Origin of the sequence: Allomuricauda sp. TY007, assembly GCF_010468565.1 — a bacterium.
Taxonomy (GTDB): domain Bacteria; phylum Bacteroidota; class Bacteroidia; order Flavobacteriales; family Flavobacteriaceae; genus Flagellimonas.
This window is the reverse complement of sequence record NZ_WUEG01000002.1, coordinates 1-57,671: the sequence shown is the minus strand read 5'-3', so window position 1 is coordinate 57,671 and position 57,671 is coordinate 1. Positions and strand designations below refer to the sequence as shown.

Annotated in this window: 51 protein-coding genes, 1 tRNA gene and 1 riboswitch (1 of these 53 running past the window's edge); of the genes, 29 read left to right on the top strand and 23 right to left on the bottom strand. The window is 41.1% G+C overall.

Annotation, left to right across the window (positions count from 1 at the left end; all coding sequences use genetic code 11):
* The 9 genes from nhaC to ribB all read left to right on the top strand — a co-directional run.
* Positions 1–1,227, top strand: the 3' portion of a protein-coding gene (gene nhaC / locus GO009_RS02140) for a Na+/H+ antiporter NhaC (protein ID WP_163624509.1). The gene continues 264 nt to the left of window position 1, outside the view; the window shows 1,227 of its 1,491 coding nt (coding positions 265–1,491); the start codon falls outside the window, past its left edge; it ends in the stop codon at positions 1,225–1,227.
* A 208-nt stretch (positions 1,228–1,435) separates the two neighbouring features.
* Complete coding sequence (locus GO009_RS02135) at positions 1,436–2,080, top strand: peroxiredoxin (protein ID WP_108247238.1); 645 nt, start codon at positions 1,436–1,438, stop codon at positions 2,078–2,080.
* Between the two features lie 5 nt (positions 2,081–2,085).
* Positions 2,086–2,400, top strand: coding sequence for a co-chaperone YbbN (locus tag GO009_RS02130; protein WP_163624508.1), 315 nt, complete (start codon positions 2,086–2,088; stop codon positions 2,398–2,400).
* Positions 2,381–2,638: a hypothetical protein gene (locus tag GO009_RS02125; RefSeq protein ID WP_014034574.1), complete on the top strand. Its 258-nt coding sequence runs from the start codon at positions 2,381–2,383 to the stop codon at positions 2,636–2,638. Before GO009_RS02130 ends, GO009_RS02125 begins: the two co-directional genes overlap by 20 nt.
* 137 nt (positions 2,639–2,775) lie before the next feature.
* The gene (locus tag GO009_RS02120; RefSeq protein WP_163624507.1) at positions 2,776–3,141 is read left to right on the top strand and encodes a diacylglycerol kinase family protein; all 366 of its coding nucleotides are present in this window, start codon (positions 2,776–2,778) and stop codon (positions 3,139–3,141) included.
* Between the two features lie 62 nt (positions 3,142–3,203).
* Positions 3,204–5,594 carry a DNA translocase FtsK gene (locus GO009_RS02115; protein ID WP_163624506.1) on the top strand — a complete coding sequence of 797 codons (2,391 nt, stop codon included), beginning with the start codon at positions 3,204–3,206 and terminating at the stop codon, positions 5,592–5,594.
* Between the two features lie 4 nt (positions 5,595–5,598).
* Positions 5,599–6,246: an outer membrane lipoprotein carrier protein LolA gene (locus GO009_RS02110; RefSeq protein WP_163624808.1), complete on the top strand. Its 648-nt coding sequence runs from the start codon at positions 5,599–5,601 to the stop codon at positions 6,244–6,246.
* Positions 6,247–6,249: 3 nt separating this feature from the next.
* Entirely contained in the window at positions 6,250–7,752 is a 1,503-nt protein-coding gene (locus GO009_RS02105; RefSeq protein ID WP_163624505.1) for an LptF/LptG family permease, read from the top strand.
* Positions 7,749–8,888: a 3,4-dihydroxy-2-butanone-4-phosphate synthase gene (gene ribB / locus GO009_RS02100; protein WP_163624504.1), complete on the top strand. Its 1,140-nt coding sequence runs from the start codon at positions 7,749–7,751 to the stop codon at positions 8,886–8,888. Before GO009_RS02105 ends, ribB begins: the two co-directional genes overlap by 4 nt.
* 456 nt (positions 8,889–9,344) lie before the next feature.
* Here ribB and GO009_RS02095 read toward each other — a convergent pair whose 3' ends face one another.
* Positions 9,345–11,207, bottom strand: coding sequence for a TonB-dependent siderophore receptor (locus tag GO009_RS02095; RefSeq protein WP_163624503.1), 1,863 nt, complete (start codon positions 11,205–11,207; stop codon positions 9,345–9,347).
* 68 nt (positions 11,208–11,275) lie between these two features.
* Positions 11,276–11,510, bottom strand: a riboswitch (cobalamin riboswitch).
* Between the two features lie 185 nt (positions 11,511–11,695).
* On the opposite strand from GO009_RS02095, the gene GO009_RS02090 reads away from it, so the two are divergent.
* The 5 genes from GO009_RS02090 (at position 11,696) to GO009_RS02070 (ending at position 16,729) form a co-directional block, all read left to right on the top strand.
* Positions 11,696–12,847: an ABC transporter substrate-binding protein gene (locus GO009_RS02090; protein ID WP_163624502.1), complete on the top strand. Its 1,152-nt coding sequence runs from the start codon at positions 11,696–11,698 to the stop codon at positions 12,845–12,847.
* On the top strand, positions 12,848–13,879 hold the full coding sequence (locus tag GO009_RS02085; protein ID WP_163624501.1) for an iron ABC transporter permease: 1,032 nt from the start codon (positions 12,848–12,850) through the stop codon (positions 13,877–13,879).
* The gene (locus tag GO009_RS02080) at positions 13,879–14,658 is read left to right on the top strand and encodes an ABC transporter ATP-binding protein (RefSeq protein ID WP_163624500.1); all 780 of its coding nucleotides are present in this window, start codon (positions 13,879–13,881) and stop codon (positions 14,656–14,658) included. Before GO009_RS02085 ends, GO009_RS02080 begins: the two co-directional genes overlap by 1 nt.
* A 360-nt stretch (positions 14,659–15,018) precedes the next feature.
* A complete protein-coding gene (gene rmuC, locus GO009_RS02075) occupies positions 15,019–16,353 on the top strand; it encodes a DNA recombination protein RmuC (RefSeq protein ID WP_163624499.1) in 1,335 nt (444 codons plus the stop codon).
* 10 nt (positions 16,354–16,363) lie between these two features.
* On the top strand, positions 16,364–16,729 hold the full coding sequence (locus GO009_RS02070) for a 6-phosphogluconate dehydrogenase (RefSeq protein ID WP_163624498.1): 366 nt from the start codon (positions 16,364–16,366) through the stop codon (positions 16,727–16,729).
* Between the two features lie 67 nt (positions 16,730–16,796).
* Here GO009_RS02070 and GO009_RS02065 read toward each other — a convergent pair whose 3' ends face one another.
* Complete coding sequence (locus GO009_RS02065; protein WP_163624497.1) at positions 16,797–17,195, bottom strand: endonuclease domain-containing protein; 399 nt, start codon at positions 17,193–17,195, stop codon at positions 16,797–16,799.
* A gap of 221 nt (positions 17,196–17,416) precedes the next feature.
* Here GO009_RS02065 and GO009_RS02060 point away from each other — a divergent pair, with 221 nt between their 5' ends.
* The gene (locus GO009_RS02060; protein WP_163624496.1) at positions 17,417–17,962 is read left to right on the top strand and encodes an acyl-CoA thioesterase; all 546 of its coding nucleotides are present in this window, start codon (positions 17,417–17,419) and stop codon (positions 17,960–17,962) included.
* On the opposite strand, the gene pgl is transcribed toward GO009_RS02060, so the two are convergent.
* Together pgl and zwf are read right to left on the bottom strand one after the other, a co-directional pair.
* On the bottom strand, positions 17,943–18,668 hold the full coding sequence (pgl, locus tag GO009_RS02055) for a 6-phosphogluconolactonase (RefSeq protein WP_163624495.1): 726 nt from the start codon (positions 18,666–18,668) through the stop codon (positions 17,943–17,945). The genes GO009_RS02060 and pgl overlap by 20 nt on opposite strands.
* Positions 18,669–18,755: 87 nt before the next feature.
* The gene (zwf, locus tag GO009_RS02050) at positions 18,756–20,288 is read right to left on the bottom strand and encodes a glucose-6-phosphate dehydrogenase (protein WP_163624494.1); all 1,533 of its coding nucleotides are present in this window, start codon (positions 20,286–20,288) and stop codon (positions 18,756–18,758) included.
* A 165-nt stretch (positions 20,289–20,453) separates the two neighbouring features.
* On the opposite strand from zwf, the gene gndA reads away from it, so the two are divergent.
* Positions 20,454–21,863: an NADP-dependent phosphogluconate dehydrogenase gene (gndA, locus tag GO009_RS02045; RefSeq protein WP_163624493.1), complete on the top strand. Its 1,410-nt coding sequence runs from the start codon at positions 20,454–20,456 to the stop codon at positions 21,861–21,863.
* 172 nt (positions 21,864–22,035) lie between these two features.
* Here gndA and GO009_RS02040 read toward each other — a convergent pair whose 3' ends face one another.
* Positions 22,036–22,368: a helix-turn-helix domain-containing protein gene (locus tag GO009_RS02040; protein WP_163624492.1), complete on the bottom strand. Its 333-nt coding sequence runs from the start codon at positions 22,366–22,368 to the stop codon at positions 22,036–22,038.
* A 12-nt stretch (positions 22,369–22,380) separates the two neighbouring features.
* Positions 22,381–22,719, bottom strand: a complete 339-nt coding sequence (locus GO009_RS02035) for a type II toxin-antitoxin system RelE/ParE family toxin (RefSeq protein WP_163624491.1) — start codon at positions 22,717–22,719, stop codon at positions 22,381–22,383.
* A 328-nt stretch (positions 22,720–23,047) separates the two neighbouring features.
* Between GO009_RS02035 and GO009_RS02030 the strand changes: the two genes are divergently transcribed.
* From GO009_RS02030 to GO009_RS02000, 7 genes are all read left to right on the top strand, one after another.
* Positions 23,048–25,075 carry a S9 family peptidase gene (locus GO009_RS02030; RefSeq protein WP_163624490.1) on the top strand — a complete coding sequence of 676 codons (2,028 nt, stop codon included), beginning with the start codon at positions 23,048–23,050 and terminating at the stop codon, positions 25,073–25,075.
* 275 nt (positions 25,076–25,350) lie between these two features.
* Positions 25,351–27,027: a hypothetical protein gene (locus GO009_RS02025; RefSeq protein ID WP_163624489.1), complete on the top strand. Its 1,677-nt coding sequence runs from the start codon at positions 25,351–25,353 to the stop codon at positions 27,025–27,027.
* Between the two features lie 173 nt (positions 27,028–27,200).
* A complete protein-coding gene (locus GO009_RS02020; RefSeq protein ID WP_163624488.1) occupies positions 27,201–27,797 on the top strand; it encodes a hypothetical protein in 597 nt (198 codons plus the stop codon).
* Between the two features lie 182 nt (positions 27,798–27,979).
* On the top strand, positions 27,980–28,603 hold the full coding sequence (locus tag GO009_RS02015) for a bifunctional 2-polyprenyl-6-hydroxyphenol methylase/3-demethylubiquinol 3-O-methyltransferase UbiG (RefSeq protein WP_163624487.1): 624 nt from the start codon (positions 27,980–27,982) through the stop codon (positions 28,601–28,603).
* Positions 28,604–28,786: 183 nt separating this feature from the next.
* Positions 28,787–30,544 carry a serine hydrolase gene (locus tag GO009_RS02010; RefSeq protein ID WP_163624486.1) on the top strand — a complete coding sequence of 586 codons (1,758 nt, stop codon included), beginning with the start codon at positions 28,787–28,789 and terminating at the stop codon, positions 30,542–30,544.
* Positions 30,545–30,674: 130 nt separating this feature from the next.
* Positions 30,675–32,357 (top strand): amidohydrolase family protein, encoded by a 1,683-nt coding sequence (locus GO009_RS02005; RefSeq protein WP_163624485.1) that lies wholly within the window; start codon positions 30,675–30,677, stop codon positions 32,355–32,357.
* 184 nt (positions 32,358–32,541) lie between these two features.
* Positions 32,542–33,990: a serine hydrolase gene (locus GO009_RS02000; protein ID WP_163624484.1), complete on the top strand. Its 1,449-nt coding sequence runs from the start codon at positions 32,542–32,544 to the stop codon at positions 33,988–33,990.
* A 1-nt stretch (position 33,991) separates the two neighbouring features.
* On the opposite strand, the gene GO009_RS01995 is transcribed toward GO009_RS02000, so the two are convergent.
* The gene (locus tag GO009_RS01995) at positions 33,992–34,252 is read right to left on the bottom strand and encodes a MoaD/ThiS family protein (RefSeq protein WP_163624483.1); all 261 of its coding nucleotides are present in this window, start codon (positions 34,250–34,252) and stop codon (positions 33,992–33,994) included.
* 207 nt (positions 34,253–34,459) lie between these two features.
* Between GO009_RS01995 and GO009_RS01990 the strand changes: the two genes are divergently transcribed.
* The gene (locus tag GO009_RS01990) at positions 34,460–35,542 is read left to right on the top strand and encodes a VWA domain-containing protein (protein WP_163624482.1); all 1,083 of its coding nucleotides are present in this window, start codon (positions 34,460–34,462) and stop codon (positions 35,540–35,542) included.
* Positions 35,543–35,615: 73 nt separating this feature from the next.
* On the top strand, positions 35,616–36,563 hold the full coding sequence (locus GO009_RS01985; RefSeq protein ID WP_163624481.1) for a DUF1080 domain-containing protein: 948 nt from the start codon (positions 35,616–35,618) through the stop codon (positions 36,561–36,563).
* Between the two features lie 165 nt (positions 36,564–36,728).
* Here GO009_RS01985 and GO009_RS01980 read toward each other — a convergent pair whose 3' ends face one another.
* From GO009_RS01980 to GO009_RS01955, 6 genes are all read right to left on the bottom strand, one after another.
* A complete protein-coding gene (locus GO009_RS01980) occupies positions 36,729–37,328 on the bottom strand; it encodes a DUF1080 domain-containing protein (RefSeq protein WP_163624480.1) in 600 nt (199 codons plus the stop codon).
* 132 nt (positions 37,329–37,460) lie between these two features.
* The gene (locus tag GO009_RS01975; RefSeq protein ID WP_163624479.1) at positions 37,461–38,912 is read right to left on the bottom strand and encodes a M14 metallopeptidase family protein; all 1,452 of its coding nucleotides are present in this window, start codon (positions 38,910–38,912) and stop codon (positions 37,461–37,463) included.
* Positions 38,913–38,915: 3 nt separating this feature from the next.
* Positions 38,916–39,575, bottom strand: a complete 660-nt coding sequence (locus tag GO009_RS01970) for a peptidoglycan recognition family protein (protein WP_163624478.1) — start codon at positions 39,573–39,575, stop codon at positions 38,916–38,918.
* Complete coding sequence (locus GO009_RS01965; RefSeq protein ID WP_313790195.1) at positions 39,562–40,005, bottom strand: hypothetical protein; 444 nt, start codon at positions 40,003–40,005, stop codon at positions 39,562–39,564. The genes GO009_RS01970 and GO009_RS01965 overlap by 14 nt, the downstream gene beginning before the upstream one ends.
* Positions 39,996–41,483 carry a VCBS repeat-containing protein gene (locus GO009_RS01960; RefSeq protein WP_163624477.1) on the bottom strand — a complete coding sequence of 496 codons (1,488 nt, stop codon included), beginning with the start codon at positions 41,481–41,483 and terminating at the stop codon, positions 39,996–39,998. Before GO009_RS01960 ends, GO009_RS01965 begins: the two co-directional genes overlap by 10 nt.
* 31 nt (positions 41,484–41,514) lie before the next feature.
* Positions 41,515–42,387 (bottom strand): pirin family protein, encoded by an 873-nt coding sequence (locus GO009_RS01955; RefSeq protein WP_163624476.1) that lies wholly within the window; start codon positions 42,385–42,387, stop codon positions 41,515–41,517.
* Positions 42,388–42,437: 50 nt separating this feature from the next.
* On the opposite strand from GO009_RS01955, the gene GO009_RS01950 reads away from it, so the two are divergent.
* Entirely contained in the window at positions 42,438–43,772 is a 1,335-nt protein-coding gene (locus tag GO009_RS01950) for a serine hydrolase (protein WP_239057368.1), read from the top strand.
* Between the two features lie 908 nt (positions 43,773–44,680).
* Here GO009_RS01950 and GO009_RS01945 read toward each other — a convergent pair.
* The gene (locus tag GO009_RS01945) at positions 44,681–45,874 is read right to left on the bottom strand and encodes a DegT/DnrJ/EryC1/StrS aminotransferase family protein (RefSeq protein WP_163624474.1); all 1,194 of its coding nucleotides are present in this window, start codon (positions 45,872–45,874) and stop codon (positions 44,681–44,683) included.
* A 14-nt stretch (positions 45,875–45,888) separates the two neighbouring features.
* Positions 45,889–46,641 (bottom strand): sulfite exporter TauE/SafE family protein, encoded by a 753-nt coding sequence (locus tag GO009_RS01940; protein ID WP_163624473.1) that lies wholly within the window; start codon positions 46,639–46,641, stop codon positions 45,889–45,891.
* 153 nt (positions 46,642–46,794) lie between these two features.
* Between GO009_RS01940 and GO009_RS01935 the strand changes: the two genes are divergently transcribed.
* Together GO009_RS01935 and GO009_RS01930 are read left to right on the top strand one after the other, a co-directional pair.
* Positions 46,795–46,879: transfer RNA gene (locus GO009_RS01935), tRNA-Ser, on the top strand.
* Positions 46,880–47,130: 251 nt separating this feature from the next.
* Positions 47,131–48,360, top strand: a complete 1,230-nt coding sequence (locus tag GO009_RS01930) for a site-specific integrase (RefSeq protein WP_163624472.1) — start codon at positions 47,131–47,133, stop codon at positions 48,358–48,360.
* A gap of 364 nt (positions 48,361–48,724) precedes the next feature.
* Here the strand turns inward: GO009_RS01930 and GO009_RS01925 are convergent, their stop codons facing one another.
* The 8 genes from GO009_RS01925 to GO009_RS01890 form a co-directional block, all read right to left on the bottom strand.
* Positions 48,725–50,062: a Fic family protein gene (locus tag GO009_RS01925; RefSeq protein ID WP_163624471.1), complete on the bottom strand. Its 1,338-nt coding sequence runs from the start codon at positions 50,060–50,062 to the stop codon at positions 48,725–48,727.
* A 399-nt stretch (positions 50,063–50,461) separates the two neighbouring features.
* A complete protein-coding gene (locus GO009_RS01920; RefSeq protein ID WP_163624470.1) occupies positions 50,462–50,917 on the bottom strand; it encodes a DUF6730 family protein in 456 nt (151 codons plus the stop codon).
* A gap of 10 nt (positions 50,918–50,927) precedes the next feature.
* Entirely contained in the window at positions 50,928–51,788 is an 861-nt protein-coding gene (locus GO009_RS01915; protein WP_239057367.1) for a relaxase/mobilization nuclease domain-containing protein, read from the bottom strand.
* Positions 51,789–51,793: 5 nt separating this feature from the next.
* Entirely contained in the window at positions 51,794–52,090 is a 297-nt protein-coding gene (mbpA, locus tag GO009_RS01910; protein WP_163624468.1) for a mobilization protein MbpA, read from the bottom strand.
* Positions 52,091–52,135: 45 nt separating this feature from the next.
* Positions 52,136–53,038: a CHC2 zinc finger domain-containing protein gene (locus tag GO009_RS01905; protein ID WP_163624467.1), complete on the bottom strand. Its 903-nt coding sequence runs from the start codon at positions 53,036–53,038 to the stop codon at positions 52,136–52,138.
* Between the two features lie 205 nt (positions 53,039–53,243).
* Entirely contained in the window at positions 53,244–54,449 is a 1,206-nt protein-coding gene (locus GO009_RS01900; protein ID WP_163624466.1) for a primase-helicase family protein, read from the bottom strand.
* Between the two features lie 74 nt (positions 54,450–54,523).
* The gene (locus GO009_RS01895; protein WP_163624465.1) at positions 54,524–54,793 is read right to left on the bottom strand and encodes an AlpA family transcriptional regulator; all 270 of its coding nucleotides are present in this window, start codon (positions 54,791–54,793) and stop codon (positions 54,524–54,526) included.
* Positions 54,794–55,238: 445 nt separating this feature from the next.
* Positions 55,239–55,706, bottom strand: a complete 468-nt coding sequence (locus GO009_RS01890; protein ID WP_163624464.1) for a hypothetical protein — start codon at positions 55,704–55,706, stop codon at positions 55,239–55,241.
* A 1,023-nt stretch (positions 55,707–56,729) separates the two neighbouring features.
* Here GO009_RS01890 and GO009_RS01885 point away from each other — a divergent pair.
* Positions 56,730–57,503 (top strand): hypothetical protein, encoded by a 774-nt coding sequence (locus GO009_RS01885; protein WP_163624463.1) that lies wholly within the window; start codon positions 56,730–56,732, stop codon positions 57,501–57,503.
* The last annotated feature ends 168 nt before the right edge of the window (positions 57,504–57,671 follow it).

The following is a 57,671-nucleotide window of genomic DNA, read 5'->3' as shown; positions in this document are numbered from 1 at the left end:
TCCACCACAGGTGCTTTGCTTATCCTTTTAATGGTAGGTGCGTTGTCCGGGACTTGGTTGGTTAGCGGAATTATTCCCGCGATGATCTATTACGGACTTCAAATTTTGAATCCCACCATATTTTTGGCCGCCTGTGTAGTAATCTGCGCTATTATTTCCATTGCCACGGGAAGTAGCTGGACCACGGCGGCAACTGTTGGTATTGCCTTGATAGGTATCGGCGAGGCCTTGGGCATTTCGTTGGGAATGACGGCAGGCGCTGTGCTTTCCGGTGCTTACTTCGGGGATAAAATGTCACCATTGAGCGATACCACCAACTTGGCCCCTGCCATGGCCGGAGGGGATTTGTTCTCCCACATCCGCTATATGACCTACACAACCGTACCGACTATTGTGGTTACCTTGATTGTTTTTATTATTCTTGGTTTTACAATTGATACATCCGGAGTGGCGGACACAAGTTCGCTCCTTACCAATATTGGGTCTACCTTCAATATTAATGGTTGGCTGTTTATTGTACCCTTGGTCGTAATTGGATTGATTCTTAAAAAGGCGCCACCATTGATGGCTCTTTTGGTAGGAACTTTGTTGGGCGGTGTGTTTGCGCTAATTTTCCAGCCTGACATCGTAGCCAATATTGGTGGAGGTACCGCGTTGAATTTTGAAACAGGGTACAAAGGAATTATGAATGCTATAACTGTTGAAACGAATATAGCCACCGACGACCCAGCCTTGAACGATTTGTTCTCTTCTGGCGGTATGGACGGTATGCTCGGCACCATTTGGTTGATTGTCTGTGCCATGGTATTCGGGGGCATCATGGACGGTATCGGGGCTTTGGAACGCATCACGGAATCCCTTTTAAAATTGGCAAAGACCACTTTTGGACTGTTCGCAAGCACCGTAGGAAGCTGTTTGGCCTTGAACGTAACCGCTTCCGACCAGTATTTGGCCATTGTAGTGCCCGGAAAAATGTTCTCGAAAGCCTATGAGGAACGTGGTCTTGCCCCCGAAAACCTGAGCCGGTCATTGGAAGATTCAGGAACAGTGACTTCCGTTCTGGTGCCTTGGAACACTTGTGGTGCCTACCACAGCAGTGTTTTGGGTGTTGGTGTCGGTGAGTACTTCCTGTATGCCATTTTCAATTGGTTAAGCCCTATAATGACGTTGCTTTTTGCTGCTTTCCGAATCAAGATCAAGCAACTTACCACCACGGCCTCTGAATAAATTTTATTTCAGCTTTTCCAATACATCGACTTCTTTGAGAAGTCATCAAAAATTGATGTGCAATTTTGCCACAACCTCAATTTTGATGGTGCTTTTTTATTGCATAGTCACACCTTATCAAGCCATAAGAAATACAAATTTTTAAGTTGGTAAAAGCCATAAAACCGCCCTATTTTTGCTATTCGAAATTTATAAAAACATCCAATAAATGACTTTAGTAGGAAGAAAATTTCCAAACATTGAAGTAAACGCCATCGACGAATTGGGCGACACATTCAAAATCAATATTTTAGAGAAAGCCAAAGCCGAAAACAAGAAAGTATTGTTGTTCTGGTACCCTAAAGACTTCACTTTTGTGTGTCCGACCGAGCTTTTTGCCTTTCAACAAAACCTAAGTGAGTTTGAAAAAAGGAATACCATTGTTATCGGAGCTTCTTGTGATACTGCCGAAGTGCATTTTGCATGGCTGAACACTGAAAAGGACAACGGAGGAATAGAAGGTGTAACCTACCCTATCGTTTCTGACAGCAATAGAAACTTGGCTTCTGCCTTGGGAATCTTGGACATCATGAAAGAAGACTATAACGAGGAGACCAATTCTGTTGTAGTGGAAGGTGACAACGTTACCTACAGAGCCACTTATTTAATTGATGAAGAAGGGACCGTATTCCACGAAAGCATCAATCACATGCCATTGGGTAGAAACGTGAAGGAATTTTTGCGTTTGGTAGATGCCTACACTCACGTTCAGGAAAAAGGAGAAGTTTGTCCAGCGAATTGGGAAGAAGGAAAACAAGCCATGAACGCGGACAGAGCTGGTGTTTCCGATTACTTGGCCAATCACGTAAACTAAGCACTATGGTTGTAGAATTGGACAAAGACAATTTAAGCGAGGTCATTGCCAACAATGACAACGTAGTGGTGCAGTACAGCGCATCTTGGTGTGGCAACTGCAGGATCATGAAGCCAAAGTTCAAAAAGGAAGCCTCTTTGAACGAAGATATAAAGTTTGTAATGGTCGATGCCGAAAAATTCCCAGAATCCAGAAAGCTGGCCAACGTGGACAATTTGCCCACTTTTGCCGCTTTTTCAAAAGGGGCATTAAAGAATCAGGTACAGACCAATAAATATGTTGTTTTAAAAGACTTGATCAATGAAGTTGCCCATAATTAAACAGTTGGTCAATTTTGCCGAAGAGCACGACGAGGATTATCTTCAGGAAACTGCAGATACCCTAGAAAGTGTTTGCGAAGTCTCTAGCCTCAAGGATGAGGAACTGGATATGATCGGGGAATTGATCTCCAATATTTATGGCGCTTTGGAAGTATCCAACGAAATCAAGAACGGAACTCCTAAAAAAGAAGCGCTTAACGGTTTTATGTCCAGAGTGCTCGGCTCCATAGATAAGTAACATATATTATATAAAACAGCAAATAAGAACCTTCCCGTAACAGACTTCGGGAAGGTTTTTTTAGTATTTTTGACACCGAGCCGCATTAAACTTTCGGCTAGAAGGTTAATGTCAAAAAAATATTTGAAGCATTCTAAATGCCCAAAGAATCTTTTCTTCAGAATAGGATAAAAAGCGTAGGATATGCCCTAAAGGGCATGTTTCTGTTATTGCGCACAGAGCCCAGCATTAAAATTCAGTTCGTTATAACATTGGTGGTCACAGCTTTTGGGTTTTATTTTCAAATATCGAACACCGAATGGATTCTCCAACTGTTGGCCATTGGTTTGGTAATGGGTGTGGAAGGAGTAAACACTGCCATTGAAAAAATATGTGACTATATCCAGCCCGATTTGGACCCTAAGATTGGGTTGATAAAAGATATTTCCGCAGGAGCCGTTATGATAGTATCGGTCTTGGCAAGCATTGTTGGCCTTATCATCTATGTGCCTAAAATTTTTTAGCAAAATCCAACACCCCGAGTAGCAAGGTAAATTTGTAACTTAGCCCCGCTTAAAAACAATTGATGGCCAAAAAACGAACAAAATCCAAATCAAAAAAAACTACTTCTACTGCCAAGAAGAAGGTAACCTTTAAGCCTTCCAAGCAGAACAAGATTATTTTTGGCAGCCTTTTGATCGTTCTCAGCATTGCGCTTTTTTTCTCTTTCATGTCGTTTTATTTCACATGGCAAGAGGATCAAAGCATGCTGTCCCAATTTGCGGACCGTAATGCCCAAGCAAGCAACCTGCTCAATAAATTTGGGGCCGGTGTAAGCCACTTTTTTATGTACAAAGGCTTTGGTTTGGCCTCTTTTGTGTTTCCGTTCTTATTGGCCGTCACCGGGCTCTATCTCTTTTTGGGATTGAATGGAAAACGATTGATCTCCAAATGGATTTGGGGGCTGGTCGGAGTCATCTGGGGATCCATTGCACTTGGTTTTTTTGCTGCGGATTTTCCATTGTTGGGTGGCCTTATCGGTTACGAAATGAACGATTTTCTTCAAGATTATACAGGTAAGGTCGGTGTGTTCTTGATTTTGATATTTGTTTTGATGGTAATCTTGGTCCGACTGTTTAATTTTACACCCGAAGGGTTTGCCAACTTCTTCCGCAGACAGAAACAAAAAATCAAATCTGATTTTAATGAAGAACCTTCAATCCACAACACCCAAACCATTAATGAAGATGGGGAGGGCAGTATTGAGTTGAGTACAGATGATAAGGTTCCTGAAAAAATAGACACCTACACCCATAAAGAAAACATTCCTCCGTTAAACGAGGAAGCGGGACTCGATGTAAATCTTCCGCAAGAGGAAGAATCCGATATTGATCTAAAAGTTGAAGAAACACCCGTTGAAGAAGAAGAAACCGATGTAACAGCTGCCAGATTGGTAAAGGATTTTGGGGAATTCGACCCAAAACTGGAACTAGGAAATTATAAGTTCCCTACCCTTGACCTTTTGGAAGCGCACGGTGCTTCTGGCGGTATCACCATCAACCAAGAGGAGCTCGAGGAAAACAAAAACCGAATTGTAAGCACTCTCAAAAACTATAAAATTGGAATTGCCCAGATTAAAGCGACCATTGGTCCCACGGTAACGCTTTACGAAATTGTTCCAGAGGCCGGCATCCGTATTTCCAAGATCAAAAACTTGGAAGATGACATAGCACTTTCCTTGGCGGCGTTGGGAATCCGAATCATTGCCCCTATTCCTGGCAAAGGAACCGTGGGTATTGAGGTTCCGAACAAAAATGCCACCATTGTTTCCATGCGTTCGGTAATCGCTTCCAATAAATTCCAGAAAGCGGAAATGGAATTGCCCATTGCCTTTGGAAAAACCATTAGCAACGAAACTTTTGTGGTTGACCTTGCCAAAATGCCCCACATGCTTATGGCAGGTGCTACGGGTCAAGGTAAATCCGTAGGGTTAAACGCCGTCATCACATCCCTACTCTACAAAAAGCATCCCGCAGAGGTTAAATTTATTTTGGTAGACCCCAAAAAGGTGGAATTGACCCTTTACAACAAAATTGAACGTCACTTTTTGGCAAAGCTGCCCGATTCCGAAGAAGCTATCATAACGGATAACACCAAGGTAATCAACACCTTGAATTCGCTTTGTATTGAAATGGACAACCGTTACGAGCTGCTCAAGTCGGCCATGGTGCGAAACGTTAAGGAATACAATGCCAAGTTCAAGGCCAGAAAATTGAATCCGAACGATGGACATAAATTCTTGCCATACATTGTTTTGGTGATAGATGAGTTTGCTGATTTGATTATGACAGCGGGCAAGGAAGTGGAAACACCCATTGCCAGATTGGCACAATTGGCACGTGCCATTGGCATTCACCTGATCATTGCCACACAAAGACCATCGGTTAACGTAATTACCGGTATCATCAAGGCCAACTTCCCTGCTAGGATAGCATTTAGGGTAACCTCAAAAATTGACTCTAGAACCATTTTGGATGCACAAGGCGCTGACCAGCTTATCGGTCGCGGAGATATGCTCTACACCCAAGGAAATGACGTTACAAGGTTGCAATGTGCTTTTGTGGATACACCAGAAGTGGCAAAAATTACCGAATACATCGGTTCGCAACGTGCATACCCCGAAGCGCACTTACTGCCAGAGTATGTAGGCGAGGAATCTGGCACAAGTCTTGATAATGATATCGCGGAAAGGGATGCTATGTTCAAAGAAGCTGCAGAAGTTATCGTAACCGCTCAGCAAGGTTCCGCTTCCCTTATCCAACGTAAATTAAAATTGGGATACAACAGGGCCGGTAGAATTATAGACCAATTGGAAGCTGCCGGAATTGTGGGGCCATTTGAAGGAAGTAAAGCAAGACAAGTATTGGTCCCCGATATGTATTCTTTGGAACAACTATTAGAAAATGAAGCAAAATAAGACCATGATCAAGAAAAGTATTCTTTTTATAGCATTGTTTACCGTTGGATTAGCTTCTTACGGACAGAACTCCGATAAAGCCAAAGCACTTTTGGACGAAGTGTACAACAAAGTACAGAGCTACGACAATATTTATATTGATTTCCAGTCCACCTTGGAAAACACCGAAGCCGATTTAAAACAGGAAACCAACGGAAACGTAACACTCCAAGGAGAAAAGTACCTACTCAATTATTTTGGGGCCAAACAAATGTACGATGGCAACAAAGTGTACACCGTAGTTCCCGAAAACGAAGAAGTGACCATTGAGGACGTTAACGAAGACAACGACAACGTAAGCCCCTCCAAAATGTTGACCTTCTACAAAACGGGACATAACTACCAATGGGATATCCTTCAAAATGTAGGGGGCAGAAAAATCCAATATGTAAAATTAATCCCCATCGACTCCAATACGGAAATCAAATCCGTGCTGTTGGGTGTGGATACGCAGACCAAACACATCTATAAACTCATTCAAACGGGCAACAATGGCACCAAAACCACCATTACCGTTAATTCTTTCAAAACCAATCAGCCCATATCAAGTACTCTGTTTACCTTTGACGAGAAAAAATACGAGGACAAAGGATATTATATCATAAGAAACTAGGCATTGAAAATACTTGATCAGTATATACTAAGAAGATTTCTTTACAACTTCTTCAGTTCTTTTTTCATTCTCATCGTCATATTCATTTTTCAGGGAATATGGCTATTCATTGATGATTTGGCGGGAAAAGGACTGGGCATGGTAATTATTGGCAAGTTTATTTTCTACTTTATCCCAACTTTGGTGGACAAAGTGTTGCCGCTTACGGTACTCCTCTCCTCCATCCTTACCTTTGGTACATTTGCGGAAAACTATGAGTTTGCTGCCATGAAAGCTTCGGGTATATCGTTGCAACGTGGTATGCGAAGCCTTATCGTGTTTGTACTGTTCTTAGGTGTAGTCACTTTCTTTTTTGCCAATGATGTGATACCAATATCAGAACAAAAAATGTTCAACCTAAGGCGAAACATTGCCAAAGTAAAACCAGCAGCCGCCATTACCGAAGGTGTTTTTAGTGATTTTGAAGGAACTGGCGAGGGCATGAACATTAAAGTGGACAAAAAACATGGAGAGCAAGATCGCTTTTTGGATAATGTCATCATCCATAAAAAAACAGATCAGAACATCAACAATACCGTAATCAAGGCAAAATCCGGTGAGTTGATCAGTAGCGAGGAATCGGACATTATCCAATTGGTATTGAAAGATGGAAACTACTACGAAGAGGTTATGCCCAAAGATGCCAAAGAACGCCGTAAACAACCTTTTGCCAAATCAAATTTTGAAACCTACACCATCAATATTGATATTTCGGAACTCAATGATCAGGATTTGGAAGAAGATCAGAACATCACCACAAACAAGATGAAAAATGTGGGACGGCTCATTAAGGATATTGATTCCCTTCGCGAAAACAACCTTGAAAAAGTAGTTGCATTTTCCAAAAACGTCGTTAATCGTATGGGCGCATTTCCATCCAAAGTGCCAAAAGATACTACCAAACAAAATTTAGAGCTCATTCAACCCCCAAAAAAGGTAGAGAAGACCGAACAGGATTCCATTAAAACCATTGATGGATTTATTCAAAGCTTGGAACAGTGGGAACAAATTCAAGTAATGAAAAAAGCCCAGAACGAGGTTTCCAGTATATTGAACACAGTGACTTCCAAAAAGAACGAGCTGCAAAGCAGATACAAGTTCTATAACAGCCACATTCTATCGCTGCATCAAAAATATGCACTGGCGCTTTCGTGCATCATTTTGTTTTTTGTAGGTGCGCCATTAGGAGCCATCATTCGCAAAGGGGGATTGGGATTGCCCATGGTGGTTGCTATCATTTTATTTTTAACCTATTATTTTATCGGTGTATTTGCCGGCAACTATGCCAAGGAAGGAAACATTCACCCCGCCATTGGGGCCTGGCTCCCAACAATGATCATGCTGCCCTTGGGCATATCGCTCACCAGACGTGCAACTGCGGATAAGGGGTTAGTAGGATTTGGTCACTTTATAGACCGCATCAAATCAATATTTAAAAAGAAAGATAAAGAAGCTGAAGATCAATGATCGCCAAAAACAAAAAAATACAACTAAACGCCATTGAAGAAGCCATTGCCGACGTTAGAGACGGTAAGGTAATTATTGTAGTGGATGATGAAAACAGGGAAAACGAAGGCGATTTTATTGCTGCTGCTGAAAAAGTTACCCCCGAAATGATCAATTTTATGGCCATGCACGGCCGTGGGCTTATCTGTGCCCCCTTAACCGAGGATAGGTGCGAGGAACTGGAGCTGAACATGATGGTACAAAACAACACGGTATTGCACCAGACCCAGTTTACCGTTTCCGTGGATTTATTGGGGTATGGATGCACAACGGGCATCTCGGTTCACGACAGGGCCAAAACCATTAGTGCCCTTGTAAACAAAGACACCAAACCCCACGAACTGGGAAAGCCTGGACATATTTTCCCGCTCAGGGCAAAAAATGGAGGCGTATTAAGGCGTACCGGGCACACCGAGGCTGCAATAGACTTTGCAAGATTGGCCGGCCTGGAACCTGCAGGTATTTTGGTGGAAATTTTGAACGAGGATGGAACCATGGCACGATTGCCACAATTGATGAAGGTTGCCAAAAAATTTGACCTTAAAATTGTTTCCATTGAGGATTTGATCGCGTACCGCATGGAACATGATAGCCTTATAGAACTTAAAGAGGCATTTAACATAAACACCAGATTCGGAGAATTTAGACTTCGGGCATATAAGCAGACAACAAACGATCAAGTACACATTGCCTTGCTAAAGGGAAATTGGAAAAGTGGAGAACCTGTTCTTACCCGTATTAATTCCACGCTAGTGAACAATGATATGCTGGGCACTTTGACCAACAATCCTGATGAGGCACTGCAACGCATGTTCAATGCATTGAACGCCGAAGAAAAAAGTGCCATTATTTTTATAAATCAAGAAAACCAATCCATGAACCTATTGAGTAGATTGTCCGAATTCAAAAAGCTTCAGGAAGAGGGAATCAACAAGGCTCCAAAGATTGAAATGGACAACAAGGACTTTGGCATTGGTGCACAAATACTTCACGATATCAATATTTCCAAGATTCGATTATTGACGAATTCCGGACAAACCAAGCGTGTGGGCATGGTAGGTTACGGTCTTGAGATAGTGGAATATGTGAATTACTAATAGACAAATACAAGTTCAAGAATCAAGTTCTAGTTTGTCATTCTGAAAGTGTAAAACATTTGGCGAATCTTTCAACCAAAAAGCATTACTCTCATTACTGTAAAGGTTAACAGATTCGTGGCCATTAGTGCAATTCGTGTCTGCTGGTAGACAGGGGTCATTGTAGTTTGATGCTCGTCACGTTGAGCCCTTCGGATACGCTCAGGAAAAACTAAGGTTGAAATGTCGAAAGTCAGTGGTCAGGCGTGCCTTATCTTTTTACCGAAAAAGAGATTCTTCGTTTCACTCAGAATAATCATATTAATCAACTACCTCGGGACAAACCTTAAACCCATTTAATTGGGATTGATAAAACTAGTGGTTCAAAAATATTAATCAAAAGTATAAGCTGAACTTGCCCGTCTACGGGGCGGGCAAGTTCAGGTTCACAAAAATTGATTTTACAGATGGACTTTGTTAAAGGTTCAGGTTGAGACCCACCCTAAAATTTCGGCCACGAGTTGTGAAACCAAGCAGTTCCCTGTAATCCTCATTCAACAAGTTGTCTGCATTCAAGAACACATTCAGCTTGTTTTTAATCAATTCGTGTCTAATGGAAAAGTTCAATAACGAGAATGGATCTAGGGCAATGTCGGAATTAACGGCAAAATCCGTATCAAAACGTTCGCCTGTGTAAGCGTAGCTTAATGAAGCGTTTGTGGTTTCACAAAACTGGTACCACAAGGATACATTGGCCTTGTGCTTTGGAATACGAATGGCATTGTCCCCTTTTCTTTCTGTGAAGGTATAGTTGGCATTCACGCTAAAAGTACTCCAAGGCAACCACGTAGCTTCCACTTCTACCCCGTTGGCATCGATTTCATCCGCCACATTGATGCTCATAAAATTGGCATCATAACCAATGGCATTGGTCTCATTTCTATCAAAATAAACCGTACTGATTCGGAATGTTTTATCCAATTTGAATTCCAGACCACCTTCAATGGTCGAGTTTTCTTCAGGTTCCAACTCTGGATTCCCTCCAAAGGCACCGAACAACTGCGTTAAATTAGGCGTGATGTACGATGTAGCATACGATCCCATCAACTTTACATAACCATTGTCAGTATCAAACACAAATGATGGATTCACGTTGTACACAAAATGGTTTCCATATTCAGAATGATTATTCAATCGAGCACCCGCATTCAAGTTCAGTCCAAAATCTGAAACATACACCACATTGGCGTAGGGATCCACAATGGCAAAATCAACATCTTCGGTAAAAACAGCTTCATCTTTAATATAGTTTACTCCTAAAATGGTATGGAATTGCTCACCAAAAACATATTTGTTGTACACATCCAACACCCAATTGCTTCCCTCGGTGGTGCTTTCGCCAAAGGTATCATTGGCCACGGATTCATAATCGGTAAACGCTGTATTTAGGTGGACCGAACCTTTGCCATAACCGAATTCGGATGACAACCCAACTCTTTGCTGCTCATTCTCACCCAAATTGGGAGCTTCGGCCATAGTTGCGTCATATTCATTCTTGAACTTAGTCTGATTTCCATAAACCTGAACCCCAAAGTTTTCTGTAAACTGATAACCTAACTTTACATTGGTACTGTAGTGGGAGAAAACATCCTCTTCATTCTCAGGTGTAACGGCAGCAGACAATCCACTCTTATATCGATTTGAAAAATCAACCCCATAATTGAACTTGCCCAAAGTACCGTTTACATTCGCTGAATTTTGGATACTACCAAGGTTATAATTTTGGTCTTCCGCCGTTTGATTGGTCCCTATGCTGGTTTCAAAATTACCAGCAATCTTCTTTTTGGAACTCTTTTTTGTAGTGATGTTGATTACCGCAGTAACCGCATTGGTACCATAAAGCGTACTTGCCGCTCCTTTTATAATCTCGATGGACTCAATAGTGTTGGGTGACAACAATCGAAGATCATACTCCGCCGAAAATGTGGATGGATCCTGCACACGAACTCCATCAATAATAATCAAAACTTGACGTCCACGACCACCTCGGGCATACACCCCAAGTACATCTCCATCACGACCTCGGCTACCGGCAATTTCAATACCGCTTTTGGTGTTGATGATTTCCGCAACCGTCCTGCCTTGGTTGCGTTGCATTTCCTCAGCAGTGATTTTGATGACCGTTTTTCCTGAGTTTTCTCTTTTCAACTCAAATTTTGAATCGCTGACAACAACCTCGTCCAGTCGCTGCACCTTAAGTGAATCTTGCTGTACATTTTGCGCAAAAATCCCCTTGCCCGCCAATAGTGCGGTAATTAACCATAAATGATTTTTTTTCATTTCGTTTAATTGAATAAACGGGAGAATAGTATGTGATGCATACGTAAACTTTTATCCCGAAAGTTTAACATTGTTTGTTTGAACTTGGCAGGTCTCCTGGCTTGTATATTGTCGTCTACCTTCCCACCCATTTGGGCAGTGGTTTAGAAGTTGAGACAATTACCTAGTACGTACTGATGCCCAAAAAACATCAGTGGCGATTCGGCACATACATTTACAGTTGCGGGAACAGCTCCGGTTTTGCACCGGATTCCCTTTTAATCCCACGGAAACTCCGTGCGAACCAAAATTCGGGGTCAAAGCTAATCAATCTGTTTAATCTTTCATGCAAAACCTTACAATGATTTTCCGTCTGTCAACCTGAGCTGTCATCCAGGGCGCAGTCGAAGGGTCTAAAATGTCTCGACTCCACTCGACATGACAATCTTATCTTTAATAATGAGATTTCTTAAACTCCAGAAATACTTAAATAATCTTACTTTTGACGCATGGCAAAAAAACAGTGGTCAATTCTATTTCTGAGCTTCCTTTTGATGGGTTTGATGAGTTGCAAACAATCAAAAAAAACACAACCGGCTCAGCATCAAGAAATAGCATCAACTATTACGTACGCCACTGGGTTTACAGTAAAAAAAGAAGCCAATTTTACTGTGATAGAAGTCTCTGCAGCTTGGCCTGGAGCAAACAATTTTAAATACGCCTTGGTTCCCAAGGAAAAATTGGCCACAATTACTTTTCCACGTGATGCCTACGATGCCATCATTGGCACGCCCATTGAAAAAGTGGTCCTTACCTCCACCACTCATATTGAACCTCTAAAACAATTGGGGGAACTCAATACAGTGGTCGGATTCCCCAATACGGATTATATATCATCTCCAGAGGCACGAAAACTGGTGAAAAATGGTCAAATCCAAGATTTGGGCATGAACGACATGCTCAACACCGAAATGGTGCTTGAACTTAATCCAGAGCTCATTTTCGGGTTTAGTATCAATAATGAAAATAAAGCTTACGACATTATTAAAAAAGCGGGCACCCCCGTAGTTTACAATGGCGACTGGGTGGAACATACACCTTTGGGAAAAGCGGAATGGATAAAGTTCTTTGCTCCTTTCTATCAAAAAGAGGCCTTGGGCGATAGCATTTTCAAAGCTGTTGAATCATCTTATAAACAAGCTAAAGCATTGGCACAAAAAGCCAAGTCCAGACCAAGCGTGCTCACTGGCGGATTATATAAAGATGTGTGGTACGTGGCAGGAGGTAACAGTTGGATGGCCCAGTTTTTGGAAGACGCCAATGCCAATTATCTGTGGGCAGACAACAATGAAACAGGAAGTATAGGACTAAGCTTGGAATCGGTTTTGGAAAAAGCACAAAATGCCAAATATTGGTTCAACCCATCTGCGGAAACAACCTATGCCGATTTGGTCAAAGCCAATCCACACCATCAACAGTTTGATGCTTTTAAAAACAAAAAAGTGTACTCCAACGCCATTGAAAAGGGAGAAACAGGTGGACTTATTTTCTATGAATTGGCTCCACATCGGCCAGATGTAGTCTTAAGGGATTTCATCAAAATATTGCACCCGGAGCTATTACCGGAACATCAATTGCAATTCATTAAACCATTACAGTAAATGCAAGGAACAAAAACATATCGCATTTCCTTTCTGTTTTTGATACTGGCGCTATTGTGTTCTTGGCTCTTGAACATTAGCTCAGGCTCGGTTTCCATCCCATTTACGGATACGGTATCCACCTTGCTCGGAAAAACTCCCGAAATTACATCTTGGGAATATATTATTAGGGAATATCGTATGCCCAAAGCATTTACCTCCATTTTGGTGGGAGCAGGACTATCTTTGAGCGGACTTTTAATGCAAACCTTGTTCCGTAACCCCTTAGCAGGCCCATTTGTGCTGGGAATAAGTTCGGGAGCCAGTTTAGGTGCCGCTTTACTTTTGATGGGCACCTCTTTATTGGCAGGGTATACATCGTTTACCTTTTTGGGCGATGTTTCCTTGGCCATTGCTGCCAGTATCGGTAGCTTTTTGGTTCTCTTGATAGTTATGATTGTTGCCCAACGTATAAAGGACACCATGGCTCTATTGATCATTGGACTGATGTTCGGAAGCATTACCTCGGCCATTGTGAGCGTTCTGGCCTATTTTTCCAGTGCAGAAAGCCTCCAACGTTTCATTTTTTGGTCGTTCGGAAGTGTGGGCAACCTATCCATGAACCAATTGATTTTACTGGGAGGCATTGTCTTTTTAGGTGTTTTGCTGAGTATTATCTCCATAAAATCGTTGAACGCTTTTCTCTTGGGCGAAAACTATGCGCAAAGCCTTGGTGTTTCTTTGAAAAAATCCCGATTGACCATTATTATAGCCACAGGAGTATTAGCTGGCGGGATTACAGCCTTTGCAGGACCAATTGCTTTTGTGGGCTTGGCCGTGCCGCACCTTACCCGTCAAATTTTTAATACGATGGAACACAAAGTGTTGATTCCCGCCGTAATGCTTTACGGCGCAATTTTAATGCTGCTGTGCGATACGTTGGCACAATTGCCCAATTCCGCTAGCGTGTTGCCCATTAACGCCATCACATCCTTGGTGGGAGCACCTGTAGTGATATGGCTTTTGGTTCGTAAACGTAAAATGATGTTCTGATGGTGAAAATTGGCAAAAACATAGTATCGGTTACAGATTTGGCCATCGGGTATGAATCCAAAACAGTTGCTGAGCGTATCAATTTTGAGTTGGAAACTGGAATGCTATGCGGCGTTGTGGGCATCAACGGCATCGGAAAATCGACTTTACTGCGTACTTTAGGGGGATTTCAGCCTAAACTTGATGGAAACATTAAATTGAAGGGCCAAAATCTGGAGAAATATACCTCATCCACCCTATCCAAAGAACTCAGCGTGGTGTTGACAGAGCAGCCTGCTTCCAAAAACCTGACCGCACAAGAGTTGATTGCATTGGGACGACAACCCTACACCAATTGGCTGGGTACTTTGACCAAAGAAGACAAACAGCAAATTCAAGCCAGCTTGGATGCCTTTTTGTTGGATAAACTCCGAAACAACAAATGTCATGAACTTAGTGATGGGCAGCTACAACGAGTATTGGTAGCTCGCGCCATGGCACAGGACACCTCTTTGATTCTTCTGGATGAACCCACGACACATTTGGACCTCTATCACAAAGTGCAGATTTTAAAGATGCTTCAGGAATTGGCGCACAACAAACAGAAAACCATCCTATTTACCACACACGAAATCGAATTGGCCATTCAGTTGTGCGACCGTATATTGATCTTGGACGGAAAGAACCATCCCTTCGGAGACCCTTGTCAACTTATTGAAAAAAAACACTTTGACCGTTTATTCCCTTCGGAAATGGTGCAGTTTGATGCTAAAACAGGTTCTTTTAAAGTGACCAAGTAAATTTCGAACCGATCAACAGGAGCGTGAGAAATCTACTTTGTAATGTGTTCCCAGGTTTCTTTAATAAATGGATTCCTGCCTTTGCAGGAATGACAAACTCAAGCATCAAGTTCAAGAACCAAGACTTCTGAAGTTCAGAGTTCGGAGTTATTCGGTTATTGAATTACTGCAAACTGCCACTGCCGACTGCGTACTGCCAACTGCCAACTGCTCTTGCCAACTGCTCTTGCCAACTGACATCGGACTCCTTGCTTCGGACATCCGACTTCCGACTGCGAACTCATTTTATGGATTTCTGCTTTGGAAGAAATGATATTTTATCTTTGTAATCCGTTATCTTTATCCTTCAGAAACTTTTTCATGAGCACGGAACTTATCTATGTAATTATTGGCATTATCGCATTGGCTATTGGCCTGTTTGTGGGGATGTACATTCAAAAACTAAAAACCAAGTCCACCGAAAGTGTTTGGGGGGAACGGGAACAGCAACTGAACACCACTATCAAATCCTTGAACGATAAATTATTGCAAAGCGACGAGGAGCAAAAACAACTCCAGCACGAAAAAGAACAACAAAGCAATCAAATTGTGCGGTACCAAGCCGATTTGGAGAATCTTCAATTAAAGAACAAGGAGCAAAAGGAAGAGGTTGAAAAACTTCAGGAAAAATTCACCAAGGAATTTGAAAACCTCGCTAACAAAATCTTGGACGAGAAAAGTGAGAAATTCACCAAGAGCAACAAAGAAAACATTGAAAATATCCTGACACCCCTCAACAAAAAAATTAAGGAGTTTGAGGAAAAGGTAGAGAAATCACAAAAGGAAAATATCAGCATTCACTCTGCTTTAAAAGAGCAATTGCTCACCTTACAGACCCAAAACCTGAAAATAACCCAAGAGGCCGAAAACCTGACCAAAGCCCTGAAAGGGGACAGCAAAATGCAAGGAAATTGGGGGGAATTGGTTTTGGAACGCGTTCTGGAAAAATCTGGTTTAGAGAAAGATAGGGAGTACAGTGTACAACAAAGCTTTAAGCGTGCAGATGGCACAAGAGTGTTGCCCGATGTTATCATCCACTTGCCCGACGGCAAAAAAATGGTGGTGGATTCCAAGGTTTCGTTAACGGATTACGAGCGATACACCAATGCAGAAGAAGAGGACAAACCTAAATTTTTAAAGGATCACATCAATTCTTTGCGTAAACACGTGGAGCAACTATCTTCCAAAAAGTACGAAGACCTCTACGAAATGGAAAGTCCTGATTTTGTGCTGATGTTCGTACCCATTGAGCCTGCATTTGCCGTAGCCATAAACGAAGATGTATCATTGTACAACAAAGCTTTTGAGCAAAACATCGTTATTGTTACCCCTTCTACGCTACTGGCCACGTTACGCACCATTGATTCGATGTGGAGCAACGAAAAACAACAACGAAACGCCATTGAAATTGCCCGTCAGGCAGGAGCGCTTTACGATAAATTCGAAGGCTTTGTCTCCGACCTTACCAAAGTGGGCAAAAAAATGGACGAGGCCAAGAATGAATACCGCGGTGCCATGAACAAGTTGGTCGAAGGAAGGGGAAACATTGTCACCTCAATTGAAAAGTTGAAGAAAATGGGGGCCAAAGCCAAAAAGTCGCTCCCCGAACCTATTTTAAAACGTGCCCATGAGGACAATTTTGAGGAAATGAACTAAAACACGAACCATGAAAAAATTCTTGACCATTTTCATTATCGCCATTATAGTTGGCGTTGTGAGCTATTTTGCTTTTATCTATTACGTACCCTACAGTGAGGGTTATCGTTCGGGGGAACTCATCAAATTCAGTAGAAAAGGGGTGATGGTCAAAACTTGGGAAGGACAAATCAGCCAAGGTTTGTCAGGCACAAACGTATTTTCGTTTTCCGTAGAGGACAGTGAAAAGGAAATCATTGAAAAGATGAAGGAGTTCCAAGGGCAGTACATCAAAGTCACTTACAAAGAACGCTACGCCACCTTTTTCTGGTTGGGCGACACCAAATATTTTATCACCGAAGTCAAATCTGAAAAATCACCAATTTTTAGGAATTAATTCACACACCCCTAGCCCCTCTTTTTAGAGGGGAAATGAACTCGTCTTGAGCTCAATAACTTCCCTCCTAAAAAGGAGGGATTGAGGGAGGTGTATTTCCGTTCGCTTCAAACTGAAAAATATAATCCTCTATCGCGCGCAAAACATTATCCATATCGTTAACGACTTGGGTATCAGAAAATCGTAGCACTTGAATACCAAGCTCGTTTAAACGATTTTTCTTTATTACATCTTTCTCCCAAACTTCTTCAAGTTGATGTGAATAACCATCAACCTCTATAGCCAACTGTAATCTGTTACAGAAAAAGTCAACAATATATTCATCAATAGGTTTTTGCCTATGAAAATCGTATCCGTGCATTTGACCCCGCTTTAGTTTCTGCCACAGAGCAACTTCGGCTTTTGTAGCATTATTTCGTAATTGCCTGGCCAACTCTTTTAGCTTTGGATTATATTTGATAATCATTTTACATTGCTGTTATTTACTTTTTTAAAAAATTGTATATCCGCAATTGTACCAATGGTATTGATAGTTTTTGTCAATATTTTTGTCTTTGTCTTCTTGAGCGCAGTCGAAAGGCTGACAAAGACATCTCGACTACGCTCGATGTGACATTTGGATTGACCACTGGTACAGTCGTGTATAATCGAATTAAAAAAAGGATTCGATTAAAACCCCAACAAAATATGAAGAAATTCAAATCATCCAGAGAAAGTAGAGTTTCCATCACCGAACTTATGCTCCCATCGCATTCCAATTTTGGTGGCAAGGTACATGGGGGGCATATCCTCAATCTTATGGACCAAATAGCTTTCGCATGTGCCTCCAAACATTCACAAAGTTATTGCGTGACCGCTTCGGTGAATCGAGTGGATTTCCTAAATCCGATTGAAGTTGGGGAACTGGCCACACTAAAAGCATCCATCAACTACACAGGAAAAACTTCCATGGTGGTCGGGGTTCGTGTTGAATCTGAAAATGTAACCACTGGTGAAGTAAAACACTGCAATTCGTCCTATTTTACCATGGTGGCCAAGGGAAAGGATGGTAAAAACAAGTTAGTTCCCGGCCTTATTTTGAAAACCAAACAGGATATTCGCCGCTTTGCACGTAGCAAGGAACGTAAAGAATCCGCTTTTAAGCGTGACAGCAAGTACGAATCCAACAATTTTAAAGTGAACGAATATTTGGAGTTTCTAAAAGGTGAAAACGTTAAGATGGATTTTGATTGAGTTTTGCTGCAGCCTCCTCATCCAAAAACCACACTAAATTACCCGATGCTGGGTTGACCAATGATGCAGGATAGGCTTCGAAACCTTGGGTTTTCTCCACTACAGCTTCTACTTTTTCGGCTTTTGATGCTCCCGTGACCAAAAAAGCTACTTCTTTGGCGGCATTGATGACTTTTCCATTTATGGAAACTCGTTTCTGACCTGAATCTGGATGCGTAGCTACCACACAATGGTCTTCCGAATCCCACAATTCAATCTCATGAGGAAAAATGGATGCGGTATGGCCATCATCGCCCATACCCAAAATTACCAAATCGAACTGAGGCACCTCCTCTACCCTATCCAAATCGATTTCCAGCAGATTGGCATAGCGCAAAGCTTCTCCTTCAGGGTCTTTTTCACCCAATATGCGATTGATGTTTTCTTTGGGCACCTCAATTTTGGAAAAAAGGTGCTCCACCGTCATTTTATAGTTGCTTTCATCATCGGAAGGAGGTACACAGCGTTCGTCTCCCCAATAAAAATGTACCTTATTCCAATCTACTTTGTCGGCAAACTTTTCTGCCAATACATCAAAAACAATTTTAGGGGTACTACCCCCGGACAAAGCCACATAAAAATCATCCTTATCTTTTAGTTTATCTACAAAATAGCTGGAAAACTGCTCAGCCACCTCTTGTTTACTGCTATATATTTTTAAATCCATCTTGAATTAATTTTAGTTCTTCCCGAAAGCTTTCGGGACGCTCGAACCGACATATTTTTCCGACTCCTGACTTCTGACTTCTGACTTCTAACAAATCACGCAATACCCTGGATCGTCCGCCAAATTCTCACTAGGATTGCGCCAATAGCCTTCGTCCTCTATCAAATTATCTGCATTTTCTGGTCCCCAAGCACCAGCTGCATAACCATACATGCGAACGTCCTTACCGCTTTTCCAATAGTTCAAAATAGGATCCACGAATTCCCAAGCCGCTTCAACCTCATCGGCACGGGCATATAGTGTGGCATCACCTTGCATCGCGTCCAACAACAAGCGCTCGTAGGCCTCCATTACATAGGTTTCGGCCAAATTGGCGTAATAAAAGTCCAAATTGGCACGCTCGACTTTAAATCCTTGCCCGGGTACTTTTACCCCAAACTTGATCAAAATTCCTTCATCAGGCTGTATGCGGATAATTAATTTATTGTCCATCTCCTGCATTTCGGAACCCTTAAAAATTTGATGATGCGGCTTTTTAAAGTGAATCACAATTTCGGTCACTTTTGTAGGCATTCGCTTAGCGGTCCTCACATAAAAAGGAACCCCGTGCCAGCGCCAGTTGTCCACATAAAATTTGATGGCGGCATAGGTCTCCGTAGTGGAATTCGGGTCTACCCCATCTTCTTCTCGGTATCCTTTTATTTTATCTCCCCCTACTTTGGACGAAACATATTGAGCTCGGATGGTATTTTCAAACAGTTCCTTTTCATCCGTCATTATACGCAACGACTTTAACGCCTTTACTTTCTCGTTTCGGATTTCTTCAGCATCTGGGCCAATCGGTGGCTCCATCACTACCAACGAAACAATTTGTAACAAGTGGTTTTGGAACATATCCCGAAGGGCTCCCGACTTATCGTAATATCCTCCACGTTTTTCAACACCTACACTTTCCGCATTGGTAATTTCCACATGCTGAATGTAATTACGGTTCCAAAGGGGTTCAAAAATGCTGTTGGAGAAACGGGTTACCAAAAGGTTTTGAACGGTTTCCTTGCCCAAATAATGGTCGATTCGGTATATCTGATGCTCTTTAAAGTACTTGTGAAGCCCTTTGTTCAACTCTTTTGCCGTCTCCAGACTGTAACCAAAAGGTTTTTCCACAATCAAGCGTTTCCAGCCATTGTTTTGGGTGTTCATGCCCGCGTTGGACAGGTTTTGCGATATTGTTTCGTAAAGTGTGGGCGGTGTGGATAGGTAATAAATAATGTTTCCAGAAGTGTTGTACTCTTCTTTTAGGGCCTCCACCCGCTTACGCAGACCGCCATAATCGGTATCGTAGCTATCGCCCAAATCCTCGTAATAAAGTTTGTCAGCAAAGCTTTTTACCTTGCTTGCTTTCAAGTCCTTTGTTTTTTCTTTTAAATAATCACTTTCATACACTACACGGTCCCGAAATGCCTCATCGGTCAGATTGCTGCGGCTCACCCCTAGCACCACAAAATTTTCGGGCAACTGGTCGGCCAAATAAAGGTTGAACAAGGATGGCATTAATTTTCTTGCTGTCAAATCACCCGATGCCCCAAAAATCACGAGCATCTGATTATCTGTCTTTTTCATAGTATTTTCGGTTTCTGGCAGATTATGCTCTTCTTGACACCATTCATTTTTAATAAGGAGTCATTATCTTTGAGCATCACGAATATAAGGTTTATTTTAGGTTCGTAATTCAAGAAATCGCAACCTCAAGGTTGTATCAACACCAAAGAAGAAGAAAAATATATAATGGCAGATACGTATGATTTTGGCCTTGTGGGCCTTGGAGTAATGGGACGTAATTTTATTTTAAATGTGGCCGATAATGGTTTTACTGCATTTGGAAATGATTTGGACAAAGAAAAAGTGGATGCTTTGATCAATGAAGGTGGTGATACCGCAAAAGTGAATGCCTCCACCGATGTAAAAACCTTTGTACAGTCGCTGACCACTCCTCGAAAAATTATGTTATTGGTACCTGCAGGAAAAATTGTGGACAGCGTTATTGATGGTCTACTTCCCCATTTGGATAAAGGTGATATTATTATTGATGGAGGAAACTCCTTTTATACCGATACAGATCGTCGCGAAGCCTATTTAAAAGAAAAGGGCATCAACTTTTTTGGCGCTGGGGTTTCCGGTGGTGCCGAGGGTGCCCGAAAAGGACCGAGCATTATGCCTGGTGGTTCCAAAGAAGCCTACCAACACGTAAAGCCCATTTTTGAAGCCGTTTCGGCCAAATACGAAGGAGAACCTTGCGTTGCGTATCTGGGTCCGAAATCCGCAGGAAACTATGTAAAAATGGTACACAACGGTATCGAATACGGTTTGATGCAGTTGACTTCCGAGATTTACGATTTGCTCAAAAAAGCAGGTGGACTTACCAACGATGAGCTTCACCGAACCTACGCTCGTTGGAATGATGGTCGTTTGCAGTCCTTTTTGGTGGAAATCACATCAGAAATCTTTGAACAAAAAGATGATTTGACGGACAACGACCTTGTGGATATGATTTTGGACAAGGCCAAGCAGAAGGGTACTGGAAAATGGACCTCCCAGAATGCCATGGATTTGGGAATCCCCGTGCCTACCATTGATATTGCGGTGAGCATGCGTGAAATATCCGCCCTAAAATCCGAGCGTATTAAAGCCGATGAGTTGTATGGCCGTCCCACACCAAAAGCGGTGGACAAAGATGACTTTACTTCAAAAGCGGAGCAGGCCCTATATTTTGCGTTTATCATTACCTATGCGCAGGGTATGCACCAATTGGCCGATGCCTCCAAAGAATACGGTTACGAACTTGAACTGGGCGAAATTGCCAAAATTTGGCGTGCGGGCTGTATAATCCGTGCCGCGCTATTGGCCGATATTACCGATGCCTACCAAGCTGATAAGGATTTACAGAACTTACTGCTCTCCCCTTCTTTCGTGGAAAAAGTGCAAAGCACCGTGGATGCAGTACGCGAATTGGTGAGTTATGGAGCCACAAATGGCATTCCATTGCCTGGATTGTCCAATGCACTTACCTATTTTGATGCCTACACCAGTAGCCGATTGCCATTGAACTTGATACAAGCGCAACGGGACTATTTTGGTTCGCACACCTACGAGCGATTGGACCGCGAAGGTATTTTCCACACGGAGTGGGAAGATTGAATCTAATCAAATGAGAAATCTTCTCCTCCTTCTAACCTTCACCCTACTCATAACCTTTGGTTATGGACAGAAGGCACCCTACGTTATATACAATGCCAAGGGCAAAAAGGTCTCCTAAAAAAAATGCTCAAGAACTTGGAGAAAAAGGATATGTTGCCTGTAGTTCTTGTTTTTATGCAATATTTAAATCTGAATGATCAATTTGAACACTGAACTTCACATTTGCTTTTAAGGCATTGAATACCTTTAAAATGGTTTCAATGGTTACATTTTTAGTATTACGTTCCAACTTGGAAATTTGTGATTTTTGAACCCCTACAAGCTTCCCTAGCTGTTCTTGTGTCAAATGACGCTCTTTCCTTACCGATTTTATCATGTCGCCAAGGGCTTCCATTTTTAGGTCAAACTCGTATTTATCTCGTTCTGGAGTTCCAATCTTTCCAATATCCCTGTCTTTTAATTCGTCAAGGGTCATCATCTTCATTTTTTTTCGCTTAGTTTCCATATCTCAATTTTTTCACAGTTTAATTTCTAGGTAGTTAGCTCTGATCTTCATTGCTTTTTCAATTTCGCTTTTAGGCACTTTGTCAACTTTTTTTACAATTCCATGAGTTGAAATAACCAAAGTTTTAGTCTTGTCAGTTTTGTCCCAAAACGCAAATAGGCGATATTGAATTCCGTTATATTTTGTCCTGAATTCCCAAATTTCATCAGTCAGTTTCTTGAATAACTTTGGGTCGTTCCTCTGTTTTGCCTTATCAATATTGTAATAGATTTTCCTTCTTGTTTTTAAATCCAGAGAGTCTATAAAGTCAAGAGCTTCTTCAAGAAGTATAACTTCAAAGTTTTTGCTCATTCAGTCTTTGTCCTTGTTTTACGCACAAAGATAACAAAAGTTGAATTATATGGAAACTATTCTTGTGAAGAATCAAATTAGAGACAACGATTATTTATCAGGAAAAATAGACTACAAAACATTGGATTCCACCGCACGACCGTAGAGCAAAAGAATATTTATAAACTGGAAGAGGAAAACAACAAATTGGCTGATTTCATTATCTGTGTAGATCAAAACATGACCACTACATATTAATCCATCCAATACCACTTTTATACGCTTGTACCAAAAAATAAGGAGATAAATTCCCTATTTTTAAGAATCGAAACTAACTAAACGCTTCCTCATGAAAAAATTACTAGTTGCCCTGTTACTTTTTGTGGCCATCATTCCTTTAGGTTTTAGCCAAGTACAATCCAATTTGGAGCTGTTGGACATCTTCAATATGGAATATGTTTCCGATCCTCAAATTTCCCCGGATGGATCTAAAATCATTTATGTTAGGAATTTTAAGGATGTGATGACGGACCGCAATCTTTCCAATCTTTGGATCATCAATTTTGATGGCTCCAACAATCGTCCGTTAACCACAGGAAACCATAACGATTTTGCCCCGAAATGGTCGCACGATGGAACAAAAATTGTTTTCAAGTCCAATATGGCAGATGACAAAATGAAGCTCTACCTTATGTGGTTGGATACCAAGGAAACTATGGCCCTTACCAATACACCACAATCACCGGGGACAGTTTCATGGTCTTATGATGACAAATACTTGGCATTTAATATGTTCGTGCCCGAAGCCAACAAATCCATCATTAAAATGCCAGAAAAGCCCGAGGGCGCCAAATGGAACGAGCCGCCGAAATACATTGATAAAATGAATTACCGTGGCGATGGTGCTGGGTATTACAAAGGTGGCAATTCACAATTATTCACCTTGCCCATAAGCGGGGGAACGCCAAAACAATTGACTTTTTCGGAATTTGACCACGGAAGTCCTATCTGGAGTAAGGACGGCAAAAACCTATTTTTTAGCGCCAATTTTCATAAAGATGAGGAATTTGAACCTGCTGACAGCGAAATTTATAGCATCAATGTAAATAATGGTGAGATTAATCCACTAACTGACCGTTACGGTCCTGATGCCAACCCCGTATTGTCGCCAGATGGTTCCAAAATAGCCTATTTAGGGTACGACGACCGTTTGCAAGGATATCAGCTCACCCAATTGTATGTAATGAACACCGATGGGACAGACTCCCAATTAATTTCTGGTGATTTTGACCGCGACATAGAAGATATGGCTTGGAACAGTAAAGGCAATGGACTTTATTTTATTTACACCGACCAAGGCGTTGGCAAATTGGCTTCCATGAACCTATCGGGCAAGGTGGATGCTATTACGGACGGATTGGGCGGTCTTTCGTTGGGCAGACCTTATAACGCGGCCAGTTTTTCCGCTTCCGCCAACAACAAATTTGCCTACACCCTGGGCGATACATCCCACCCTTCGGATTTGGGCGTAGCTGATACCCGAAACACAAAGCGTTTGACCCAAGTTAATGATGACCTGTTTTCCTTTAAAAAATTAGGTAATGTGGAAGAAATCTGGTGGGAGTCCTCCTATGATCAACGCAAAATTCAAGGTTGGGTCGTAACCCCTCCCGATTTTGACCCCTCCAAAAAATATCCAATGATCTTGGAAATACACGGTGGGCCGTTTACCAGCTACGGAGCAGTGTATTCTGCCGAAATTCAGGCCTACGCTGCTGAAGGTTATGTGGTTCTCTATACCAACCCTCGGGGAAGTACAAGCTATGGCGAAGAATTTGGAAACTTGATTCACCACGATTATCCCAACCACGATTATGAGGATTTAATGTCCGGCGTGGATGCCGTTTTGGAAAAAGGCTACGTGGACAAAGAAAACCTATTTGTTACAGGTGGTTCCGGTGGTGGTGTGCTCACCGCTTGGATTGTGGGCAAAACCGACCGTTTTAAGGCTGCCGTTGTGGCAAAACCCGTAATTAACTGGACAAGTTTTGTGCTCTATGCAGATGGTGTGCAGTTTTTCTCCAAATATTGGTTCGGAAAAAAACCTTGGGAAGATCCAGAAAACTATAGAAGACGCTCACCCCTTACCTATGTGGGCAATGTAACCACACCAACAATGCTGTTAACGGGCGAAGAAGATTACCGTACCCCTATTGCAGAATCGGAGCAGTTTTATGCCGCTCTAAAATTGGAGAACGTAGAAACAGCAATGGTACGTATTCCCGGCGCGTCTCACGGTATTGCCAACAAACCCAGTAATTTGGTTGCAAAAATAGCTGCTGTACTTGCTTGGTTTGAGAAGTACAAAGATGAATAACAATTGCTTGGCTTTGTAAGCTTTATTTACTGTGAAAACAAAAAGAGGGCGTCCAAACAATCCGGAAGCATCAAAAAAACAGGATGTATCTAATTGATAATCAATATATTTAATATTTATCTTCATTAATTGTAGTGGGTACAGCGAATACAGCCCTACACCTTCCAACAACTTAGTATTGATAACACATTTGTACAATTATTGTTTGTAAAGGAAAATTCAACGAAATTGCCTGAATTGTTAAAATCTTTTCTGAATAAAAAAATCGTAGTCATTTGAAAACAACCAATTTCCTTCTTTCTTTTTTATTGATATTATGTATTAGCTGTCAAACTGAAAAGAAAGAAGAAACCGCTGCCAATCAAACCCAAACTGAAAACTTTACATCTAACGATTATCGAGATTTAGTTACCTTATTTAAAGCATGGAGAACCTTCGAAAATCCACCGCTACTTGATGGGGCACCTGATTATACGACGGAAACCTTTGAAAAACGTTGGCCAAGGTTCAAGGAATTACAGTCAAAACTGCAATCTATCGACACAACAAATTGGTCCGTAGAAAATCAAGTGGATTGGATGATTGTTTGGGCCGAAATGAACGGTTACGACTTTAATCATCGCATTTTAAAGCCTTGGAGCAGAGATCCTGCTTTTTATAAAACGGTTTGGGCCAATAGAAGCGATGTTCCTGCTCACGAGGGGCCAACCAATCATGGTACAACAGAATTATGGACCTACACATTCCCCCTATCTTCAGAAGAAAGGTCTAAACTCTTGTCCGACCTAAAGATAATTGCGCCATTCAATACACAGGCCAAGAAGAATTTGACAGGAAACGCTCGCGATTTATGGGTAACCGGGATTCGGGATATTCAAAATCAGAGTAGCGTGCTAACCGAATTAAAAAACAGAACTTCCGTTAAAGATGACTCAGAATTGGTTTCCGTTATAGACGATGCCATAGCTTCTACCAATGACCTTGTTTCTTGGTTGCAGGCTGAATCCGAATCAAAAACCGGGCCTTCGGGCATTGGCAAAGACAATTATACCTGGTATTTGCAGAATGTACACTTGGTGCCACTAACTTGGGAGGATGAGGTGATGATCCTAAAACGTGAACTTGCCCGTGCTTGGACATCTTTAAAATTGGAGGAACACCGAAATAGAAATCTGCCACCTTTGGTGGCTGCGGACTCCCCCGAAGCCTACGACAAAATGGCCGACGAAGCCGCAAATAGCTTGATCGATTTTTTGGACGAACAGGACATCGTTACCGTAAAACCCTATTTTGAACCCGCCCTACGCGAGCATTTGGGTGAATTTATACCCAAGGAGACCCGCAACTTTTTTGCGATTGGTGAGCATTACGACCCAAGACCTCTATATTCCCATTTTTACCATTGGTTTGAACTAGCGCGCATGGATACCGAACCCCATACAAGTGAAATACGCAAAGGCCCTTTGTTATATAACATTTGGGACTCTAGAAATGAGGGGACGGCCACCGCGGTCGAAGAAATGTTTATGCAAGCTGGATTGTATGATGATAGCCCAAGAACCAAAGAGATTGTGTACATCATGATCGCACAGCGCGCTGCACGAGGTTTAGGATCCTTGTACGCCCACGCCAATGAAATGACCATGGAGGAAGCTGGAGGGATTCACAGTGAGTACACGCCCCGCGGATGGATGAAAACGGAAAAAGAGCTGCTCATTTTTGAACAACACCTGTATTTGCGCCAACCTGGCTATGGAACAAGTTATATTACGGGTAAATATTTATTGGAAAACGCATTGGCCGATTATGCCAAACTGAAAGAATCGCAGGGCAAGCCATTTGTGGTAAAAGATTTTTTTGATACCCTGAACAGTATCGGAAATATCCCTATTTCACTGGCGAATTGGCAAATGACGGGCTCCAATGATGATTTGGAAATGATCAAGGAGTAGAATTGTAATCCCATACCTCTCAACACTTTAGTGTTGATAACGCATAATAAGTCTTTTTGCCAGTAACTTAAAATTCTGCGAACTTCGGTTCTTATACTGAACTTGGTTCTGTGTCGGTCGATATAATTCATTTAAAACGAATCATATCTTATACGTTGTACCACATTTGACAAATGAAATACTTTACACCAAAATCATACAGGGTTAGACATAAAATATTAGAGTTCTTATCAAAAGAACGGATGAAAGACCCAGAATTAAAATATCCTGAAAAATGGAAATTTACTGTCAAACAGATATCTGAAAAAATAGGCGAGGACTTAAAAGACGTAGATATTCAATTAGATTATTTGTATTATAAAAAGTTAGTTCATTGTAGCAAAAACAATGATGAATTAAAAAATCCATATAGTTCTGCAACAGACGATGGAATTACTCTATTTTCATCTAAATCAATATTAAACGACGGACTTTTATTTGGTTCAAGTGTTTTCAATAACATATCTACTGGGTTTTTTCAAATTATTATAGCTATTTCAACAATCATATCTATCTGGTTAACATTTTCGGAATCTAATAAGCTATCTGATAAAGTAGATAAATTAGAACAACAATTAAAAGAGACGGAATTGAAGCTAAAAGAATTAGAATCAAAAACCAAAGCTCAAAAGAATTCCGACGACACCAAGGCAGATTATCGAACCAAGATTCAAAACGGCGATAAGGACTCAACCAAGGTTGTTCAGGCTCAACAGGAAACAAATAATTAAAAAGGTTGCACAACACCGTATAAAAAACATTGCTTCGGACATTTCCTTCGGAAAGTCCTCGACCTCTTTTTGTAATGCTTTTTTTCTATCTTTTTTCATAACTTACGAAACGTTTCTTATACTCACCGACAACAAAACATTCCTCCCCAAACCCCTAACTTTATACCAACAAAAGAACACCTATGGCAACCGATTGGCTTAAAAAGTGGAACACCAAATTTGGGCAAACCAAATATGCATATGGCACCCGACCCAACAATTATTTAAAAGAAAAACTGGCTACCCTACCAACAGGCTCTATTCTTTTTGGTGCCGAGGGCGAGGGACGCAATGCCGTACATGCCGCTCGATTGGGCTGGGATGTCTCTGCTTTTGACATCAGCGAAGTAGGACAACAAAAAGCATTGAAACTGGCAGAGAAAAACAAGGTTTCCATTGACTATCAAGTTGGAGAGCTTCCCAATTTAGGGTATCACGAAGAACAGTTCGATGCCATCGCCTTGATCTATGCCCACTTCCCTCCCAACATCCGTTCGGGCTACCATAAATTGCTGCACAGTTACTTAAAAAAAGGCGGGACCATCATTTTTGAAGCATTCAGCAAGGCGCATTTGGCATATAAAAAGAAAAATCCAAGCGTAGGTGGCCCTAGTAATCTGGATGCCTTATTTTCCATCGAAGAACTGCAAGCCGATTTTCCCGATTACGAAATCCTAGAACTTAAAAAAACCACAGTGGAGCTCAACGAAGGTGACGGCCATGTGGGAACAGGTTCCGTGATCCGATTTTTGGGCAGGAAGAAATAGTTGATGCTTTTCTATACGGTTGCCCTTAACTTGGATCTATTTAAAGGTTTTGGCCCCTAAAATCCTTAGTTTTATCGCAAAACAGATGGTTTTACCAGTGTTGACATAAAGGTGACATATAAATGTCGTGGTACTGTCATGCCTCCACAGATACCTTTGTTCCAGAATTTAAAACCAAAAATTATGAACAATTCATCAATTGGGGAACGACTCAAGTATCAACGAAAAATTAAGGGGTATTCACAAGAGGAACTCGCCCACAGAACCAACGTTACGGTACGCACCATTCAACGCATCGAAAAAGAAGAGGTCTCCCCGCACCTAAATACCATTAAACTCTTGGCAGTAGCCTTGGAGATAGAAGTAGACGAGCTAGTTCCATTGGAAAATCCGAAAGAAGAAACGATTAAAAAGAAATGGTTGCTTTTAATGCACGCTACTCCCCTGGCCGGATTGTTTCTTCCCTTACTCAATGTGCTTATCCCACTTTTTCTGTGGATTCATAAACGGGAAGACAACCCAATGTATAACGAGCATGGTATTAAGGCTATCAATTTTCAAATCACCGTACTGATTTTGGCCGTGTTGTCGTTTGTTGGTTTACTGACCATCGAGAAATGGGGTTTCATCATTTTTATTTCCGTGATTCCCATTTGCATCGCCATTATCATCTTCAACATCATTTACGTGGTGCAAAAAAACAAGTGCTACTACCCCTTTTCCATTCCTTTTTTAAGGTTGAAAAAGAATAAAACACTTGGTCTGTTGCTCATAATAGGTTTATCCATTTTAAGTAGTTGTTCAAATCCAAAACAGGAAACCATTGAACGATTGGACGGTTCCTTGATCACTAAGGATTCCATTACCAAAAAAATTGACCAGTTGATGGCAGATGCCCAAATATACGGCATGGCCATATCCATTTTTGATGACAACCAACCCGTGTATCAAAAGGTTTTTGGCTATAAGGATTATCCCAATAAAATAGTGTTGACAGATTCAACCAACATTTACGGAGCCTCGTTCAGTAAAGCCGTATTTGGGGTTTTGACAATGAAAATGGTCGAGGATGGTGTGATTGATCTGGACACACCTTTGGAGTCGTATCTCCCTAAGAAAATATACGAGTACGAACCACAGACCCGTTGGCACGATGACTTTTCCAGTTTGAAGGAAGATTCACTTTACCATAAAATTACGGCAAGGATGTGCCTAGACCATACTACAGGGTTCAAAAACTACAGATGGTTTGAGGAAGACAACAAATTAAGGGTGCACCATACTCCCGGAAAAAAATACGGCTACAGTGGGGAGGGCTTTATCTATTTACAAGTAGTTTTGGAAAAATTGACAGGCAAAGGATTGGAAGAGCTTGCCCAAGAAAACATTTTTGAACCCTTGGGCATGGAAAACTCTGCCTACGAATGGAAAACGAGATTTGACAAGGATTTTGCACTTGGGCACAACGAAAAGGGGGAATCCCTCAAAAAAGATAAAGACAACGAGCCCAGAGGTGGTGGAACTTTGGAAACCACGGCAAAGGACTACACCAAATTTTTGACTGCGGTGCTCAATCAAAAATTGATCAGCAAGGAATCTTACGATGAGATTTTTAGTCCGCACATCAGAATTCGTTCTGAAAAGCAATTTGGAGAGAATGCCAATACCATCACGGATAAGTATGATTCAATACGTTTGGGCTATGGCCTGGGCTGGGGTTATTTTGAAACACCGCATGGCAAAGCCGTTTTTAAAGAAGGGCATGGAAGCGGATTTGTACACCATTCCGTTTTATTTCCAGAATCGGGAAAAGGAATCATGATCATGACCAATTTTGAACGTGGTAACAGCATTTTCAAGGAGTTGCTCGAAGTTACTTTAAAAGATGTGTGCACACCATGGGAGTGGGAAAACTATATTCCATATGATAAACAAATTTAAATTGATTTAATACAATCAATCGGTTGAGGATTGGTTTTGAAGAAAGGTGAGGCTAAATTTTCATTCTTTGTTAATTTGAAAGTGCCCAAAAATCACCTAACTTGTTTTGCCATAACCAAATAACCAGACTATGAAACCAATTTCTTTTCTCATCTCCCTGTTCGCCCTGATTATTCTAGCCAGTTGTTCACAACCCAAAAACTTTGATGTCCTTATTAAAAACGGACAAATTGTGGATGGCTCTGGGAGTCCTTCGTACATAGGTGATTTGGGAATCAATGCCGATACCATTGCAGCTGTCGGAAATCTTGAAAAAGCTACAGGAACTATGGAGATAGATGCCACAGGATTGGCAGTTTCCCCTGGATTTATAAACATGCTCAGTTGGGCCACGGAATCCTTGATCGAGGATGGTAGATCTATGGCCGACATAAAACAAGGCGTGACTTTGGAGGTATTTGGAGAAGGTTGGTCCATGGGGCCTCTTAACGAATCCATGAAAAAAGAGGAACAGGAAAGTCAAGGGGACATAAAGTATGATATTGAGTGGAACAGCTTGAACGAATATTTGGAATATCTCACAACCAAGGGGGTTTCTCCGAACGTGGCCTCTTTTGTGGGAGCCACCACCTTGCGGATAAACACTGTAGGTTATGAAAACCGTGCCCCTACTCCACAGGAGTTGGATTCCATGAAATTGATGGTAAAACAAGCCATGGAAGAAGGTGCCCTCGGCGTGGGTTCCTCTTTGATCTATGCCCCTGCATTTTATTCCAGCACCGAAGAATTGATTGAACTTTGCAAAGTGGCCGCCGAGTATAATGGCATATACATTAGTCACATGCGTAGCGAAGGTTCTCGTTTATTGGAGAGTTTGGATGAGTTGATTCAGATTGCGGATGAAGCTGGTATTAGAGCCGAGATTTATCACCTAAAACAAAGTGGCAAGGAAAATTGGCACAAGTTTGATGATGTAGTGGCCAAAGTGGACTCTGCCAATGCCGCTGGACTCCATATTACAGCCAATATGTACAATTATGTGGCTGGTGCCACTGGTTTGGATGCTTCCATGCCACCCTGGGTGCAAGAAGGCGGATATGATAAATGGGCAGAACGTTTGCAAGACCCCGCCATTCGTAAAAAAGTGAAAGAAGAGATGACCACACCTACGGATGAATGGGAAAGTTTGATGCAAGCTGCAGGCGACCCCAGTAAAATCCTGTTAGTAGGTTTTAAGGCGGACTCTTTAAAATATCTTACGGGAAAAACATTAAAAGAGGTGGCGGAAATGCGTGGCACTTCGCCCGAGGAAACTGCCATGGACTTGGTAGTGCAAGATGGAAGCCGCGTAGGAACCATCTATTTTTTAATGTCCGAAGCCAATGTGAAAAAGCAAATAGCGCTGCCTTGGATGAGCTTTGGTTCCGATGCAGGCTCTCCGGCCACAGAAGGTGTCTTCTTAAAATCGAGCACTCACCCCAGAGCTTACGGAAACGTGGCTCGTTTGTTGGGCAAATATGTGCGGGATGAAAAGGTGATTTCCTTGGAAGAAGCCGTGCATAAATTGTCTCAATTGCCCGCAAGCCATCTTAAAATACAAAAACGGGGCAGCCTTACCGAAGGTAATTATGCCGATGTGGTGTTGTTTGACCCTGCCGCCATTATTGATAAGGCCACTTTTGAAGACCCCCACCAATATTCCGAAGGGGTAAAACATGTTTTTGTGAACGGCACCCAAGTACTAAAGGATGGCGAGCATACCGGAGAAATGCCAGGACGTGTTGTTCGTGGGCCTGGATATAAAAAAGAGTGACCGGATGTTTCTTGTGGATGACCGAAGGAATTTTCAGCGAGCTTCATTAGCTGTGCCGAACTTTGTTCAGAATCGATTGCTTAAACATCATTAAAACGATGTTTAGCCTAATCGTTGGGAGTAAATAAGGGTTTGCCACATTCAAGCATAAGTATCGTCTTTATTGAAACCAATATTCAATACAATGAAGACATTCAAAATCTTATTTGTCCTACTGTTTTTATTACTTTCTACTTCTTGTATCAACCAAAAGAAAAAAACTGTTTCTACTGAATTAAAAACCGAAATCGACAATTACCTTTCCAAAACAATGCGACTGCACAACATTCCCGGATTGGCTTTAGCTGTTGTTGAGGGTGATAGTATAATTTATGAAAACTACTTTGGTAAAGCCTCTTTGGAAAACAATGTACAAGTTGATAAAAATACATTGTTCAGAATTTTTTCGGCAACAAAACTTATCACATCAACAGGAGTATTTCAGCTTATCCAAGACGGAAAACTAAATTTAGATGATACAATTTCAAAGTATCTGGATGGTTTGCCACCACAATGGCAGGAAATTAAAATTAAAAATCTTTTAAGTCATTCTTCCGGTTTACCGGACATCATAAAATACGAAAGCACTTTATCTGATAAAGCGTTAATGAAAAAGCTCGCAAAAGATAAAATGGACTTTGTAACCGGAAATCAATTCAGGTACAACCAAACGAACTATTGGTTGCTTGCTCAAATTATTGAGAAAATAACAGGGTTGCCGTTTGATGAATATGTGCTTGACAATCAATTTAAAAACTCGAAAAATGGGGTTTTATTTTCTTCCAACTCGCAAGAAAGCATCCCAAATCGTGCTACTAGATATTTTTATAATAATGAAACAAAAGCATTTGAAAAAGACACGAATAACAATGGCATAAGAGGACATTCTGGCAATGGACTAAATATCACACTTGAAAGATTCATTGCATGGAACAACAGATTGGATGAAAATTTACTTCTGGATAAACAAACCAAATCTAAAATGTGGACACCATTCAATTTTGCAAATCAAAAGGACAATTTTTTATATGGTTGGGGCAATTACCCAGTGAACGGATTAAAATCTTATGGATTTTCAGGTGGAAATTTAGCTGCTTTCAGAAAATTTGTGGACAATAAAACAACAATTATTTTATTATCTAATGGATATGAAATTCCAGCCTATGACATTATTGTAAATGATATTGCAAGAATTGTAGTTCCAAAAATGAAAGGTTCGACCCTAGAAGAAGATGTCATGAACCTTACCTTAAAAGGTGAATTTGGCAGGGCTGCACAATCATTCAAAAAACTTAAGGAAGAAAACCCGCATTCCAATTTTGATAACTTAAAATGGAATATTAACAGTATTGGAAATTCGTACTTATTCAGTGAGAATGATAATGAAAAAGCACTCGAAGTATTCAAATTTAATGCAGAAGCCAACCCAAAATGGTGGGTGGCTTTGGCCGGGTTAGCGGAAATCTATGAAAAGCGAAAAGATACTTTAAATGCTCTTACAAACTATCAAAAAGCAATTTTGTTGAATATAAACAATGAATGGAACTATAACGAACAGATGGAAAATAAAATTAACGTACTGAAAAATAATTGACCTAAAATTTACCGGATTCGGGCGGAGGAATCAGGGCTATTTCATCATAAGAATTTATTCTCTCATTGTCCGAAGCGTAATTCTGGTTTACTGCAACGGTCACTTTGGAAATGGATTTAAGTTCTGGATATGTATTTTCAAGAAATTTTTTGAGTTCCCCTACGGTATTTGGAATTTTTCTGCCGCTTAAACTTGCCGTTGGAACAGATAGTGTGGGCGTTCCAATAATATCTTTGGTGGCACCGAACAAAAGTATAGTCATAATATCAACCTATTAGCGTTATTGTTTGTTGTTGGTTAGATAGGTTGGTAGGTTTTATTGGCGTGAAAATATTAAAAATAGCTTGTATCCCTATTATTTTAACAAGCCCATGTTTCTTTTAACTTTTCTTTAATTTTATTCTTGAGGTTATAAATACTTTTCGGTCAATTTCAACGTTGTGCATGCAGAACCTTAACTTTTATGAAAATGAAAAACATACTTCAGTTTACATTCCCAATATTGTTTAGCCTTATTTTATTTTCTTGCGGAAATGCAGATGATGATGTCAGCTTTGATATTAACGACAAGGAACTGGGACTTGGTGAAGAACCGGATGATTGCCTCGGTTTTGGGGAAAACGAACTTTTGTTGTCCATACAAGATGAATTCACCACTTTGCCCGGAAAAGTTTCCGTGCTATTCAGAGTTTCAGATTTGATGGGGAATCCTATCTCAGGATTATCTGCCGAACAGTTCTCCATATACGAACAAGGACGAAACGATGATTGTTTTGAACCCATATCCCCTTCGGAATCCTTTGCGCGAATTTCGCCAAACTCACAAGTATTTAACAACAACACTCTTTTAGTACTGGATTTGAGCAATAGCGTATTGGAAAGTAGTTTGGATGAATTAAAAGCGGCCACCAACAGCTTCATCAACAATGTAATGCCAACCCCGGCAACGGAATCCTTCAAAATGGCCATTTATTGGTTTGATGGTGAGGACGAACTTCATTTATTAAACCCCTTAACATCATCCGCTGCCGAATTGACAGCTTCTGTAGATGGTATTACAACCGATATCAGCAACGACCCATCTACTGATTTGTACGGTGCCGTGATCAAATCAACAGACATTGCCGAGGGCTTACTTGATGAAAACTCAGAAGTAATCAACGCGGCATCCGTGGTATTGTTCACCGATGGAACCGATCAAGCTTCGAGATACAAAGAATCCGATGCTTTACGTGCAGTTGAGGAAGCCGATAGCAATATTTCCTACTTCACCATTGGGCTAGGAGCCGAAATAGATACCGAAGTTTTGGAGCAAATCGGGAAAACAGCCAGTGTTTTTGCCAGTAATTCGGAAGAATTGGAAAATACCTTCAACAATATTTCACAACGCGTAGAGGAACAAGCGGGAAGCTACTACCTTTTTGAATACTGCACCCCAAAACGTGATGGAAGTGGCGAAAGTAACCTAGTGATCCAGTTAACGCACAACAGCCTAAAAGGAGCTGTTCAGACCAAGTTTAGCGCCAATGGTTTTACCGGTGGTTGCGAATAGGTTCTAGTACTATAACGGCTAGTTAATTTTTGGATTAATCGTATCTTGTTCAGCAAACAAACTAAACATTCATATGATAACCCAAAGAAAAACGATTTACACTTTTATTTGCACCTTACTTTTAGGTTTTACCAGCAGTCTTTATGCCCAGCACATCAGTCCGTTAGAGGGAAGATGGGACCTAGAAATGGATTTTATGGGGAAGACCTCCCCTTCTTGGCTGGAAATTAAACATTCGGGAACTGCGACACTTTTGGGCCGTTTTGTCTTCGCTTTTGGTAGCGCAAGACCTATTGCCGAAATAGAAACTTATGGAGACAACAAATTTACCTTTAGTATTCCCAACCAATGGGAGCCCAAGGGAAGCGACATGATCTTTCATGGTGAATTGCAAGGTGAAACATTAAAAGGCACATTAATTTATACAGATGGTTCCATAATTGATTGGACTGGCGTAAAAGCACCGGAATTGGAATACACCGAGAATCCAAAATGGGGAAAAACCATTGATGTGTTCAACGGAAAAGACCTTTCGGGTTGGCATGTAGATGGCGAAAAGAACCAATGGGTGGTTAAGGACGGTGTTTTGACCAGTCCTGAGTCAGGTTCCAACCTGATTACGGATGAAAAATTCCAAGACTTTAAACTACACGTAGAATTTCGTTACCCAAAAGGAAGTAACAGCGGAATCTACTTGCGCGGTCGCTACGAAGTTCAGATTGTGGATAGCGAAGGTTTGGAACCATCGGATATTTATTTAGGTGGTGTGTACGGCTTTTTGGAACCCAATGAAAATGCATCCAAACCTGCCGGTGAATGGCAGACCTATGACATTACTTTGATAGGGCGAAGGGTTACCATAACGCTAAACGGAAAAACAGTGATTTCTGATGCCACGATTCCCGGAATTACAGGAGGAGCTTTGGACAGTAAAGAAGGAGAACCCGGTCCATTTATGATCCAAGGAGACCACGGCCCTATTGAGTATAGAGCTTTTGAAGTGACCCCATTAAAGAAATAAGAATTCAACATTCATATAAAAAAGAGGCTGTCTAAAAAGTATTGAAATGCGTCATTCTGAATTTATTTCAGAATCTCATCATACTGATAAACAAATCGCTATGAGAACCTAAATCAAGTTCTGGTTGACGAAAATCGACATTTTAGACAGCCTCTTTCTTTTTTCTTAATCCAAAGGAACAAGTTCAATGTTTCGCCATTTGACGCGAATACCACCACCATCGTGTATTTGCAGGGCAATGGCTCCTTCACCTTCCCCGATTTTTTCATCTTCCAGATGTACCATTTGCACACCATTCAGCCATGATGTGACCTTGGGACCTTCCACACGGATTTTCATAGTGTTCCACTCCCCCATTTTCAGGGCTTTGTCCTTTTCCGGGTCGGGCTTGATCAACCAACCACGACCATAGGATTCGTAGATTCCACCCGTATCTTTTCCTGGAGGGGCTACTTCTACTTGCCATCCTGTTACTTTAGTGCCTTCAAAAGTAGAGCGGATAAAAACACCACTGTTGCCATCGGCCTCTTGTTTAAATTCCAAGGTCAATTCAAAATCCTTGTAGAATTTTTCTGTGGACAAATATCCGTATTCGCCTTTGGGGCCACTCTCACAGATTAGCAAACCATCTTCCACAAACCATTTTTCTTCTCCATGATTGATCCAACCGTCCAGATTTTCTCCATTAAAAAGATTGATGGGTTCTTGTGCGAATGTAAATTGCGCTGCCAATAGGCATAATCCTACTAAAATTTGTTTCTTCATTGTTATAAATTAAAGGGTTATTTACTCAATAATCGAGATTTAAATGCTCCGAGGCTTACCTCGAAATCAAAATATGTTTTCCTACCAATGCCTCTAGGGCTTGTCCCGAGGTAGTTTGCTATTTATGATAATTTATTTGCCATTGATTAGTCCATTGCCCGTGTTCTGCTGATCCAAAGGCTTGGAAAGGTCAATTAGGAAACCATTGATCACGGCGTGCGTAAGCTTGCCCTCTTTCTCCAAAAAGAAGGTAGGGTTAATACCTGGTTGCAGTCTAAAGTTTTTCAACTTAAAAGCATCATTTACCAAGATCAAAGGAAAGTGCACAAATGCACTTTTTTCCGGTTTTTCTGTTTTAACGAAGGCCACACCGTCTTTTAATAAATCCATCGGGTGCTCAATACGGGTAACTTGTGCCACCTTTGGTGGAACAATTTTATACCCATTGGCATCAAAAGTTTTATATCCGTAAAAGGTAGATAAATCACCTTGGTCGGCGACTGAACTTTTGTAATAAAATTGGTTGTGCCCTTCCAAATCTACCTCGTGATTAAAAATGCCCAAATCAAGAATGTAATCATCTCCCATAAGCTCGTAGGTCACGTTCTCTATCTTTAGATCGAACAACATACGGTCGTTGCGGGGTATCTTTTCGTAATCTCCGATTGGAATATTTTTAAAAGATTCGTTGGCAATGGTATACAATGCCGAAAGAATGGAAACATAGTTTAATTTTCGGATTTCCTGCTTCTCTGGATCATCAGGGTACCCTCCAGATTCAATCAAAATTAAGCTGGTGCCCCATTTGGCAATATTGTCCCCAAAAGCGCGGGGTTCAAAATCATCGCTGTAACGCCCTACTTGTCCTGGGGCATAGTTTTGAATGATCTTGTTCATGTAAACAATTACCTTCATTGCATTGGCACGTACCTCATTAATATCCTTCTCGTAGTTGTACGCAGTGGCCAAATAGGAAATGGTCGCAGGCTTTTCGGTTCGTTCTGCATTATAGTACTTGCTCTGATCATGAAGGTTAAAGCCAAAATCTGCATCCAGACTATCCCGGAGTCGCTTCAATGTTTGTCCTTCTGGGGATTGCAAGCGCAACGCATCTCGGTTAATGTCGATGCCCAAGGCATTACGTCTTGTGAACACTTCTGCCCCATCCGGATTGAGCATGGGTAAAAAATGGAGCTTCAATTTGGATAGGATAGCTTCTTTCTCCTCATTGAACTCGGGGGCGTCCAAAAAATTCAGAATATCAAAAATGGCTTGCGTAGCTGTTGGTTCATCCCCGTGCATTTGCGACCACAGAAAAATATTACTGTCGCCAGAACCAATGCTGATCAAATGCAGATCTCGACCTTGAATGGACTCCCCTACTTTTTGTACTTCAAATTTTGGGTTGGCCTTAAATTTTTGAATCAAAGGCTGAATATCTGCATGTTTTATTCTTCGTTTTCCTATGCTCGATTCTTTATAGTCCTCATAGGTTTCGTATAATTGGGGTGTAAGCTCATCTTGTGCCTGCATACTGGATGCCAACAATACCAAGATTGCAAAAGACATTAGTTTCTTTATCATTTTCTATTGTTTTGTTGGAACAGGCTTAAAGTTAAATTTTTTAGTGGCATTTCTTACCTTTTCCACAAAATCCATCCCTGGGTCTGTTTTTTTGGTTCGATAGCCATCGTCCACTTCCAACCAAAGTGGATGCCCTTCGAACAAGGTATATTCTTGGTGGCCGATTACATAATCAATATCATATTTTGATGCCAAATAGTTGACCAAATAAATATTGGATTTGAGTTGCTGCTTGGTCAAGGGAAATCCCTCTGTGCCACCAACATTTTCTATTCCGATTGCGCAATGGTTTAAACCAATTGTATGGCGTGCCATGGTGGTTTCGGGCATTAAACGATAAATGGTTCCATCTTGGTCTACTAAAAAATGTGCCGAAACATTAAGACCACTTACGTTTTCTATGTCCGGACGCCAGTTGGGCAAGGTAGACCGGTTAAAGGCTTCAAATGATTTTTTAAGGGACGGTATAGCGGTCCAATGCAAAACCACCATTTTTGGGGTTATTAAGGGAGTGTCCTGTTCTATTTCATATCTGTTTAATAAATATTCCTTGGTCAGTTCAACCCGTTGTTCATCAAAAATAATGGGAATGTCCACAATTTTCTTTTGAGTGGAGCATGCCACCATGGCCAAGGTCCATAGAATTAAACTAGTTTTCTTCATTTGTGGTGTTTATGGAATCAATGGAAACGGCATAACAGATAATCAATTTTTTTCTGCCCCATTCGCGTGCTTTTTTAACGTCTTTTCCCATGTAAATGTCTATTCGGTTACGCCAGCGATAATGCATTTTGTCCTTTACATAAAATGTGTCGGGAAAGGTATCTATTTTTACCATGGTGTTATGAGTGAGCCCCATTTTAATTAGATCTCGTGAAACTGCAATACTTTTCATCCCCGGTTTTAAGGTGTCTCCCCACGCCGCTACGGATGGGTTGATGCTATCCGTTTGCCAAAAAACGGAATTATATGCTGATGCGGTGACTTCATGGCCGTACCATTTATATTTTGCAGGGGGTTCTACGGGTTCTTTTTTTTGGGAACACCCTATCAAAATTAGAAATGCTATAAAAGTCCACCTTTTCAATACAATACATTTTCCAATACCATAATATCCACATTATCGTTCTTCCAACGTTCGGTCAAAACTTTAGGAACTGGAGTAAAGCCTAAAGTTAAGGAGCTCAAAACAATATCCTCGTCGCCATCGTTATCAATATCCGAGGCATCCATTAAAAACCAACGCGCCATAGAGGGATCTTGCAAAATGTTTGTGGTAAATTCAAAACTGTCGGAATCCTTGTTTTCCAAATAGACAAAAGTAAGCTCGGGAAACTCTTGATAGTTGGGAAATGTACTGATCAGGGCAAAATCAAGGTCTCCATCTTGATCAAAATCGCGAGAGAGTACCCGCGTTGCACCGTGCAGGGGATAGAAGAAGGCTTCGGAATAGGTATTGTTCCCTTTATTAAGATAGATTCGCATACCATGATAGGGTTTGTGCACATAGGAAATGTCTGCATTATCGCCTTGTACTGTAATAATATCTTCCAGACCATCGCCATTGTAATCCACAAACTCAAACCAGCTGGTTCCAAAAACAGGGCTAAACTCCAGAATATTTTCTGCTTCAAAAACTAGGTTATCTGTTTGATAGAAAGCGGTAATACTCTCCCTACTTTGGGTCATTAATGCCACAATGTCTTTTTTGCCATCATGGTTCATGTCCTTGATCACAGTTTTAATGGCTCCTGGAAGATTGAGCAATACCTTTTTGTCATACCCTCCTGATTTATTTTTGACCATCAAGGACAGTTGCCCTGTCTCATTACCAAATTCACTGACTATAAGTTCATGTACACCATCATTATTAAGGTCTTCCAAAAGTGTATGGACCGGTCTATGAAAATCGTGGTTCATTGAAAGGGTATCTTTACCTACTTTTCCAATCATTTTTCCCTTGATCAATTCAGAAGGACGGATAATGCCCACTTCACTGATAATTTCTAGGGAATCCTTTTTGCTATACCATGTTACAGGACTCTTTCCTTGGTAAATAGCGGTTGATTTTTCTTCACTAAAATTAAAAACACCCAAATTTCCTGAAAGGTCACCGTAATATACTTCGTTATCCTTGTCCAAAAACTCCAGATAGGTCACCATAGCCCCATTTTCATCATCCAAAGAATAAGTTTTGGTCTTAAATTGTACGAGAGTGTCGGTTTGTGGCATGGGTATAGCTTCTAAATATTCTGGGGCATTGGATACAATATAAGTTTCCAGTTGTGCCCACTCTTTGAGTGTGATTTTGGGTCTAAAACCATCTTCTACCACATTGTTGTCTTGGTACAAGCCTTCCACTTCCATACGTTCCATCATGGCGGGGAGCACATATTCTTTCCAAACATTCTTGGGCAATGCATCGATCTTGGGCGGTAGGTGACAACTGGCACAGTATTTAGAATAGAGTTGAGCTTCTTTTGGTTTTGGCTTTTCCTTGTTGCAAGAACCCATTAAAAGTATGAGCACAAAGGCAGTCAAGGAATAAAAATATAAAGGTCTGTTTGGCATTGGCTGGTTAGGGTGTCGGGGGTTGAGGGTTTTAGTTGGGCAATGGTACATAGGTATCATCGTTTTCCATCATTGGAAAAGTTTTATCTCTCCATGCTTTTTTGGCCTGTTCCAGTTTTTCTTTGCTAGAGGAGACAAAATTCCAATAAATATAACGTTCCTCGGGAAAAGGTTCGCCCCCGAACAGCAATAAATGTGTATTTGGTTTTAACTTGATGTTGCATGTGTCCTCAACCTTGGAGACAAGAATATTCCCTTCTCCCACAGTTTCACCGCAAGCCTCAATGCTTCCTTCCACAATGCAGATACCGATTTCTCCCTTTAATTGGGCATTTACATTGAGTGTATAGGCCCCTGTAGTTTTTACCTCTACCATAAAAAGGTTGGAATGTACCGGCACAGGTGATTTTTTCCCGTAGCCTTCTCCGGCCACCAATTTAAATTCCGTATTGGCATCTATCCATTTGGGAATATCCTTTTCATCAATATGGTGGAATTGGGGTTCCATATCCTCCAGTTCCTTTGGCAAGGCTACCCAAATCTGATAACCATGGGCTGTAAAGGTGTTGCCTTTGCGCATGTTTTGTGGGGTCCTTTCGGTATGGGTTACCCCCTTCCCTGCCGTCATCCAGTTTACGGAACCGGGTCTTATCCGTTGATGGGTACCAAGACTGTCCTCGTGGATAATTTCCCCCTCCAACATAAATGTTAAAGTGGATAAGCCCATGTGTGGATGCTGGTTCACATCCATATATTTTTCGGGACCTAATTTTGTAGGCCCCATGTGGTCTATAAAAATAAAGGGGCCTATCATGCGCTTTTTACGGAAAGGAATCAGTCTCCCCACTAAAAAGTCGCCAATATCCCGGCTGCGTTCCTCTATGATCAATCCAATGTTGGACATGTTTAAATGTTTATATTTAGATGCAGAAAGTTACAAATACATACTATACCATGAAACTACTTAAGCGTGTTTTGCTGCTTCTCCTTGTTGTAATCGGAGTAGTTGTTTACCTGAATTATCCCAAACTGAATATTATTTCCGGTTATGCCGCCAAAAATGTGGCATCTGGCGTTTTTGTAGCCAATCGCTCCGCGGCTAGCATGAACCAATATGATAATAGTGCTCCTTTGATCGAGATTGCTTCGACAGAGGTGAATAAAAACGAGGAATCCGCCTCTTCAACCGTTTATGGTCTGATGAAGCGTACAGCGGTACATCGCGATGGATTGGGTGCGGTTTTGATCAATGATGATTACGACCCAAACGCATTGACCATCAAACCTCAACGGAACCAAGCCTCTGATACTATTCCTTATCCCTACGGGCAAGCGGCACCAGTGGATACAGTGCTGCCAGAAGTGGACATGGATCAAATCAATAAGGCAATCGCTATGGCTTTTGCCGAGCCCGAAACACAAAAGACACGGACTATGCTCATTTTGTACAAGGGGCATTTGATTGCCGAAAAATATATTGATGGATTTGATAAAGACACCCCAATTTTGGGCTGGTCCATGACAAAGAGTGTGCTGGCCACTTGCTACGGAATTTTGGAACATCAGGGTAAATTGGAAATGGACTGGCCCGCTCCTATTCCTGAATGGAAAGATGATGAAAGAAAAAACATTACCTTGAACCATTTGCTCCGCATGCAAAGTGGTTTGGCTTGGGACGAAGATTATACGGGAATATCTGATGTTACCCGAATGCTTTTTTTAGATAGTGATATGACCCAAGCGCAACGTAATAAAAAAGCGATAGCTAAACCTATGGAAGTTTGGAACTATTCTTCGGGCACCAGCAACCTGTTATCTGGAATTCTACGGCAACAGTTTAGAAGCCATCAAGAGTATTTGGATTTCCCCTACTCCGCCTTGATTGATAAAATTGGGATGTACACTATGGTTTTGGAGGCCGACATTGTAGGGAACTATGTTGGGTCTTCCTACGCATGGGCCAGTACACGCGATTGGGCCCGTTTTGGACAGTTGTATTTGGATAGAGGCAATTGGAACGGAGAGCAACTGTTTGATTCTACTTGGGTGGATTACATTACCAAGCCCACCATAAACTCTAATGGCATTTATGGGGCACACTTTTGGCTGAACGCTGAAGGTAAGTACCCCGATGTGCCCAAGGATATGTTTTCTTGCAATGGTTTTGAAGGCCAACATGTATTTATGATTCCTTCCAAAGACTTGGTCGTTGTTAGGACAGGTTTGGCAGAGGAACCTTATTTTGATGTAAACGGCGTGCTATCGAACATCGTGAAAGCAGTACCTTAAATCGATGAGATATACTAAAATTCCCAAAAAACCACAGGAATAGGGAACTTCACAACAATAATTTCGTTTACGGGAATGCTCGTGGTAGTTTTACCATGTAATAATAAACGAAAGTAATTTTTTCATTTTCATATAGTGTTCTCGTAAAAGAGTCTTGACCCAAGTGGCAGGGCTCTTTTCTATTTAAGGCTACCCCTGAACTTTTAGCCTGACACGAATTCCACAAATTACTCTAATTCAGTTCTGTGTCATCTGAGCTTTGCGAAGATTCTCAATTTTGATTTAAGAATCAAAAAAAAGGATTGCCCCATTCATTTCTAAGCGTCAGCCTGAACTGGTTTCGGGGTCTCACCATATGGATTCCGTGTTGTACTTCGCTCAGCAATCGCACGGAATGACAACTGCTTGGCTAGGAGAATCTTCTTAAATTGTTCTTTATTGGCTGACACGAATTTCACGAATCACACCAATTCTATCGCAGGTCATTTCGAGCTGTCACCCTGAGCGCAGTATAATGGGGATAGCGAGAAACTCAGATTCTTCAGTCGTTACAATCCTTCAGAATAAACAGTTCTCATGCAAAAAGCAGCTAAATAATTACAACAAAACATCATATCACAACAAGTAAACGTGACTTCACAACAATAATTTCACTATTGTGGAGTTGCGGGGTACATTTACATTGTAATTAATCAGAAAGTAATTTTTTCATTTTCATATAGTGTTCTCGTAAAAGAGTCTTGACCATAACGGCAAGGCTCTTTTCTATTTGGGGTTGTTCTTCGCCTTAAATTTGTTTCAGGATTTCATTACAAATGGATTCCAACGTAATAAAACTTTTCATTGTTCCATATCGCCTGATAAAGACGACAACGGTCATACCAATATCCTAGCAAGTAACCCTATGTTTATATAGAAGATTTTATGGCCGTCACCATTTTTTTGGCACGTTCGGCCACTTCTTTTTCCGACCATCCCAATTTGATCAAGCAGGAGATATTTCTGGACATCCATTTATCGGATTCAGAAAAATCAGCTTTTTTGTAATCGGGTAATGACTCAATGATATCCTTTGGGGGTTTGCCCAAGGATTTCATTTCGGTCAAATGTTCCCATTTTTTGTAGTAGTGCCAGTTATTGTCGTACCAATAAAAACATCCATCTACTCCTGCTTCAATCAATTCTTGATGAGCCACCTGAGCCAATTCCTCCGTGGGCATAAAGAAGTTCAGAAAAGAATAGTTCTCTTCTCCCCCATCTGGAACAGTTCTAAAAACAACTTCTGGAATGTTTGACAATGCTTCTCGTAAAATTGTGTAATTTCTTTTTTGAATGGCAATAAACTCATCCAAACGGGCAAGCTGAGCTAGTCCTACGGCAGCATTCATCTCGGAAATTCGGAAATTATATCCTAAAAACGGGTGTTCCTCGGCTCCCCGATTATTTCCAACATGATCGTGACCGTGATCTGAATATTTATGGGCGTTTTCGTAATAATTTTCATTATTGGTGATAACGGCGCCACCCTCCCCACAGGTAATGGTCTTTACATAATCAAAAGAAAAACAGCCTAAATCGCCTATGCTTCCCAAAGGTTTCCCGTTGTAGGTGCCTCCAATAGCTTGACATGCATCTTCCAGTAATAAAAGTCCATGTTTGTCACAAATGGCTTTCAAGGCATCTAAATTGGCCATGGAACCGCACATATGTACAGGCATTACCACTTTGGTTCTCGGGGTGATGGCCTTTTCCACCGCTTCTGGTTTCAAAGTAAGGGTATCATCAATGTCAACTAAAACGGGGACGGCACCCAAAGCCAGAATGGATTCAAAACTGGCCACAAAAGTAAAAGTGGGCATAATCACCTCATCTCCCGCTCCAACTCCTGCACTGGCCAAAGCAACTGTTAGTGCAGCTGTACCGCTACTTACGACATGTGCATATTTGGACTGCATTTTTTCTGCCAAACCGCTTTCTAATTCTTTTGTTTTCCAATGTCCGTTTCGCATCGCATCGAATCCGTAGCGCATCAACACTCCAGAGTCCATAACGTCTTGTACTTCTTTTCTTTCCTTATCTCCAAAAAGTTCAAATCCTGGCATACTTATATTTTATTTTAAAAGAACCATAGTTTGATGGCCATCAAAACTACGGCTATCACTAAAAATGTTTTTATAAATCCGTCCCCTTTTTTTACGGAGAACCTACTGGCGAACCATGCTCCAGAACCATTTCCTATGGCCAGCACCAATCCCAATTTCCAATCAATTTTATCGTTAAATGCAAAAACAGCCAAAGCTGCAAGCATGTAAATGAACACCACGGCAACCTTGGTGGCATTGGACCTCACGAGGTTCATCTGATTAAAATAATGCAAAAATAGCAGCATTAAAAAACCAAGTCCGGCATTGATAAAACCACCGTAGATCCCAAAAAAGAAAAATACGATCATACTCACCCATAAATATTTACCTGTGAGGCGTTCCTGCATTTCTCCTATTCTCATCTTTGGCTTAAAAATAATGATGAGCACCACGGTCAACATAACAATGGCCAAAATCCTATTAAAGGTTTCGCCATCAATGTCCACTGCAATATAGGCACCTATAATGGAGCCTAAAAAGGCAGAAATTCCAAGATAAACATTAAAGGGATAGGTGGAAATGCCCTTGCTCTTAAAACCGGCCGTTGCCATTGCAGTTTGAATCACTATAGCAACCCTATTGGTACCATTGGCCACGGCTGGGGGCAATCCCAAGAAGATAAGTGTAGGCAGTGACAACAGAGAACCACCTCCTGCCACGGTGTTTATAAATCCTACTGCAAAACCTACAGCCACCAAGAGCAAATAGTGGTACCATTCTAGCATAATACAAAGGTATAACCATTGTTTTGAACGGCATACTGATTTTGTCAAACTTTAAATGGGGAATGTACAAAATGTTTTATTCCTCCGATTTAAACAATAATGCAAAAAGGTCTTTTGGGATAAGAAAAAGCTTTATATATTTGCACCCGCTTAGGAGGAATGGCAGAGTGGTCGAATGCGGCAGTCTTGAAAACTGTTGAGGGTCACACCTCCGGGGGTTCGAATCCCTCTTCCTCCGCTGAGAGACATCATCTCAAAACAAGAAACCCTGTAAATTATTGATTTACAGGGTTTTTATTTTTTTTGATATCAAATGATATCATTTAATATCATCCTAATAGGTGCCCAATTCGGTGTCACCTGCAATCTCACCAAAAAGGGACACCTAATATCATTTAAAATATTATTAATCAACATATTACAGGGATTATTTTTTAATATTTTTTTACTAATTTCAAGGCAAATAATGTTAAAATAGGTGTCCCTTTTATGTTATCTCTCTTATTCTACATCAAAAAGCACAAAACCGACAAAGTAGGCCGGGCAATGATATACATCAGAATCACGGTAAATGGAAAGCGTTCCGAATTCAGCACGGGCCGCAAAATTTATCCCAACACTTGGGATGCCACCAATGGGAAGGTGTTAGGGTTCTCGCAAGAAGTACGTCAACTGAATTCGCAATTAATGAAAATACGGACCGACCTATTTCGGCATGCGGATAAATTGAAAGACAAGGGCCGACCATTGACTGCTGTGTCACTTAAAAATTCTTACCTAGGTGCGGATAAGCCCTCAAAAATGTTATTGGAAATCTTTCAAGAGCACAATGACAGGGTTGAAAAATTAGTTGGAAAAGATTTTGCTCCTGGTACAGCAGAACGTTACAAAACAGCAAAAAGTCATCTGGCCGAATATTTACAGATCGAACTTCGAAAGAAAGATATTCCTGTCGTAGATGTAGATCATTCATTTATTTCAGGTTTTGAATATTATCTAAAGACAAAAAGAAAGTGCAGCCATAACACGGCCATCAAATATGTGGTGAACTTTAAAAAAATCATAAGGATCGCTTATGCAAATGGCTGGATCAAAACAGACCCCTTTGCCAATTGGAAAGCCCGATTAAAAACTGTAGAACGAGAATTCCTGACTGATGAAGAGCTTCAACGACTAATGAATCATCCTTTTACAAATGAACGGTTAGAGCATGTAAGGGATTGTTTTGTTTTCTGTTGCTTTACCGGATTGGCCTATGCGGATGTGAAAAAATTGACACATGACGATTTTGTGATAGGGATTGACGGGGATTTATGGATCAACACCAAACGTACCAAGACAAAAACAAAAAGTAACATTCCCGTTCTTCCAACAGCATTGATGATTCTTGAAAAATACGAGCATAGCCCCTTACTTGTAGATAAAAAGGTGCTACCCGTATTGACCAATCAAAAAATGAATGCCTATTTAAAGGAAATAGCGGATCTAAGCGGAATCAATAAACACCTGACCACCCATTTGGCCAGACATACTTTTGCGACTACCGTGACACTTTCCAATGGCGTCTCCATTGAGTCTGTAAGCAAGATGCTGGGGCACAAATCACTCCGAACCACGCAGCATTATGCAAAAATATTGAACCGAAAGGTCAGTGAAGATATGCAATTGTTAAAAAAGAAATTGAGCTTTCAAGAAAAGATCAAGTCAAAAAACGCTTAAACCTTTTGCCCCTTGATATTGGCCCTTGTAGAAACATATCAGGAAGAAGAGCATTTAGAAATATCGTTAGAGCACCAAAAATTACTCAATTAGCGTTTGGCCGACCACATAGCTGACCCAGAAGCCGGAAAAGATTGGAAAATCCTAAAATCTGGGCTACACAAGAAATATGGCCTTAACAAAGGGAGTTCCGGAAAAACCCTGATGCAATATGTAAATTTCCTTATTTTACAGGGGTTAACAAGGTATGACGTACAAATGGGAAACAAAAAATTAGTGCTGTTTTTTTGAGCCGGTAATATCTTTTTCATTTTTTGACTGATAGGACATATTCAAATAGAAATTAATAAAATCACCATTAAAGTTACTTAATCTGTTTTCCCTTTTCCGTTAACCTATATCGTTGCTTACTGCTTTTCGGTTTATCCGGGATTGTCATTTCAATCAATTTTGCATCAAGTGCCGGCTGTAAATAATTATATAAAAATGTTGGACGATGCCTCATGTCTAACTTTGTCATTAATTCTGCCGTTGTAGTTTCATCCCTACCTATTACAGAAAGTAATTTTGAAACTTGTTCGGTAACTTGTTCGGTAACTTGTTCGGTAACTTGTTCGGTGATTTTTTCAGAAGAAGGAAAAGTCATTCTGGTAAAGTTATCCATAAACCGGAAACATTCCTTTCCGTAACTCTTTAAAATCCGTGGAACGCCAGAGCCCAGTTGCTCTACCAAATCCAAATCCCTGTATATACGCATTAGCTCCTTATTCCTCGGCATAGAAACGCCTTCAAAAAAATCTTCTTTGCTAAGTCCGTCCGGTAAGGAACCGGCAGATGTTATTTCAATCCTGTCGTCAAATATTTCAAACTTAGGTGGTACTTCTCGGGTGTAGTCATTATGTACTATGGCATTATATATAGCTTCACGCAAGGCTACAGGATTCCATAACTTTCGCTCAATACGTTCTTTTGATGTAATGGTCGCAAAAGTTGTATTTTCTACTGCAATTTTATCCAGTACACTTTTTGTGGCCTTAATGAGCGAGCAATATCCATATTCATTATTTTCAAGAAGGTCTACCCGATCTAGGCCTTTATATTTAGCAACTTTAATAGATACATTGTTTACATCTGCTAAAAGGTAGGCTGCATAGTTAAGGAAACCGTCTTCGGTAAGTAGTTCTAAATTCTTTTTAAACTGTTTGTTAAGAGGTTTACCATTCTCCTGATAATAGATATGTAGCTGCTCAAAACTTAAGTCCTGGCGATGCGATTTTATTTTTCCTATTGAATTACGTGTACGGCTGGCGAAAAGTTTATCAATCATAGCTTGCGGCATGGGTTCGGCCGCTGTGCCTACACGAATAAAACAGCCTTTTTCGGTCATGCCGTATTTCTTTTTGAAATAGGGCTTTTCACTTCCACCGGCAACAATAATCTTGATAATGTCTTTACCGTCACGTTCTTCAGCCACTACATCAAATAAACCCATGGCCGAAGGAGCAATATTGTTTTTGATACGGTCTTTGATTTTAAGCATATCACTGTCAATATCATCTACACCAAGTACTTTCCCTTGCTTATCAATGCCTAAGTAAATTAACCCGCCTTCCAAATAATTGAGGAAAGCAATCACTTCCTTTTCCAAATCCAGGTCTCTGGTTAATTTTTCTTTGTATTCTATTCTGTTTGTTTCAGACATTATCAGTGATTTGATGTAAAAATAATCTTTTATATACACCTACTAGGGCATCTATTTTAATTAATAGAATTCCCCAAGGCTCTGCCTCGGGTGTAGTAAAGGAAATGTTTAAAAAACGGATGGTTTTTTAAAAAATGATAACATATTGTTCCGTTGAATACCTCGTGGGCTTGCTCCGAGGATTTTTTATTACCAAACAACAGCCATCCCCCGGAGGTATTCACAAAATTGGATTTCAGTTCTAAGTCTGATTAAAGTAGTTATTAAGGGGGACTAAGGTTTATGGGGAGACCACTTGTCCCCAAATCCCTTACCCCAACTTCAGCGCTCGGATCCTATCCTATTTTTGTAGCAGTTCGGAAAGAAAAGCGTATAACAAAAATAGGATAGGGCGCTGTCCTACTTTTTGCCTTCTACCTCCAGCCATTTTTGATAGAGTTCCTTTGCCTCTGGGCTTTCTTTAAAGAATGTCCCATAGTGTTCAATGGCATCATCCTGACCTTTTATATATGCTGTCTCTTCCTTCTTGGCTATCCTTGACACCTGATAGATTGAAAATCCAAAGACCAACAAGACCGTGACCAACAACCCCCAAGTAAGTTTTATGGCCCAACCGGGCAAGAGAATGGACCGCTCTACTTTATGAAGAATCCTTTCCATCAGTCTTTGTTGTTCCTTAATGTTGTTTTTTTGGTTGTTGCCATACTCCTTTAGAAGATTATTTAACTCAGTGGTATCTGGCCTCAATGGGAGATTTTGCAAATTTTCATGCACCTTTTCCAAACGGTCTATACTCTTCTCAAACCCGTTGACCTCCTCTGTCAACAGTTCCGCTATTTCATCCAGTTTTGCCATAATGTTCTGTTTAGATTCCTATTCCAGTGTCCCTGACCACTTTTATGGCCAGTTTGATGGTCTTCTTTATGATGGTCTGGGTCAGGCTTGTTGGGATATTCACAGTCCGGCCCAAAAGCTGCATGCTCCTGTCCTTGGCTATCCGCTGTGCCATGTTCTTTTCAAAGTTCATTTGACGGGCGATCCTGCCCATGGACATGGACCGGTGCACCTCGCTTCCTTTTAGGTTGGTTCCCTTGTACTCAAAACGAAAGCCCTGCAATTGGTTCTGCCTATTGATGCTGGGAATGACCTTTACATTGTTCTGCTCCATCGACTTGATGTACTGATCAAAGTCCCTTGGCCGTTCCCTGGCCATGACCTTTTCATGGATCTTCTGTATTTCCGATCGGACATGTTGCATCCGGTACAGTTTTTCCTGTTGTACCTCCTTTACCGTGGTCAGGTCCATTTGTTTGGCCACCCGTTCCGCCACTTGTTGGCTCCGCTTTCCGATGAAACTGTCATTGTAGGCTTTTCCCTGAAAGTTTATCCGGTTGGCATACAGATGGACATGTACATGTTCCTTGTCCCTATGGATAAAGGCAACGGCCTGGTGCTGCTTGAGGTTCATCTCCTTGAGGAACCTTTCGGTCATTTCCTTGAGCCGTTCGCTTTCCAGTTTCCTCCCGTCCTCTATGGTGGGACTGAGCACAAAGCTCAGTGTGTTCTTCCGGCACAGCTCGTTCTGTTCTTGGATGACCTTGAACTCCTCGGTGATCTCCCTTGGGGTCTCCCCGGCCAGATATTGGCTATGGATGATCTCCGATCCTTTCTCCTGGTTCATCCCGTAGCTCATCGAGGCTGCAGTATGCGATATGGACTTTCCCATTCCTATCATTTTTTAAAGTTTAAAAGATGTTGTCTTATCTCTTTGGCCAGCTGGGCCGTTTCCTCGGCCAATCTGGTGTTCCGCTTCCGGAACATGTTGGTGATCAGCCTAAAATTCCGTTGGTATTTGACCAATAGCTTGTAGGCCTCTATCTGTTCGTCCGTCATCCGCTCCACGATTCGGTCATCGAATGCGGCACGTCGACAGTACTCGCTGAGGGAAAGACCGCTCTTCAGGGCCTTTACCTTCAGCAGTTTCTTCTCGTAGACCGAGCAGCGGAACTGGACGAACTCTTTCTTCATTTTCCCATCAACTTTTGCGACCTTCGGGAGCAAAAGCAAGATTTGTCATGACAATGACACATCTTGAATTCGTTTCCGAACTTCATCCTTTGCGTTTTTTACCTTCCATACGTTTATATCTTTAAAACCTTCATAGAGGAAGGACATATCCCTACTGTTCGGGCACTTTTCCAATAAAAGTTCCGTCATCCCCAGTCCCGTTTTGTCTCTGTCAAGAAACAGCTCCACATTTTCATATTCCCCTATCTCTGTGACCATCCGTTTTACGAAGGCCGTGGTGTTCAATACCAGAAGGTCATGGCTGTTTACGATATCCGGCATCAGCTCCATTAGGGTGAGCATATCGAACATGCCTTCGGTAATGGCCAATTTCTTTGATCTGTTCCCCATCATCGAAACATCCTTGGGCGATGTGGATCCTTTCCAATAGCTGTTCCGCAGTTCCCAGCCTCCAGACCTGTTCTGTAATCCTATGCCAAAGTATGTCCGTTCTCCTATCTTATAATGGACCTCCTTGCACAGTTTTCTTGCGGTCTTGGTCGAAACCTTTCTGGAGCTCAGATAGTTTTGCAGGGCCCTGTGCTCGATCTCCTTTTCCTGGATGATTTCAATCGGGTCGGCCCTATGTTCCTTCTTGGTTGGATTCGGCCGCCGGTGAAAAGAAAAATGGCCCATGTTCCCGGACAATCGTTCCAATGCCTCCTTTACGGAACAGTTTTCCATTTTCATGATCAGGTCTATGGTACTGCCACCTTCAAAGGTCCCAAAATCTATCCAGTAGTTTTCCTTCAATGATACCTTGAAAGAGGCTTGGGTCTCGCTCCGGAACGGGCTGAGGAACCAAGCTTCTTTTTCCGTTTTCCGGACTGGAAAGTGCCCCGACTTGGCCAGCGTGGAAACGATGTCAATGTTGCGGGCTTTTTCGCAGTCCATTCTTTTTTCTCTCATGGTTCTGTTTTTAATCGATTTTTGATGATTTGATGACAAACCTCTGGGGGACCCTATAAATACTGGTTGTTCCCCCGTCATCATTTTGTCATCGTTTCATCACTTTTGTTTTTTTCTTCATTGTCCCTGTCATCATTTTTTATTTTGATGACAGAATGATGACAAAGTGATGACAGCCTAAACCCTTATAAACACTGGGCTTATATCAATCTGTCATCAAATCATCAAAATTTTGGACCAAAAAATTCTTTTTTATGGTAAAGTACCTTCCCTTGGCGTCCTCGGTGTTGATCTCGCCGTTGTTCCAAATGGTGATTTTTTGGTACTTGTTTGAATTTGGCTGGTTGTCCAGTTTCCAATCCTTTTTCAGCAACCGCCTCAATTGGGTCAGGTCGGTCTTGACCCGTGTGCGGTTGAGCATGTGCAGGGCATCGATGGGACAAAGGTCCACCGAGTCCATCTCGAACTTTTCCATGGCACTCAGCAATAGACTGGCCAGTTCCTTCTCCACCCTATTTCGGTTATTGTTCACCAGCTTCTTAAGGGCAGGGGTATAAACCTGTTTAGCTGTGAACCACATTCGGGTTCTTTGTTTTGTGCTGTATTCCCTTTTTGAAAGGAAATCCAAAAAAGCGGGCACTTCCTTGGACAACTGGTCCAGGAAATCGGTGTCCTCCCTTTTAAGTGAAGGAATCTTTCTAACCCAGAACCTGGTCTCATGGGCATCGATCTTGATGAAACTGTCCTCGTTATTACTGCAGAGGATAAATTTTCCAAAGAATTCCACTTCCCTTTTGTCCTTGCCCTTGGCCTCCAGCTTGTTCCTGTTGGTGGTACTCAGATATTTGATGCGCTCGGTGAGCTCCTCCTTGTTGAACAGCACCTCGTCCACGCATATCAACAGCTTGTTGGCCCAGTCCGCATTGAACTGGCTTGCAAAGCTGTCATTGGTCAGATAGGTAAGGTTGTTGCCAAAGATCTCCTTGAGCCATTTGAGGAAGGTGCTTTTCCCGGTGTTCCTTTCGGTGGAGACCAGACAGAGGATGGGGAGCACCTGCACCGGTCTTTGGTACAGGAGTTTCAGATAGTCCAGCCCAAGTTCCAGCTGGTTGCCGAAGATATGCCCTAAAAAGGCCCGTGTTCTTTTGATGGTTCCCTCTTTGGGTTCATGTGCCAAAAGGGAATAGGTATTGTAGAAACCATGGTGTTCCTTTTTGAAGTCCACATGACAGGGAATACAGGCGAACCCATCATATTTGGGCACCTTGCCCAAATAGTCCTTGCCATGGTCCTGCTTGATGATATGCTCGTTCCAAGGGACCAGCTGCTCGTTGAAATGTCCAGAAATGGTCGGAATCCTTACCAACTTGTAAAAGGTGGTCCCGACCCTTATGTATGGTACTGTTTCCATATTGGTGCTTTTGAAATTTTGTGATTACTTCCATTTTTGGTGAATCCACAAATAATTTAAAGATGAATCCGTGGCTAAGGATTTGAATCCACAATCGTTTCGCTTTCCGGCAATGGCTTACGTTGGTTCTGTAGCAACCAACTGACTATCTTTTCCCTTTCAAAGAATATAAGTTTTCCATTGGGCTTGGAGTGCGGGATTTGCCCCGCAGCGGTAAGCTTGTACAGATAACTTCTTGATATGCCGGTGTAATCACAGGTCTCATCAAAGGTCAGTACTTCTTTATTGGCTATCATAAGTCGTTCCAAACGGTCAAGCCGTTCGAGTATCAAAAAATTGTCCATTTTGTTCCTTTTAACGATTACAAATGAACAAAAGCGCTTTTGTTTTCCTTTGAAGAATTCTTTGGATAAAGATAATAGAGGGCGGAGGGAAAGTAAGGTTTATGGATTGAATTTTATCCACAAAAAATTGATGTGCAAACACTTACATCATATCAGTTCATATCAAACCAAATGAAAAATGGCAAATAAAATTTTGTTCTAAATCAAATCAAATGACATCAATCGAATTTTCTTAGAATACAAGGATATTGAGTTATCAACAATTGAAATAAACAGATATAAAATTTTGGGCACCAATAAACGATTGATTATTGGATGAAAACATTCAGGTAGCTCTGGAATACTGTCTCGAAAAGGGTTAGCTTTTTAAACCTGTTCACTTTACTTCAAAAAAAAGCACCCCGTTTATGAGGTGCTTTTATGTATTTACAAGTAGGAGAATTGACTAGTTTCCTTCACTCAAAGAAAAGCTGCCATCACCACTAAAAGATTCTACTGTAATCGTTACGGTCCATATTCCGGAAGTGCCTGCGTCGGTTACTCCAGAGAAAGAATCGGGCTCAACCGCACCGTTCAATGATCTATTCAACACGATATTTGCATCTGCATCTGTTACCACCATATTGAAGGTACCTTCCGTAGTCGCAGTGATATCGGCATTATAATCCGCTGTACTGAGGTTGTTGTTCCAGCTGAATATACGGGTGGTAGAACCACCGTTGCCGGTAAAACTTGCATCGATGTCACCATTGAAATCCGACCGGTCACCAACGGTAAAGTCGGAAGGGCTTGTTCTTAATGTTGTTCCATTGACCGTTACACTCGCAAAAGGGTCATCATCTTTGCTACAGGCAATGACGGTAAGGACCATTACTCCGGCTATTAAGTATTTAAATAGATTTGAGGTTTTCATACTTTACTATTGATTAATTAAGAATTGTTGTTTTATAGTTTCCATAGGTTAAACAATCATACTAACGAATTCCCTACCCTGATGATATAAAATCATCTTTTTTTGTTGTGAATCGTGCCCTAATAGTTGTGAAATCATTTTTTTTAGAATTCGGCTATCTGTACAATAACGGTAAGGATTGGTTGGCAAAAGTTACTATGGCCGGGAATCTGGTTGATAAAAGGAAAAGAAGGTCAAAGATATCCAATGGGTATATAACTTTTTCAAATTACTCAGAAATAAGTGAAAAAACATCGAAATAGTCCAATTTGCAACAAATAATCAAAAACAAATTTGACCTAAGTTTGCGTGCAAATTGCGTGCAAATTGCGTGCAAATAAAAAAAGCTCCAAAAGTTAAAAACTCTTGAAGCCTTACTGTTACTGTGGAGAATACCGGATTCGAACCGGTGACCTCTTGCCTGCCAGGAAAGTTAGGTTTCTTTGATAGAGATTTCATTAAGTGACCTATTGAAAGTTTTTAACATCCTGGTTAAATAGACTTTCTATTTTAAATTTTGATTTCGTTATCTGGTATTACCCAATTTTAAATTCTGTCATTTTGAAGCTCTTTAATTTATTTTAAATCTCATTGTATCCATTTGGCATTTAAAAAGCCCATAATTGTTAAATTACTATTAAAAAGGTGTCCCTTTCGGTGTCAGTATCAATTCCCCACCCTTTACAACCCCTAAAAACAGTGGTTTTTTCAATTTAAAGAAGACCCTCTTCCTCCGCTTAATGATTTGAAAAGCCCCTGTTTTAGGGGCTTTTTTTGTTTGGTTGACAATCTAGTTGACAGTATTATGGTTTTTAGGTCACTAGTACAAGGCTTTTAGTGATTATTATGTCTTTAAAAAGGTAAAAATGTATAAAATCATTATTAGATTAATCCTATTAGTGTTTATAATAACACCCATAAAACCATTATTAGGTCAATCCAAAACATCTGAACTCATAGGAAAAGATACCGCCTTACTATAAAATGCTCAATCAGCAAGCTTCTAATTCAAACAGAAATGGAAGTTATAGGCAAATTGTAAATGCCAACAAGACATCTTTAGTACCCGGGGATTCAATTGTAATAAGTTATTATGTTTCTGGATATGGATACATTGACTTTACATCTGCCAAAACATTCTTTTCATCCTCTGCAGAAATTTTAGATACGAAAAAATCATACTTACTTGCCGATTTCAAACCACTATCCAATAACCGTTATGTTTATGGAGGTGTAGAGGTTCCTATGGACAATAAAATGCTAACTATTCTAAGTGCTAGTATGGTGAGTGCAGAAAATGGCAGGCTTTTGGTCACATATTTTGATGATTTTATATTTGAGGATAGACCCTATGTGATGCCCAATAAAGACAATAGGGATTTACTAAACGTCGACCTGTCACAAAAAGCCTTGATACATTCAGAAAGTACTTTGGGAGTCAAAGGAGAAGAGAAGTTCCTAGCTCCAATGACCTACAAAATAAAACTAAAAGAAGATACTGAACCTGGAGAATATTATTTTACATATGTAATGACCTATTTTAATGGGAATAGTTGGGAAAACGACCGGGTTGAATTAAAAATCAAAGTCCAACATTGGTATGAACGTCATAATAATTTTATACAATACATGGCTTTGATCATTGCAGTTTTGACAATTATTACACTTATTAAGCCATCGATAAAAGTTATTAATCAATCAGCAGTAATCATTATTCAAAAAGTCAAATATTTATGGCCAAAGCGAACCAAAAAGTGAAGGATGATTAAATCTGAAATTGACACTATCCCAATAAGTGTGTAAGTTGAAAATAACGGGGGTTGGACTTTATTAGAGTCTGACCCTTTTTTCATAGATCGTTAGGAACTGGTTTAAAATGATGCCCCAGTTCCTGATGGGCATGGACCACTTCTTTGTGGCCTCCCT

Bases quoted from the DNA above. Each gene is read 5' to 3' on its own strand.
- GO009_RS01990 (WP_163624482.1), top strand. From the start codon at position 34,460: ATGAAAAACATACTTCAGTTTACATTCCCAATATTGTTTAGCCTTATT.
- GO009_RS02065 (WP_163624497.1), bottom strand. From the start codon at position 17,195: ATGATTATCAAATATAATCCAAAGCTAAAAGAGTTGGCCAGGCAATTA.
- GO009_RS01960 (WP_163624477.1), bottom strand. From the start codon at position 41,483: ATGCCAAACAGACCTTTATATTTTTATTCCTTGACTGCCTTTGTGCTC.
- GO009_RS02020 (WP_163624488.1), top strand. From the start codon at position 27,201: ATGAAATACTTTACACCAAAATCATACAGGGTTAGACATAAAATATTA.
- GO009_RS02080 (WP_163624500.1), top strand. From the start codon at position 13,879: ATGGTGAAAATTGGCAAAAACATAGTATCGGTTACAGATTTGGCCATC.
- GO009_RS01980 (WP_163624480.1), bottom strand. From the start codon at position 37,328: ATGAAGAAACAAATTTTAGTAGGATTATGCCTATTGGCAGCGCAATTT.
- GO009_RS01925 (WP_163624471.1), bottom strand. From the start codon at position 50,062: ATGTCTGAAACAAACAGAATAGAATACAAAGAAAAATTAACCAGAGAC.
- GO009_RS01895 (WP_163624465.1), bottom strand. From the start codon at position 54,793: ATGGACAATTTTTTGATACTCGAACGGCTTGACCGTTTGGAACGACTT.
- GO009_RS02110 (WP_163624808.1), top strand. From the start codon at position 5,599: ATGATCAAGAAAAGTATTCTTTTTATAGCATTGTTTACCGTTGGATTA.
- GO009_RS02090 (WP_163624502.1), top strand. From the start codon at position 11,696: ATGGCAAAAAAACAGTGGTCAATTCTATTTCTGAGCTTCCTTTTGATG.
- GO009_RS02125 (WP_014034574.1), top strand. From the start codon at position 2,381: ATGAAGTTGCCCATAATTAAACAGTTGGTCAATTTTGCCGAAGAGCAC.
- GO009_RS02000 (WP_163624484.1), top strand. From the start codon at position 32,542: ATGAAGACATTCAAAATCTTATTTGTCCTACTGTTTTTATTACTTTCT.
- GO009_RS01995 (WP_163624483.1), bottom strand. From the start codon at position 34,252: ATGACTATACTTTTGTTCGGTGCCACCAAAGATATTATTGGAACGCCC.
- GO009_RS01940 (WP_163624473.1), bottom strand. From the start codon at position 46,641: ATGCTAGAATGGTACCACTATTTGCTCTTGGTGGCTGTAGGTTTTGCA.
- pgl (WP_163624495.1), bottom strand. From the start codon at position 18,668: ATGGATTTAAAAATATATAGCAGTAAACAAGAGGTGGCTGAGCAGTTT.
- GO009_RS02010 (WP_163624486.1), top strand. From the start codon at position 28,787: ATGAACAATTCATCAATTGGGGAACGACTCAAGTATCAACGAAAAATT.
- GO009_RS01985 (WP_163624481.1), top strand. From the start codon at position 35,616: ATGATAACCCAAAGAAAAACGATTTACACTTTTATTTGCACCTTACTT.
- GO009_RS02060 (WP_163624496.1), top strand. From the start codon at position 17,417: ATGAAGAAATTCAAATCATCCAGAGAAAGTAGAGTTTCCATCACCGAA.
- GO009_RS02095 (WP_163624503.1), bottom strand. From the start codon at position 11,207: ATGAAAAAAAATCATTTATGGTTAATTACCGCACTATTGGCGGGCAAG.
- GO009_RS02030 (WP_163624490.1), top strand. From the start codon at position 23,048: ATGAAAAAATTACTAGTTGCCCTGTTACTTTTTGTGGCCATCATTCCT.
- GO009_RS01915 (WP_239057367.1), bottom strand. From the start codon at position 51,788: ATGGGAAAGTCCATATCGCATACTGCAGCCTCGATGAGCTACGGGATG.
- GO009_RS01950 (WP_239057368.1), top strand. From the start codon at position 42,438: ATGAAACTACTTAAGCGTGTTTTGCTGCTTCTCCTTGTTGTAATCGGA.
- rmuC (WP_163624499.1), top strand. From the start codon at position 15,019: ATGAGCACGGAACTTATCTATGTAATTATTGGCATTATCGCATTGGCT.
- GO009_RS02085 (WP_163624501.1), top strand. From the start codon at position 12,848: ATGCAAGGAACAAAAACATATCGCATTTCCTTTCTGTTTTTGATACTG.
- zwf (WP_163624494.1), bottom strand. From the start codon at position 20,288: ATGAAAAAGACAGATAATCAGATGCTCGTGATTTTTGGGGCATCGGGT.
- GO009_RS01975 (WP_163624479.1), bottom strand. From the start codon at position 38,912: ATGATAAAGAAACTAATGTCTTTTGCAATCTTGGTATTGTTGGCATCC.
- GO009_RS01900 (WP_163624466.1), bottom strand. From the start codon at position 54,449: ATGGAAACAGTACCATACATAAGGGTCGGGACCACCTTTTACAAGTTG.
- GO009_RS01920 (WP_163624470.1), bottom strand. From the start codon at position 50,917: ATGGCAAAACTGGATGAAATAGCGGAACTGTTGACAGAGGAGGTCAAC.
- GO009_RS01930 (WP_163624472.1), top strand. From the start codon at position 47,131: ATGTTATCTCTCTTATTCTACATCAAAAAGCACAAAACCGACAAAGTA.
- GO009_RS02135 (WP_108247238.1), top strand. From the start codon at position 1,436: ATGACTTTAGTAGGAAGAAAATTTCCAAACATTGAAGTAAACGCCATC.
- GO009_RS02115 (WP_163624506.1), top strand. From the start codon at position 3,204: ATGGCCAAAAAACGAACAAAATCCAAATCAAAAAAAACTACTTCTACT.
- GO009_RS02035 (WP_163624491.1), bottom strand. From the start codon at position 22,719: ATGAGCAAAAACTTTGAAGTTATACTTCTTGAAGAAGCTCTTGACTTT.
- GO009_RS02015 (WP_163624487.1), top strand. From the start codon at position 27,980: ATGGCAACCGATTGGCTTAAAAAGTGGAACACCAAATTTGGGCAAACC.
- GO009_RS01970 (WP_163624478.1), bottom strand. From the start codon at position 39,575: ATGAAGAAAACTAGTTTAATTCTATGGACCTTGGCCATGGTGGCATGC.
- GO009_RS02120 (WP_163624507.1), top strand. From the start codon at position 2,776: ATGCCCAAAGAATCTTTTCTTCAGAATAGGATAAAAAGCGTAGGATAT.
- GO009_RS01885 (WP_163624463.1), top strand. From the start codon at position 56,730: ATGCTCAATCAGCAAGCTTCTAATTCAAACAGAAATGGAAGTTATAGG.
- GO009_RS02040 (WP_163624492.1), bottom strand. From the start codon at position 22,368: ATGGAAACTAAGCGAAAAAAAATGAAGATGATGACCCTTGACGAATTA.
- GO009_RS02130 (WP_163624508.1), top strand. From the start codon at position 2,086: ATGGTTGTAGAATTGGACAAAGACAATTTAAGCGAGGTCATTGCCAAC.
- GO009_RS01955 (WP_163624476.1), bottom strand. From the start codon at position 42,387: ATGTCCAACATTGGATTGATCATAGAGGAACGCAGCCGGGATATTGGC.
- GO009_RS01905 (WP_163624467.1), bottom strand. From the start codon at position 53,038: ATGAGAGAAAAAAGAATGGACTGCGAAAAAGCCCGCAACATTGACATC.
- mbpA (WP_163624468.1), bottom strand. From the start codon at position 52,090: ATGAAGAAAGAGTTCGTCCAGTTCCGCTGCTCGGTCTACGAGAAGAAA.
- ribB (WP_163624504.1), top strand. From the start codon at position 7,749: ATGATCGCCAAAAACAAAAAAATACAACTAAACGCCATTGAAGAAGCC.
- GO009_RS02070 (WP_163624498.1), top strand. From the start codon at position 16,364: ATGAAAAAATTCTTGACCATTTTCATTATCGCCATTATAGTTGGCGTT.
- GO009_RS02005 (WP_163624485.1), top strand. From the start codon at position 30,675: ATGAAACCAATTTCTTTTCTCATCTCCCTGTTCGCCCTGATTATTCTA.
- GO009_RS01890 (WP_163624464.1), bottom strand. From the start codon at position 55,706: ATGAAAACCTCAAATCTATTTAAATACTTAATAGCCGGAGTAATGGTC.
- GO009_RS01945 (WP_163624474.1), bottom strand. From the start codon at position 45,874: ATGCCAGGATTTGAACTTTTTGGAGATAAGGAAAGAAAAGAAGTACAA.
- gndA (WP_163624493.1), top strand. From the start codon at position 20,454: ATGGCAGATACGTATGATTTTGGCCTTGTGGGCCTTGGAGTAATGGGA.